Source organism: Nitrincola alkalilacustris (assembly GCF_008973755.1).
Lineage (GTDB): Bacteria > Pseudomonadota > Gammaproteobacteria > Pseudomonadales > Balneatricaceae > Nitrincola > Nitrincola alkalilacustris.
The window spans coordinates 115,344-173,014 of record NZ_WBOM01000009.1 but is presented as its reverse complement, the minus strand read 5'-3'; the positions used below and the strand labels follow the sequence as shown (position 1 = coordinate 173,014).

48 protein-coding genes and 1 other RNA gene (2 of these 49 cut by a window edge) are annotated in these 57,671 nt (G+C 52.7%); 34 read left to right on the top strand and 15 right to left on the bottom strand.

The features are described 5' to 3' along the window. The 6 genes from F7R27_RS16020 to F7R27_RS15995 form a co-directional block, all read left to right on the top strand. On the top strand, positions 1–434 hold the 3' end of the coding sequence (locus F7R27_RS16020) for an EAL domain-containing protein (protein WP_151705267.1). It extends 2,425 nt beyond the left edge of the window; 434 of the gene's 2,859 nt are visible here — the last part of the coding sequence; the start codon falls outside the window, past its left edge; its stop codon occupies positions 432–434. Positions 435–555: 121 nt separating this feature from the next. After that, positions 556–1,005 carry a hypothetical protein gene (locus F7R27_RS16015; RefSeq protein WP_151705266.1) on the top strand — a complete coding sequence of 150 codons (450 nt, stop codon included), beginning with the start codon at positions 556–558 and terminating at the stop codon, positions 1,003–1,005. Next, the gene (locus tag F7R27_RS16010; protein ID WP_151705265.1) at positions 1,006–2,523 is read left to right on the top strand and encodes a tripartite tricarboxylate transporter permease; all 1,518 of its coding nucleotides are present in this window, start codon (positions 1,006–1,008) and stop codon (positions 2,521–2,523) included. It abuts the gene before it with no gap. 49 nt (positions 2,524–2,572) lie between these two features. Beyond that, complete coding sequence (locus F7R27_RS16005; protein ID WP_151705264.1) at positions 2,573–3,529, top strand: Bug family tripartite tricarboxylate transporter substrate binding protein; 957 nt, start codon at positions 2,573–2,575, stop codon at positions 3,527–3,529. Positions 3,530–3,805: 276 nt separating this feature from the next. After that, entirely contained in the window at positions 3,806–7,393 is a 3,588-nt protein-coding gene (locus tag F7R27_RS16000; RefSeq protein ID WP_151705263.1) for a response regulator, read from the top strand. Then, positions 7,353–8,504: a response regulator gene (locus F7R27_RS15995; RefSeq protein ID WP_240776404.1), complete on the top strand. Its 1,152-nt coding sequence runs from the start codon at positions 7,353–7,355 to the stop codon at positions 8,502–8,504. Before F7R27_RS16000 ends, F7R27_RS15995 begins: the two co-directional genes overlap by 41 nt. Here F7R27_RS15995 and yjeH read toward each other — a convergent pair. Further along, positions 8,474–9,730: an L-methionine/branched-chain amino acid transporter gene (gene yjeH / locus F7R27_RS15990; RefSeq protein WP_168927536.1), complete on the bottom strand. Its 1,257-nt coding sequence runs from the start codon at positions 9,728–9,730 to the stop codon at positions 8,474–8,476. The genes F7R27_RS15995 and yjeH overlap by 31 nt on opposite strands. Before the next feature lie 122 nt (positions 9,731–9,852). Between yjeH and F7R27_RS15985 the strand changes: the two genes are divergently transcribed. The 3 genes from F7R27_RS15985 to F7R27_RS15975 all read left to right on the top strand — a co-directional run bounded on the left by F7R27_RS15985 (position 9,853) and on the right by F7R27_RS15975 (position 14,303). Further along, entirely contained in the window at positions 9,853–10,320 is a 468-nt protein-coding gene (locus F7R27_RS15985; protein WP_151705261.1) for an Lrp/AsnC family transcriptional regulator, read from the top strand. Between the two features lie 99 nt (positions 10,321–10,419). Next, positions 10,420–12,033, top strand: a complete 1,614-nt coding sequence (locus F7R27_RS15980; protein WP_151705260.1) for an HD family phosphohydrolase — start codon at positions 10,420–10,422, stop codon at positions 12,031–12,033. Positions 12,034–12,038: 5 nt separating this feature from the next. Continuing rightward, positions 12,039–14,303, top strand: coding sequence for a CHASE2 domain-containing protein (locus F7R27_RS15975; protein WP_151705259.1), 2,265 nt, complete (start codon positions 12,039–12,041; stop codon positions 14,301–14,303). Positions 14,304–14,314: 11 nt separating this feature from the next. On the opposite strand, the gene F7R27_RS15970 is transcribed toward F7R27_RS15975, so the two are convergent. From F7R27_RS15970 to F7R27_RS15955, 4 genes are read right to left on the bottom strand one after another with little or no spacing between them, the layout of a single operon-like run. Next, positions 14,315–18,943, bottom strand: a complete 4,629-nt coding sequence (locus tag F7R27_RS15970; protein WP_151705258.1) for a two-partner secretion domain-containing protein — start codon at positions 18,941–18,943, stop codon at positions 14,315–14,317. Between the two features lie 56 nt (positions 18,944–18,999). After that, positions 19,000–23,592, bottom strand: a complete 4,593-nt coding sequence (locus F7R27_RS15965) for a two-partner secretion domain-containing protein (protein WP_151705257.1) — start codon at positions 23,590–23,592, stop codon at positions 19,000–19,002. 27 nt (positions 23,593–23,619) lie between these two features. Next, positions 23,620–24,405, bottom strand: coding sequence for a FecR family protein (locus F7R27_RS15960; RefSeq protein WP_151705256.1), 786 nt, complete (start codon positions 24,403–24,405; stop codon positions 23,620–23,622). After that, positions 24,405–25,997 carry a ShlB/FhaC/HecB family hemolysin secretion/activation protein gene (locus F7R27_RS15955; protein ID WP_168927535.1) on the bottom strand — a complete coding sequence of 531 codons (1,593 nt, stop codon included), beginning with the start codon at positions 25,995–25,997 and terminating at the stop codon, positions 24,405–24,407. Before F7R27_RS15955 ends, F7R27_RS15960 begins: the two co-directional genes overlap by 1 nt. A 322-nt stretch (positions 25,998–26,319) precedes the next feature. Here F7R27_RS15955 and F7R27_RS15950 point away from each other — a divergent pair, with 322 nt between their 5' ends. The 4 genes from F7R27_RS15950 (at position 26,320) to F7R27_RS15935 (ending at position 30,125) form a co-directional block, all read left to right on the top strand. Then, entirely contained in the window at positions 26,320–27,180 is an 861-nt protein-coding gene (locus tag F7R27_RS15950) for a hypothetical protein (protein WP_151705254.1), read from the top strand. After that, a complete protein-coding gene (locus tag F7R27_RS15945; RefSeq protein WP_151705253.1) occupies positions 27,170–27,877 on the top strand; it encodes a methylamine utilization protein in 708 nt (235 codons plus the stop codon). The genes F7R27_RS15950 and F7R27_RS15945 overlap by 11 nt, the downstream gene beginning before the upstream one ends. Positions 27,878–27,887: 10 nt before the next feature. Beyond that, positions 27,888–29,786 carry an adenylate/guanylate cyclase domain-containing protein gene (locus F7R27_RS15940; protein WP_151705252.1) on the top strand — a complete coding sequence of 633 codons (1,899 nt, stop codon included), beginning with the start codon at positions 27,888–27,890 and terminating at the stop codon, positions 29,784–29,786. Positions 29,787–29,873: 87 nt separating this feature from the next. Further along, positions 29,874–30,125 carry a YheU family protein gene (locus F7R27_RS15935; RefSeq protein WP_240776403.1) on the top strand — a complete coding sequence of 84 codons (252 nt, stop codon included), beginning with the start codon at positions 29,874–29,876 and terminating at the stop codon, positions 30,123–30,125. Between the two features lie 26 nt (positions 30,126–30,151). Here the strand turns inward: F7R27_RS15935 and F7R27_RS15930 are convergent, their stop codons facing one another. Beyond that, complete coding sequence (locus F7R27_RS15930) at positions 30,152–30,829, bottom strand: NUDIX hydrolase (protein ID WP_240776402.1); 678 nt, start codon at positions 30,827–30,829, stop codon at positions 30,152–30,154. Positions 30,830–31,652: 823 nt separating this feature from the next. Between F7R27_RS15930 and F7R27_RS15925 the strand changes: the two genes are divergently transcribed. From F7R27_RS15925 to F7R27_RS15915, 4 genes are all read left to right on the top strand, one after another. After that, complete coding sequence (locus F7R27_RS15925) at positions 31,653–32,174, top strand: hypothetical protein (protein ID WP_151705251.1); 522 nt, start codon at positions 31,653–31,655, stop codon at positions 32,172–32,174. Next, the gene (locus tag F7R27_RS18650) at positions 32,164–32,328 is read left to right on the top strand and encodes a hypothetical protein (RefSeq protein ID WP_168927534.1); all 165 of its coding nucleotides are present in this window, start codon (positions 32,164–32,166) and stop codon (positions 32,326–32,328) included. Before F7R27_RS15925 ends, F7R27_RS18650 begins: the two co-directional genes overlap by 11 nt. Then, positions 32,306–33,604: a primase-helicase family protein gene (locus F7R27_RS15920; RefSeq protein ID WP_151705250.1), complete on the top strand. Its 1,299-nt coding sequence runs from the start codon at positions 32,306–32,308 to the stop codon at positions 33,602–33,604. The genes F7R27_RS18650 and F7R27_RS15920 overlap by 23 nt, the downstream gene beginning before the upstream one ends. A 369-nt stretch (positions 33,605–33,973) precedes the next feature. Further along, the gene (locus F7R27_RS15915) at positions 33,974–34,537 is read left to right on the top strand and encodes a recombinase family protein (protein ID WP_151705249.1); all 564 of its coding nucleotides are present in this window, start codon (positions 33,974–33,976) and stop codon (positions 34,535–34,537) included. Between the two features lie 46 nt (positions 34,538–34,583). Here the strand turns inward: F7R27_RS15915 and F7R27_RS15910 are convergent, their stop codons facing one another. The 3 genes from F7R27_RS15910 to F7R27_RS15900 all read right to left on the bottom strand — a co-directional run bounded on the left by F7R27_RS15910 (position 34,584) and on the right by F7R27_RS15900 (position 37,152). Continuing rightward, positions 34,584–35,933: a tyrosine-type recombinase/integrase gene (locus F7R27_RS15910; protein WP_168927533.1), complete on the bottom strand. Its 1,350-nt coding sequence runs from the start codon at positions 35,931–35,933 to the stop codon at positions 34,584–34,586. Between the two features lie 127 nt (positions 35,934–36,060). After that, positions 36,061–36,419, bottom strand: a transfer-messenger RNA (tmRNA) gene (gene ssrA, locus F7R27_RS15905). Between the two features lie 79 nt (positions 36,420–36,498). Continuing rightward, entirely contained in the window at positions 36,499–37,152 is a 654-nt protein-coding gene (locus F7R27_RS15900) for a hypothetical protein (RefSeq protein ID WP_151705247.1), read from the bottom strand. A gap of 242 nt (positions 37,153–37,394) precedes the next feature. On the opposite strand from F7R27_RS15900, the gene F7R27_RS15895 reads away from it, so the two are divergent. Beyond that, positions 37,395–38,258, top strand: coding sequence for a TSUP family transporter (locus F7R27_RS15895; RefSeq protein WP_240776401.1), 864 nt, complete (start codon positions 37,395–37,397; stop codon positions 38,256–38,258). 29 nt (positions 38,259–38,287) lie between these two features. On the opposite strand, the gene smpB is transcribed toward F7R27_RS15895, so the two are convergent. Next, entirely contained in the window at positions 38,288–38,761 is a 474-nt protein-coding gene (smpB, locus tag F7R27_RS15890; protein ID WP_151705245.1) for an SsrA-binding protein SmpB, read from the bottom strand. Between the two features lie 200 nt (positions 38,762–38,961). On the opposite strand from smpB, the gene F7R27_RS15885 reads away from it, so the two are divergent. Genes F7R27_RS15885 through F7R27_RS15875 form a run of 3 tightly spaced genes read left to right on the top strand, consistent with a single transcriptional unit; the run spans position 38,962 to position 41,099 of the window. Continuing rightward, entirely contained in the window at positions 38,962–40,329 is a 1,368-nt protein-coding gene (locus tag F7R27_RS15885; protein WP_151705244.1) for a sodium-dependent transporter, read from the top strand. A gap of 20 nt (positions 40,330–40,349) precedes the next feature. Further along, on the top strand, positions 40,350–40,781 hold the full coding sequence (locus tag F7R27_RS15880; RefSeq protein WP_151705243.1) for a type II toxin-antitoxin system RatA family toxin: 432 nt from the start codon (positions 40,350–40,352) through the stop codon (positions 40,779–40,781). 15 nt (positions 40,782–40,796) lie between these two features. Next, on the top strand, positions 40,797–41,099 hold the full coding sequence (locus tag F7R27_RS15875; protein ID WP_151705242.1) for an RnfH family protein: 303 nt from the start codon (positions 40,797–40,799) through the stop codon (positions 41,097–41,099). Between the two features lie 40 nt (positions 41,100–41,139). Here the strand turns inward: F7R27_RS15875 and F7R27_RS15870 are convergent, their stop codons facing one another. Beyond that, positions 41,140–41,472: an outer membrane protein assembly factor BamE gene (locus tag F7R27_RS15870; RefSeq protein ID WP_151705241.1), complete on the bottom strand. Its 333-nt coding sequence runs from the start codon at positions 41,470–41,472 to the stop codon at positions 41,140–41,142. An 89-nt stretch (positions 41,473–41,561) separates the two neighbouring features. Here F7R27_RS15870 and fur point away from each other — a divergent pair, with 89 nt between their 5' ends. Continuing rightward, positions 41,562–41,975: a ferric iron uptake transcriptional regulator gene (gene fur, locus F7R27_RS15865; protein ID WP_151705240.1), complete on the top strand. Its 414-nt coding sequence runs from the start codon at positions 41,562–41,564 to the stop codon at positions 41,973–41,975. 21 nt (positions 41,976–41,996) lie between these two features. Here the strand turns inward: fur and recN are convergent, their stop codons facing one another. Continuing rightward, positions 41,997–43,667 (bottom strand): DNA repair protein RecN, encoded by a 1,671-nt coding sequence (recN, locus tag F7R27_RS15860; protein ID WP_151705239.1) that lies wholly within the window; start codon positions 43,665–43,667, stop codon positions 41,997–41,999. A gap of 166 nt (positions 43,668–43,833) precedes the next feature. Here recN and grpE point away from each other — a divergent pair, with 166 nt between their 5' ends. The 5 genes from grpE to F7R27_RS15835 all read left to right on the top strand — a co-directional run bounded on the left by grpE (position 43,834) and on the right by F7R27_RS15835 (position 49,051). Then, positions 43,834–44,484, top strand: a complete 651-nt coding sequence (gene grpE / locus F7R27_RS15855; protein WP_240776400.1) for a nucleotide exchange factor GrpE — start codon at positions 43,834–43,836, stop codon at positions 44,482–44,484. A 100-nt stretch (positions 44,485–44,584) separates the two neighbouring features. Then, positions 44,585–46,501: a molecular chaperone DnaK gene (dnaK, locus tag F7R27_RS15850; RefSeq protein WP_151705238.1), complete on the top strand. Its 1,917-nt coding sequence runs from the start codon at positions 44,585–44,587 to the stop codon at positions 46,499–46,501. Between the two features lie 104 nt (positions 46,502–46,605). Then, positions 46,606–47,739: a molecular chaperone DnaJ gene (dnaJ, locus tag F7R27_RS15845; RefSeq protein WP_151705237.1), complete on the top strand. Its 1,134-nt coding sequence runs from the start codon at positions 46,606–46,608 to the stop codon at positions 47,737–47,739. 34 nt (positions 47,740–47,773) lie between these two features. After that, positions 47,774–48,583 carry a 4-hydroxy-tetrahydrodipicolinate reductase gene (gene dapB / locus F7R27_RS15840; protein ID WP_206060535.1) on the top strand — a complete coding sequence of 270 codons (810 nt, stop codon included), beginning with the start codon at positions 47,774–47,776 and terminating at the stop codon, positions 48,581–48,583. Between the two features lie 156 nt (positions 48,584–48,739). Then, on the top strand, positions 48,740–49,051 hold the full coding sequence (locus F7R27_RS15835; RefSeq protein ID WP_151705236.1) for a YqfO family protein: 312 nt from the start codon (positions 48,740–48,742) through the stop codon (positions 49,049–49,051). A gap of 16 nt (positions 49,052–49,067) precedes the next feature. Here F7R27_RS15835 and F7R27_RS15830 read toward each other — a convergent pair whose 3' ends face one another. Further along, positions 49,068–49,640, bottom strand: a complete 573-nt coding sequence (locus F7R27_RS15830; protein WP_151705235.1) for an NUDIX hydrolase — start codon at positions 49,638–49,640, stop codon at positions 49,068–49,070. Between the two features lie 110 nt (positions 49,641–49,750). On the opposite strand from F7R27_RS15830, the gene F7R27_RS15825 reads away from it, so the two are divergent. Next, the gene (locus F7R27_RS15825; RefSeq protein ID WP_151705234.1) at positions 49,751–50,374 is read left to right on the top strand and encodes a CoA pyrophosphatase; all 624 of its coding nucleotides are present in this window, start codon (positions 49,751–49,753) and stop codon (positions 50,372–50,374) included. Here F7R27_RS15825 and F7R27_RS15820 read toward each other — a convergent pair. Continuing rightward, a complete protein-coding gene (locus F7R27_RS15820; protein WP_151705233.1) occupies positions 50,358–51,623 on the bottom strand; it encodes an HlyC/CorC family transporter in 1,266 nt (421 codons plus the stop codon). The genes F7R27_RS15825 and F7R27_RS15820 overlap by 17 nt on opposite strands. A 76-nt stretch (positions 51,624–51,699) precedes the next feature. Continuing rightward, complete coding sequence (locus tag F7R27_RS15815) at positions 51,700–52,488, bottom strand: cytochrome C assembly family protein (protein WP_151705232.1); 789 nt, start codon at positions 52,486–52,488, stop codon at positions 51,700–51,702. A gap of 178 nt (positions 52,489–52,666) precedes the next feature. On the opposite strand from F7R27_RS15815, the gene ffh reads away from it, so the two are divergent. The 6 genes from ffh to F7R27_RS15785 form a co-directional block, all read left to right on the top strand. Next, positions 52,667–54,043, top strand: a complete 1,377-nt coding sequence (ffh, locus tag F7R27_RS15810; RefSeq protein WP_151705231.1) for a signal recognition particle protein — start codon at positions 52,667–52,669, stop codon at positions 54,041–54,043. A gap of 178 nt (positions 54,044–54,221) precedes the next feature. Continuing rightward, positions 54,222–54,473 carry a 30S ribosomal protein S16 gene (gene rpsP / locus F7R27_RS15805; protein ID WP_151705230.1) on the top strand — a complete coding sequence of 84 codons (252 nt, stop codon included), beginning with the start codon at positions 54,222–54,224 and terminating at the stop codon, positions 54,471–54,473. Between the two features lie 33 nt (positions 54,474–54,506). Beyond that, positions 54,507–55,028, top strand: coding sequence for a ribosome maturation factor RimM (gene rimM / locus F7R27_RS15800; protein WP_151705229.1), 522 nt, complete (start codon positions 54,507–54,509; stop codon positions 55,026–55,028). 3 nt (positions 55,029–55,031) lie between these two features. After that, positions 55,032–55,781, top strand: a complete 750-nt coding sequence (gene trmD / locus F7R27_RS15795) for a tRNA (guanosine(37)-N1)-methyltransferase TrmD (RefSeq protein WP_151705228.1) — start codon at positions 55,032–55,034, stop codon at positions 55,779–55,781. 17 nt (positions 55,782–55,798) lie between these two features. Next, the gene (gene rplS / locus F7R27_RS15790; protein ID WP_151705227.1) at positions 55,799–56,155 is read left to right on the top strand and encodes a 50S ribosomal protein L19; all 357 of its coding nucleotides are present in this window, start codon (positions 55,799–55,801) and stop codon (positions 56,153–56,155) included. Positions 56,156–56,305: 150 nt separating this feature from the next. Continuing rightward, on the top strand, positions 56,306–57,671 hold the 5' portion of the coding sequence (locus tag F7R27_RS15785; RefSeq protein WP_151705226.1) for a hypothetical protein. Its footprint extends 107 nt past the window's final position; the window shows 1,366 of its 1,473 coding nt (coding positions 1–1,366); the start codon lies at positions 56,306–56,308; its stop codon lies beyond the right edge, outside the window.

Here is a 57,671-nt window from a genome sequence, read left to right as displayed (position 1 = left end):
CACTTGCCAATGCGGCGCTTGATGGCCGGTATCTGGAGCTGGAGCTGACCGAAAGTATCATCATGGATTATGCTGATCACTCGCTGGACACCATGAATGCGCTGAAGGCTGCAGGTATTCACCTGTCGATTGACGACTTCGGTACCGGTTACTCCTCACTGGCGCACCTGAAGAATTTTCCGATAGATCGTCTCAAGATAGATCAGAGCTTCGTGCGCAGTCTGACGAAACAGACCCGGGATCAGGCTATTGTCTATACAATAATAAACATGGCTGATAATCTTGGGCTGGATGTGGTGGCTGAGGGTGTCGAAACAGCTGAACAGTTGGATCTACTGCGAGAACTGGGATGCCACATCTGCCAGGGATACTATTTCAGTCCAGCTCAGACTCCCAGAGAGCTGGAACAGTGGATGATGGAGAATCTGAGCTGACCAAAAACATTGACTGGCCGGGGGCTCTGTGAAACCATAAGCAGGTAGTTATAAAAAAATCTGCCTATAGAACAGATTGTATAAACAAATCAATTATAATAACCAACGGATTGTCTAAGTCATGTTGAGAATCAATTTCTGGTCGGGTCTGGCCACCACTGCATTTGCAGTCATGCTGCTAACCTGGATAATACCGCAATATGGTGGAGGCGGCTTCTCATTTGGTCTGCCGCCGCAACTGGTTGCCACTATCGGTGCCTGGGTTATCCTGCTGTTCGCGGGTCTGCTTGTCGTAACGTCTCTCATCCACATGATCAAGGCGAAAGAGCCTGTCATCGTGGGGGTCAGCCTTGATGAACTCTGGCATCATGTCTGGCCGTTTCTCTATGTGCTGGTCTTTATCTGCCTTGCGATCTACTTTCCATTAACCTGGATAGCGCCAATCCTGATAGGTGCCCTGCTGTTCATTCTCGGTGAACGGCGTTGGACCATCTATCTGATCTGTACAGGTCTGCCCACGCTGGGTCTGTATATACTGACCGTTTATCTGATGCGAATTGGAGTCGTTTAAGTGCCTGATTTTAATGCTGTCAGCGATGCTTTTGCGATCGCACTGAGCTGGGAATCCATCTTCGTCATCTTCGGTGGTGTTCTGATGGGCTATATTGTCGGGGTTATTCCCGGCCTGAACCGATCTGTCGCTATCGCCATCGCGATTCCACTGACTTTCTACATGTCGCCCTATGCGGCAATCTCCTTTCTGATCGGTCTGTCCAAGGGGACGGCTGCCGGCAGTGCCGTATCGGCGATTCTGCTCAATACACCGGGTGAGGCATCATCAGCGGCAACCTGTCTTGATGGCTACCCCATGGCACGCGACGGACGTCCACGCACCGCCTTGAAGATCGGTCTGCTGGCCTCCGTGATCGGTGACCTGCTGGCAACACTCCTGTTGATCGGTGTCGCGATACCCTTTGCGGCCGTTGCCCTCAAGTTTGGTCCCTATGAACTGGCGGCGATTCTGGTCTTTGCCTTGATCTTCATTGCTGGTATGGCCGGTGGCTCGTTTCTCAAGGGGATGGCGGCCGGTGGTCTCGGTATTGTGCTGGGCACGGTGGGGCTTGATCCTGAAACGGGCGCGATGCGCCTGACATTCGGCTTTTATGAGCTGATGGAAGGGGTGCCGATTCTGCCCCTGGTGATCGGTACGCTGGCACTGTCCGAGATGTTTGTGCAGCTGGATGAATATCGCCGCAACCGCAATCAGTCTGCCATTAACCTCGGTGACTCCAAGAAGGACGACCTGAGCTGGAAAGAGTTCAAAATGACCGTGCCGACGATCCTGCGGGGTACGGCGATCGGTGCGTTTGTCGGTGCCTTGCCAGGCCTTGGCCCGTCGGTGGGCTCCTTCATGTCCTATGGCGCAGCCAAGCGTGCGGCCAAGGATCCAAGCACCTATGGCAAGGGTGACCCGCGTGGTATCGCTGCGGCAGAATCAGCAGATAATGCAGTGATTCCGGCAAGTTACATTCCGCTGTTTGGTCTGGGTATACCGGGGAGTGTATCAGCGGCCCTGCTGGTCGGTGCCTTCATGATTCATGGTATTACGGTTGGCCCCCTGATGCTGCGTGAGCAGCCTGAGATGCTTTTCTCCATCTTCTCGGGCATGCTGGTGGCGAGCCTGCTGATGCTGGCGATCGGCTGGTATGGTCTGCGCGTGTTTGCCCGCATCACCAACATTCCTCAGCATCTGGTCATTCCGATTGTAATCTTTCTCTGTCTGGCCGGAATTCAGGTTCAGGGCTATGGCACCTTCGGATTGCTGGTGGTGTTTGGCTTTGCCATTCTCGGTTATTTCCTGAAGAAATTTGATTACTCTTTTGTGACCTTCCTGGTGGCTTTCATCGTAACACCGATGCTGGAGCTGAACATGCGCCAGTCGATTATCCTGTCGGGTGGTGATGCAGCCATATTGCTTCAGCGGCCGATTGCGGTTGTATTTATTGTTGCTACTGTGTTGTTGCTGCTCCATTTTGGTTGGAGTGCGATGAGGCAGCGAAAAAAAGCGGGACTGACCCGCGAAGACTGACTGCCCGGCAAACAGGGCAGATCTATAATAACCTACTGGGGAAAACAGAATGAAAATTAAAACAATCTTTAAAACGGCGATCTTGTCAGGGGCGATTGCTCTGGGTAGCGTTGCGGTGCAGGCAGCAGACTTTCCAACCAAGCCACTGAATATGGTGATCGGTTTCAATCCCGGTGGCAGTACTGATATTCAGGGCCGTGTACTGGCCAACGTTCTGGGTGAGCATCTGGGGCAGCAGGTCAATGTCATCAACCGTCCGGGTGCCGGTGGCGGTGTCGCACTGGCCCAGTTGGCCAACAGCCGTGATGAGGGCTATACCTTTGTTTTCGGTACCTCTTCCACCATTACCTTCGGCCCTCTGGCCGCTCCAACCTCCTATGATCTGGACAGTTTCAGTTATGTTGCCGGTGTAACGCTGGGGCAGTCTGCCATCGTTACAGGTGAAGGCCGTCCTTTCTCCAACTGGTCCGAGCTGATTGAATACGCCAAGGCTAATCCGGGTGTCAGCTATGCCACTCAGACAACGCTGGATCGCCTGCTGATCGACTATATCGCCAAGCAGGAAGGTGTCAGCTTCCGTATCGTACCGACCGCAGGTGGTGCCGGTATGGCGCCGCTGATCCTGTCTGGTGACGTGGACTTCGGTTACAGTGGCGGTACTCACTCCGGCTATGCTGAAACTGGTGAAATGCCCGTTCTGGTGAGTCTGGCGGATGATCGTCTGGTTGCCTTCCCGGATGCTCCGACCCTGCGTGAGCTGGGCTATGAGATAGACCCCGGTGAAATTCGTGTCGTGATGGTGCCGAACAATACACCACAAAGTCATATCACTCGCCTGGCTGAAGCACTGGAAGCGGCTACCAAGGATCCCCGCTTTATCGAGATCACTGAAGAGCGGATTCTGATGCCTGTTGTGTTCATTGAGGGTGAAGCCGTCAAGGCTCAGCTGGCAGGTCAGATCGAGAGCTACAAGCAACTGATCGAAGAGATGGGTGGTCTGAACTGATCACAAGTTAAACTGCTTCTGGACTCTGTCAGCTCAGGCTGATCAGAGTGTCCAGCTTGAAATAAAGGCCGATCTGCTCTAAACCATCTGAGTGGATCGGTTTTTTTTTGCAGTTTTTTCAGTTTTCAGAGAGCCTGTTCACCCTGTTGATAAAATTTTGATGAATTCTATCGTCAGTGGCTGTAAAACTGACGCGACTGGGTTATAACAGATTGAAATGGAATCAGTTATCTAGTTTTGTAATATTATTCTTGCGCTTGAAACAGGGATGAAGGGATGTCAGTCGAGCAGTCAGACAAGCGCGAACAGCGCAGAGTCTCGATACGCCACAAGCTGGTCAGTCATGTGCTATCGCTCCTATTGCTGGCGATCGGCAGTCTGTATGCCGCCATCTACTTTCTGGTCATAGATCCAGCAACGAAGGAGATCTCTCAGGCTCAGGTTGAGCAGGTCGCGAATCGTGTTGAGCTGGAGCTTGAGCAGGTATTCGGGACGGTCGAGCGGCTCCTGCTTTCGGGACGGGAGTGGATTGATAACGAGTATCTGGAGCCCGCAGACTGGCCGACCTTGAATACCCTGCTGATGCCGGTGCTGTCGCACTCAGAGGAGGTTTCTTCGGTCCTCTTTGCCACCGATGCGGGAACTGAATGGCTGCTGCTGAAACGTCCGGATGGCAGTTGGACCAATCGGCTGACCAATCCAGGGGAGTGGCCCGGCCAGGTGCGCTGGCAGGATTGGCAGACCCTGCATCAGACACCCTTCACTCGCATGGAAACCCGCGATTACTCGCCCTTGCAGCGCCCGTGGTTTACCGGGGCCATGGCAACACCGGAAGGAAAGGTTCACTGGACCGAGCCCTATCGTTTTCTGACGACCGGGGATGCGGGTATCAGCGCTTCAATGCGCTGGCAGGATCATCAGGGAAGAACGCTGGTGCTGGCGTTTGATGTGATGCTGACGGACCTGTCGCGCTTCACATCCAGCATCAGTTTTGCCAGCAAGGGGCGGACGCTGGTGATGACGGACGAGGGGTTGCTCCTGGGTGTACCGGGTGAAGATCGCTTTCAGAGAGGAGATGGTATTCGAGAGGCTGTCCTGCTGCCTGCAGAAGAGGTGCTGACGGGGCCATTGCTGGATGGGCTGAAAAGCTGGTCGGCTGAAGGCATGTCGGATAGTCAGACCCACCGCTACCGCAGTGAGGGCGAGTACTGGTTCAGGCATTTCAGTGCCTTTGATGCCGGTGACAAACGGTTGTGGATTGGCGTTTTCGCGCCTGAATCGGCATTTATTCCCGGTGCTCAGTATCACCGCCAGGTGTTGCTGGTGATTCTGGCCCTGGTCTTGCTGATATCCTTGCTGGTAATTCGGCAGATGGCTGCAAGGTTTGCAGCGCCCCTGCAGCAGCTGGCAAGAGCCAGCGATCGTATCGGTGCACTGGAGTTGTCAGAGCGTGTTGACATTCCCACTCAGATCAAAGAGTTCAGGCAACTGGTGGATGCGCAGGAACGGATGCGGCAGATGTTGTATGCGGCCAACTATAAATTGGAACAGCTGGTTGCAGCTCGCACCAGTGAGTTGAATCAGGCGCGCAGGGTGGCGGAAGAAGCGACGGCGGCCAAGTCCAGCTTTCTGGCCAATATGAGCCATGAGATACGCACGCCGATGAATGCGATTATCGGCTATGGACATCTGGCTTTGCAGACCGACATGGATCCACAGCAGTATGATTATCTCAATAAAATCAACACCGCCTCGCAATCTCTGTTGGGTATCATCAATGATATTCTGGATTTTTCCAAGATAGAGGCCGGCAAGCTGCAGCTGGAATCAACGCACTTGGAGCTGCATGAGGTGATGGACCGTCTGGCATCGATCGTTGCCTTCAAGGCTAATGAAAAGGGGCTGGAGCTGCTGATCGATATGGCGCCTGATCTGCCAGCAGGTTTACGTGGTGATCCGCTGCGGCTGTCACAGATATTGATCAATCTGGTGAATAACGCAATCAAGTTCACAGACAGGGGTGAAGTGATACTGCGTATAAAGCCTGTCCTGGTCGACCAGTCAACAGCACTGCTGCAGTTTGAGGTTCAGGATACCGGCATAGGCATCTCTCTGGCTGAACAGGCAAAGTTGTTTCAGGCATTTTCTCAGGCCGACAGTTCGACCACGCGGCGTTATGGTGGCACAGGGCTTGGGCTGAGTATTGCATCGAGCCTGGTCAAACTGATGGGGGGGGATATCAAGGTAAGCAGTGAACCGGGCAAGGGCAGCTGTTTCACTTTTACCGCAGAGTTTGCACTGGAGCAGGCTCAGGAGGAGCCGGAGTTGATGGTGCCGGGCTCGTTGCAGCGTATCAGTGTACTGATAGTGGATGATAATGTGCACTGCCGAGAAATTCTGTTGCGCTATCTTGAGCAATTCGGTTTTCATGCGCAAAGCTGCCAGTCCGGCGAGCAGGCCGTGACGGATGTGGCGGCGGCTTTTCTGGCAGGTCACCCTTTTGATCTGGTATTGATGGATTGGAAAATGCCCGGCCTTGACGGTGTGGCGGCGGTGCGTCAGATACGCGGGCAACTGCATGACAAGGCACCCAGAGTCGTGATGGTGACGGGCTATGGTCGTGATGACTTGATGACACAAGCACAGGGGCTGGAAGTGGATGGTTACCTGACCAAACCGGTCAATCCTTCTACATTGTTTGATGCGATCATCAGTGCCTTCAGTCTGAGTGCTGTCAGGGAAAGGGAGGAGCACAGCGGCAGCATCCAGGCGCTGTCAGCAGGTATCCGCAACCCGGGGTTGCCATTGCTGGTGGTGGAAGATAATGAGATGAACCAGCAGCTGGCGCGGGAACTGCTGGAAACGGCGGGGTTCCAGGTAGAGATAGCCGGTGATGGTGTGCAGGCACTGGCTTTGCTTGAAAAGCAGAGGTTTGCACTGGTGTTCATGGATCTGCAGATGCCGGTGCTGGATGGGTTTGAAACCACCAGACGCTTGAGAGCCGATGCTCGTTATGATGGGCTTCCGATCATCGCGATGACCGCCAATGCGATGGCTGGTGATCGTGAGCGCTGTCTGGCGGCAGGAATGAATGATCATATCAGTAAGCCGATAGATTTGAAGCAGTTGTTTGCTGTGCTCAGACACTGGCTGGAAGTTGATATACAGGAAGAGACTGTTACAAGCGATAATGGGCTGGTAGAGATGGAGCTGTTGGAGGGTCTGGAAGGAATCGATCTTCTGGATGCGCTTGCACGCCTGGGTGGCAATGCACAGCTGATGCTGAAACTGCTGCTACAGTTTCGTGACCGTCAGGCCGATATTGTGGATAAGATAACCTCTGCGCTGGCAGTCGGGGATAAGGCACTGGCTGAACGTTTGGCACATACCTTCAAGGGGTTGGCCGGAAATATCGGGGCCATAGCGCTGCAACAACTTGCGGCGGAACTGGAGCAGGCGATTGAGCAGGGTGATCATGAGTCTTGTGATCGCCTACTACCGAGACTTGAAAAGGATCTGAAGGCGCTGATTGCGCTGCTCAGACCCCTTCAGGCTCAGCCACCGGTATGGGTCGCTATTGATGATGGAAATGCAGCTTCAGCTGAAGCTGACCAGGGCAGACAAAACAGTGAAGCGGTAAATGAATTGCTGCTGACACTTGATCAGCAACTGCACGATGATGATACCCAGGCGCAGGCAACACTGTTAAAGGTCCGGCATATTATCGGCACTGACCTGCATCTGGATCAGATTGAAAAAGCGGTTTCTCAGTATGATTTTGAGGCAGCTTTGCTGGCTTTGACTAAACTGATGAACAGGTTGAATGATAGTCGTACCGGCGAGAGTAGCGACAGGTCAGAATGAAGTATTGGAGTTAACAGCGATGGAGCGAGGTCAGCGATTTATGGAAAGTCTGAAACGTCAGACCATTCTGGTGGTGGACGATACCCCGGAAAACATTGATGTGCTGGTCGGTATTCTCAAGGCAGAGTATCAGGTGAAGGCCGCCACGCGAGGTGAAAAGGCGTTGCAGATCATCCAGTCAGGCTCACCCCCTGATCTGATATTGCTGGATATCATGATGCCGGATATGGATGGCTACGAAGTGTGCAGACGCCTCAAGGCAGATCCGCTGACCCGCCATATACCGGTGATTTTCGTTACCGCTAAAATACAGATCGCCGACGAAATCAGAGGTTTCGAACTGGGTGCTGCCGACTACATCACCAAGCCGATCAGCCCGCCGATCGTGCTGGCAAGAGTGCAGACTCATCTGGCACTTTATGATCGTAATCGGGAGCTGGAAGCCAAGGTCAGGCAACGTACAGAGCAGCTGTATGCAACGCAGCTGCTGATTATTCAGCGCCTGGGCAGGGCTGCCGAGTTCAAGGATAACGAAACAGGTCTGCATGTTATCCGCATGAGCCTTTATACCCGTGTACTGGCTCTGGCGGCGGGTATGAGTGAGGCAGAGGCCGAGCTTTTGATGCATGCGGCTCCAATGCATGATATCGGCAAGATAGGCATTCCGGATGCGGTGTTGCAGAAACCGGGTAAGCTGACACCTGAGGAGTGGGAGGTCATGATGGGGCATGCCGAGATAGGGGCAGGCATCATCGGCGAAAACCCGGATTCAGAGCTCCTGACACTGGCGAGAACCGTTGCTCTGCATCACCATGAAAAATGGGATGGCAGTGGTTATCCACAGCGTTTGAAAGGTACGGCCATTCCACTGTCTGCACGAATTGTTGCTGTCGCGGACGTCTTTGACGCCCTGACGACGCGACGTCCCTATAAGGAGCCCTGGTCGGTGGAACGTGCCATTGCGTATCTGGAAGATAATACCGGAAAGCATTTTGATCCCGAGCTGATACCGCTGTTTCTGAAATGCCTCCCGCAGATCATGGCGATCAGGGAGGCATATGCAGAAAACACCGAATATAATCAGACAGGCATCGAAAGAGAGCGGCGATAGCGCAGGGTTTCGATCAGGCAGGCTGCTGCCAGCATCAGGGCCGGATAGAGCATGGCGACTCCTATCTTCAGCATTATGAGGAGGCAACTGGCGCAGGCGATGGCAGAGAGCCAGCGCCCGATTCCGCGTGTCAGTCGCCAGGCCGCGAAACACGCCAGACCATAAACCGTGATAAAGACGCCATTGGTCATCTCGATCATATGATCAACCGGCAGTGCCAGCACCTCCATCAGCGCGATGGAGGTGCAACAGATCACAATGCATATCCGCAAGGCGTTGGCCGGTGCACCTTTAAGGTTAGTGTGGCCACACCAGACAGGCAGTGCGCCTGATTGAGAAAGTGACAGTATCATGCGTGCAAAGCCCAGCAGATAGATCAGCGCATTGGCAAAAACAATGGCAAAGGCACCGATGGCGAAAGCCCGACTCCAGCCAGCGCCGAGAATTTCCACAACCAGCAGTCCAAACGACTGACTGTTGGTCAGTTCATCACCATAGACCTGATACTGTCTTATCAGCATCACCGTGGCGAGGTAGCAGGCGACGACAATGGCCAGACCGATCAACAGGGCTATCGGAAAGTCACGTTGGGGGCGCCGGAATTCAGCCCCCATGTGCGCCATGACCTCAATCCCCATGAAACACCAGAACACGATCCCGACGGTGCTCAGACTGAGCAGCCAGTCCTGCTGGGTAGCGGGGATACGAAACCCTACGGCAGAAGGGGCACCACGCAGACTGAGCCAGGATACGGCGATGATCAGTGCCAGTACGATGGCGATCTGAATACCGGCCGAAGCTTCGATACCCGCATTGCCAAGCATCAGTACCGCCACCAGGGTCAGTAGTGTCAGCCATAGAATCGACTCGGGTGGCAGGCCCAGTGCCAGTGCCAGATAGCTGGCGCCCACTTTCAAAGCCACAGTGGGCCCGACCAGCAGCACCGACAGAAACAGCCAGCCAACTGCTTTACCCAGTGGTGCATTCAGTGCTGCCTTGACGTAGTGTGCTGCGCCACCGGCTGAAGGGTATCTGGCGCCGAGCATGGCGAAGACCAGCGCGATCGGCATTACCAACAGCAGCGTCAGCCACCAGGTGGTGAGTGCCAGATCACCGGCACGATCTACCGACATGGCTGGCAGCATCAGAATACCGGGGCCGATAAAGGTCGTGACGGTCATGGCGATACCGGCAGGGATGCCTAGGTTTTTTTTCAGGTTACTCATGAGTGTAAATCCGCTAGAATTTTTGCCAATCTTAGGTCCCTGCAGCAGGAAAATCGCCTGCAAAAAGAGGGGATTGGCCGCCATTTTGGCGGTTTCACAGTCAAAATGAGAAAACAGTCATCATGCTGGATCGTTACGATCGTCTGATTCTGAATCTGCTGCAGAAAAATGCACGGATGTCGGTCAGTGATATCAGTCGTCAGGTGTTTCTGTCGCGCAGTGCAGTGAAGGAGCGCATCCGCCGAATGGAGGAGAGTGGTGTCATTGCGGGCTATCAGGCAGTATTGAAACCGGCCTTGGCGGGTAATCGTGTCAGTGTCTACTTTGAATTGACCTTCAGCCCTCTTTGTTGTGAGGAGATGCAGGCATTGATTGAATCGATTCCTGAAGTGCGCCTGGCACACTCAATCAGTGGTGATGTGGATCTGATGCTGTACGTCGAGGCTGACTCAATGGACCGTATCGGTGAGCTGCGCCAGGCGTTTGACCGATGGCCCAATATCAAACGCGTCATCACACATACATCGCTGGCCACACGTGTCCGGCGCATAGGCGAACCTCACCAGCAGACGAATGAGCCGCCAGCGTGATGCGAGTTTTTCAGAGAAGAGTTGCATGGCGCCAAGTGTGCATCTTTTCTATACTCTTATCACGTCGATGAGCGGCATGACAAACGGGCTGAGGTGGGTATGACACGTACGATGGAACTTTCGGAGCAGCTGGAGTACCTGAATCAGATCGGTATAGCGCTCTCATCCGAACAGGATATCGACAAACTGCTGGAACGCATTCTGCTGGCTGCCAAGACGATCACGCATGCCGATGGCGGTAGCCTGTATCTTATCTCGGATGACCACCGTTCCGTACGTTTTGCGATTGTCCGTACCGACTCCATCGGCCTGGCCTTCGGCGGGACCAGCGGCAATCCGATCACCTTTCCTGAACTGCCGCTTTATCACGAAGATGGCAGTCCAAACCATTCCATGGTGGTGGCTCATGCGGCTTTGACCGGGGAGAGCGTCAACATCGCCGATGCCTATGATGTCGAGGGGTTTGATTTTTCCGGTACGCGTGCCTTCGACCAGCGCACTGGCTATCGCTCCAGATCCTTTCTGACTGTGCCCATGAAGAATCACGAAGATGAGATTATCGGTGTCCTGCAACTGCTCAATTCTATTGATCCGAACACAGGTGAGGTCTGTGCCTTCAGCTCATCAGCAGAGATGCTGGCCAACTCACTGGCGTCGCAGGCAGCCATCGCCTTGCGTAATCGCCAGTTGATACAGCAGCTTGCTGAGCTGTTTGAAGCCTTCATCAACATGATCAACATCGCGATCGATGAGAAGTCGCCCTATACCGGTGGCCACTGTCAGCGCGTGCCGGCTCTGACCATGTTGATCGCAGAAGCGATACACGAGACCTCAGAGGGTCCGCTGGCCGGATTTGAAATGACGGAAAAGGATCGCTATGAGCTGCGTATTGCAGGCCTGCTGCACGACTGCGGCAAGATCACGACGCCGGTGCATGTGGTCGATAAGGCCACCAAGCTGGAAACCATTTTTGATCGTATTCATCTGATCGATACCCGTTTTGAGGTGATCAGACGTGATCTGAAGATCGCCTGCCTGGAAGCGATTGCATCTGGAGCACCGGAAGCAGAGGCCCGGGCTCAGATGGCTCAGGCGTTGCAGCAGTTGGATGAGGATCAGGCGTTTCTGCGCCGGGCCAATATCGGTTCGGAAAAAATGGGAGATGAGGATCAGGCGCTGATTCTGGAGATCGCCAGTCGCTATTCCTGGGTGCAGGATGGCGAGACACAACCCTTCCTGTCGGAAAACGAAGTGGAGAATCTGTCGATCCGTGCCGGTACTCTGACTGGAGCGGAGCGCGAGATCATCAATAACCATATCGTGGCAACCATCAAGATGCTGGAGGCCCTGCCCTGGCCTAACCATCTGCAGAGTGTGCCCGAATATGCCGGGGGCCATCATGAGCGCATGGATGGCAAGGGTTATCCGCGCGGACTGACCCGTGATCAGATGAGTGTGCAGGCGCGTGTGATGGGGGTTGCCGATATCTTCGAGGCACTGACTGCCAGTGATCGTCCCTACAAGAAACCGATGGGCCTGAACCTGTCGCTGAATATCCTGGCCAACTTCTCGGCCAATGGTCATATCGATCCGGAGATATTCGAGGTCTTTGTGCGCAAGCAGGTATGGCTGAAATATGCTCAGGAATTTCTCAGCCCGGAACAGATTGACGAGGTGGATATCGAAGCCATTCTGGCCAAAGCAAAAGGCTGATACGGATGAGGCGCAGAACCCTGGGGCGATACCTTCTGCGCAGCAGTCTGGGCCTGCTCTGGGTCGTTTTGCTGCTGGGGCATGTACTGGCTTTCTATCATATCGAAGCACTGACCCGGCTCGACACCTGGAGTTACGACCAGCGCCTGAAACTGACTGCGACGCCGGACCCGGAACCCGTGGTCGTGATTGTCGATATCGATGAAAGCAGCCTGCAGCAGGTGGCACGCTGGCCCTGGCCGCGACACATTCTGGCCGCGATGCTGGATGAGCTGTTTGAACGGCAGCAGGCGGCACTGGTGGTGTTTGATGTGGTCTTTGCCGAGAAAGATGAAAGCAGTGGGCTGCCAGTGTTAGAGGCGCTGGCAGAACGTGAGTTGAGCGAGCAGCCAGCGTTCATCGCAGCACTGGAGATGCTCCGCCCGGAGCTGGATCGCGATGCCCTGTTTGCCGAGGCGATGCAGGGACGGCCGGTGCTGCTGGGCTACTATTTCAATGCCGAACAGGGTGCAATCCGCAGTGGACAACTGCCTGGCCCCACCTTTTTGCGCGAGGAGCTGGAGGGGCTGAATATCTCCTTTGTACAGGCCGACGGCTTCGGTGCCAATATCCCTGAATTACAGCGTAATGCCCTGGGTGCAGGGCACTTTACCCCTCTGTTTGATGTCGATGGGCTGTCGCGTCGGGTACCGATGCTGATTCAGTTCGAAGGTGATCTGTATGAGAGCCTGTCACTGGTGGCGGCGCGTCATTATCTGGGCGGGCATCTGCCTCAGGTGATTCTGGGCGACGACAGCTCAGAGCAGTATCATGCGATCGAGTGGCTGCGCGTGGCTGATCGCTACATTCCTGTCGATGCCACTGTCAGTGCATTGATCCCCTATCGCGGCCCTCAGGGCAGCTTTCCCTATATCCCTGCCACCGATATCGTGCAACAGAAGCTGCCTGAGGGCTCCCTGCGTGACCGCATTGTATTGGTCGGCACCACCGCACCGGGCTTGATGGACCTTCGTTCAACGCCCATGGGCAATGCCTTTCCGGGGGTGGAGATCCATGCCAGCCTGATCGAGGGGATACTGCGCGATGATATCAAGCAGCAACCCGCCTTTGTGCAGGGGATGGAGGTGGTTGGCCTGCTGATCTTTGCAGGCTTGTTGGCACTGCTTCTGCCGCTGCTCGGTCCTGCTATCTCTGTGCTGCTGACGCTGCTGTTGCTGGGAGTGATAACAGGTCTGAGCCTCTGGGCCTGGCAGTCACTTTTTCTGGTTATTCCCGATGCGGTACTGGTGGTGGGGGTTATCGGTGTTTTTTCGCTGCATATCCTTTATGGGCTGTTTGTCGAGTCCCGTACCCGCAGACAGATATCCGGGCTGTTCGGTCAGTATGTGCCGCCCAAGGTGGTGGAGGCTCTGGCAGATAATCCACAGGTGGCCTCAATGGAGGGAGAGAACCGCGAGTTGACGGTACTCTTTTCCGATGTGCGCAGCTTCACTACTATCTCCGAGAACATGCCAGCTCCCGAACTGGCTCGCCTGATGAATACCTATCTGTCGCTGATGACCGAGATAGTCCATGACCTCGATGGCACCATCGACAAGTATATCGGTGATGCCCTGATGGCTTTCTGGGGTGCACCGCTGGTGACGCCGATGCACGCCCGTGATGCGGTACTGGCCGCGCTGCTGATGCAATACAAGGCAGCCGAGTTGCGCCCGGTATTCGAGGCCAGAGGCTGGCCACCGCTGCATATTGGAATCGGCCTCAACACGGGGATGATGACGGTCGGTAATATGGGATCAGAGTTCCGCCGTGCCTATACGGTTCTGGGCGATGCCGTAAACCTCGGTGCGCGGCTCGAATCCCTCACCAAACAATATGGCGCAGGTATTCTGGTCAGTGAGATGACGGTGCAGCAAACCGCTGATTCGATACTTTATCGGGAACTGGACAAGGTCAGGGTGAAGGGGAAACAGGAGGCGGTCAGGATCTATGAGCCCTTGGGGCTGAAGCAGGATGTCACGGTTGGTCAGATCGATACATCAGCATTAAAGCCAGACTCCGGGTTGCTCAGTAGGGCAGCGCTGTTTGATGAAATGCTGCAGCACTATTACATGAAGAGTTGGGGTGAAGCCCTGGATCTGATACAGCAGCTTGAGCAACAGGGCGAGTATCAGGCTCTCGTTCAACTTTACCGGGAGCGTATTGATTATTACAAGGAGATGCCGCCACCGCTCGACTGGGACGGCTCTTTCAGCTTCAAGACCAAGTAATATGATTCAGGTTACTTGCAGAGCAGACGGCAGTTATTGGGTTGGTCGATCTCCTCGAACTGGCTGTTCCAGGGTTCACTTCCTTCCTGCGTTTCCTGCTCCTGTGTCTTGATTAGCCCACCCTGATCGAGCATATCAGCGAGCAGTTGGTTAGCCTTTACTACCTCTTCAAGAGCTTCTTTCTTCAGCAGTTGTGACTGCTCTGGTGACAGCACTGGTTCAGGTTCCGGCTCAGGCAAGGGCTCAGGCTCAGGCTCAGGCAAGGGCTCAGGCTCAGGCTCAGGCTCAGGCTCAGGCTCAGGCTCTGGGATTGGTGCAGGCACTGGTGCAGGTGGCGGGGGGAACACGGGTTCAGGTACGGGTGACGGTAGCGCAGGCTGTTCATCCACTGGTTCTGGTTCTGGTTCTGGTTCCGGCTCTGGGACGGGTTCAGGTTCTGGAACGGGCTCCGGCTCAGGTGCTGGTGTAGGTGCTGGTGTAGGTGCTGGGGGAGCCGGTGGCTGGGTATATTGAATATCAAAAGTGTTGCTGTCGTAGGCCAGACTATAGCCTGTTTGAGGCATGCTGACCGTTGCAAAGCTTCCGGTGATGCCACCTGTCGCCTGCAGAGGTGTCAGTGTAAAGACCCCTGAGGGTGAAAATCCACCAAAGTGCTGTACCAGCAGTGTGCCATCAAGTGATGCCGTGCCTGTAATATTCAGGAAATCGTAATCGGTACCCGCAGTATTGATATCGGCAATCTCAATCTCCAGAATTGCATTACTGCCCATGATGTAGTTGCCGTTGATGGTCAGGGTGCCAGGTGAACCGCCGGGATTCAGGGTACCGCTATCATGTTGAAGGCTGACATTCAGCGTGGGATTCCCCTTCAGTATGCCACTACCCTGCATGATGAGTAGACCCGGTTGGCCCGGATCAGCGCTGTTCAGCGTGCTATTCAGGAGTAACGTTCCAGCACTGGGGAAGCTCAGTTCGACATCTGGATTCAGGTTAAATACCCCCTGAATAGTTCCGCTCTGGCCTGTGCTGGAGGTCAGGCTGGAGTTGTCGGTGACCAGGAAGGATGGGTTGAGGCTCAGATTCCCACCACCGATTGCGGAGAAGGAACCAAACCCTTCTCCATTATTGATCTCCAGCGTACCATGACTGGCCCGTATCAGGCCGCCCTGGTTGTTAAGTGGAACACTGTCCTCAATCACGCGTGTGTCACTACCCTCTCCCCCAGCGTGTGTATCCAGTCTGCTGTTGGCGCTGATCTGAATGGAAGATGGACTGCCACCATCGTTGATTATCCGGGTGCCTCGTCCCAGCGCCAGAACGCCGCTGTCTTCCAACTCAAGATCGGCACCGCCCAGATCCAGCACGGCGTCCTGAATGCGCATTTCTCCCTTTATCACGACATAGTTCCCCGGATAGATATCTTCTGTGGCAGCAAGACCGTCAATCAGATACAGACCGGTGTCTTCCACGACCGCTTCACTGAAGAAATAGAGAAACAGATCCTCGTTGGGGACCACGGAAAAAGTGCCATGTATCTCGGCGATACTGGCTGACGGAAGCTGGTAGAAGCGACCACTGTGGAGAGTGACGTTGCCACCTTCATTAATGATCAGCGGACCGAATTCGAGCCTTCCGCCATCCACTGTCAACTGGGCCTGGTCTGTGACAGTCAGTCCAGCCGTGTCGCTGCCAGTGGATATCTGGCCGTCGCGAAGGGTCAGGCTGCCTGTCAGGTTGATGCTGCCGGCTGTCAGTTCCATATCAGGAGCATTGAGTATCCGGCTACCTGTGCCCGGGAATTGAATGCCTGTGCCGTCGGGATAGGCGCTGGCTGAACCTGTGCCCTCCAGTGAGCCACTGTGCCAGTTTATCTGGTGAAAGCGCATGACACCCTTATCAAGAATCAGGCGACCGAAGAGATCAAGAGGCCTGACCGTGTCGTCACTGGCAAAGTAGATAAACTCTGAACCGTCATCATTCTCTATGCTGATGCTGACCCGGGCATCCGGTGCAATCTGTACGGCACTGTCTGCACCGGGACTCAACAGCACTGCACCACTGCCTTTGATGGGGATCTCATCCTGCAGGATGATGTGGCCGTTGCTGTTTTCGACCTCAATCCGACCATCGCTTTGCAGGCCCGCAGACTCTTCAGTCCTGCCGATCACCATATTGCCACTGCCAGTGTGTGCCAGCAGGATAGTGCCCGTGTCGGTGATCTCGGCGGCCAGCTTGCCCGCATTCACACTCAAGCTGGTGGCCGTTGTGCTCCCACGGATATCGCTGCTGGCGACCAGTGACAGCTCGCTGCTGGCACTCAGCAGGGTGCCGGCATGCTCTGCCTGAATACCGCCATTATGGTTTACAACGATCAGGTTTCCTGCGTCAATACTGGCCAGAGAGATGCGCTCAGGATCAGCGCCATCTGTCCGGATCAGGCGGACAGTGCCGCTAGTCGAGATAACCTTTTTGTCCACCACATAATCACCCACCAGCCAACCGCTGCGCATCGACAGCGTAATGTCACCGCCACCGCTGGAGTTAAGTCCATATTGCGTACAGCTCCAATCTATACACCCCAGCGTCATGCCATTGGGTATCGGGTCTGCCTCTAGCCTGGCCTGGGTGATGGTGATATCACCAAATGCATTGACCGATATCGGAGATGCATTGGGGGATACATAGGGATCACCGTAGAGCAGAACATCAACCTCTCCAGCAGGTGCGTTGATAAAGAGCGGTGCATACCAGGCAGGCTTAAGGCGACCGTCAATGCTGATGATATTACCGCCTGCATTATACAGCCATATTTCCCAGCCATTCTGATCCCCGATTGTGATGGAGCTCAGGACCATATCGCCGGCTGGTGTATCTGCTTCACCGACACCTGATTCTATCAATACTTCGACAAAGCCTGCTTCGAGCAGTGTGTCAGGCGCCATGATAAAGGTGCCGGCGCCCGGATCACGTTGATTCAGATCGATACCTGGATCGTCTGAATTCGCCTGCAGCAGTAGTTCGCTGTCTTTACCCGGCATCACAATCGAGTCGTTAATGAAAATTGAGTGGCCTGCCGTCATGGACAGAATACGATCATGGGCCGTGACATGGATGGGAGCATCCAGGGTGATATGGTTATGGGCCTGAAGTGAAACATCCTGGGTATCCAGAAGATTGCTCAATACACCTGCATCCAGGATCAGCTCTGCCGGGGCATCATCGAAGTCGATATCTCCAGCCAGAGAATCACCGCTGGCTGCGATGACAATGTTTATAGGATCCAGCAGCAGTGTGCCACCACTGGTAACACGCTCCAGATGGATCACTGGCATGCTGCCGGTTGATGAAATCTCGATTGAACCACCCTGTTCCGGGCCACGGGTATCGATACTGGCCTGCTGGTGTGTGAGTTCGTCACTCCAGACGATGACCGTGCCACCGACTCCATCACTGGCTGTTGCTTTGATACTGCTGTCGGTGTCAAGTTCTGTAATCCGAGAGGTGGGCAACTGTGGTAGTGGCTCCTCATCCCAACGCCCGACAAACGATTCATGGTAGGTGCGGCTGCTGTCCGGTTCCTTGCCACCCTGAAAAGCTCCGCCGATGCGGATCAGGCCACCCCGTTCAAGTCCGCTGGCGTCGACCTGCGCACCTTCCAGCGTCACCTGCTCATCAGCAGTGATATCGATCCGGCCCCCTTTTGTGCCACTGGCTGAGGTGAGGCTGTCCTGTGTCAGTCGGGTTTCCTGCTGCCCGCGCAGAAAGATCCGTCCACCCTCCATGACGGCGCTGCTGGCATTGACCTCACCGGCCTGATGCGCCAGCCCGGCATGGATACCGATCTGACCGCTCTCGGCGATCAACTGGCCGATATTCAGCGCCTCACCTGCAGCAGTGATCTCGACTCTCAGGGCGGGGCTGCTCAGGTCGGCCAGCTCAACTTTATGTCCGGCGGCGAGCAGGATCTGCCCCTCGGGGCTGATGATCACGCCGTGATTTTCGACCTTGGGGGCGATCAGTATCACCTGGCCCCCTGTCGGAGTCTGGATCAAGCCATCGTGCCGAATAGTACCAACACCATCTTCCCCTTCGAACTGCCCGATGCCGTTGAGAAAGTCATGATTGCTGATATCAAGTGTGGAGGCGAGCAGCCCGGCGACATCCACCTGTGAGTCGGGCCCGAACAGCACACCATTGGGGTTGATCAGCCAGACATGCCCATTGGACTGCAACTGTCCCAGAATCTCGGAGGGTGACTGGCCAGTGATACGATTCAGTACGGCGCTGTCGGTATGTGGCTGGATAAACTGTGTTGTTTCATGCGGTGCGATGGAGAACTGCTGCCACTCTATGATGGCACCGGCAGAGTTGGTGATGCTGAGCAGATCTCCCTGCTGCTGGAAGCTGGCACTGCCATGGATTAAATTGGGGTTGAGAGGACTAGAGAGGGCCGCCTGACCATAGAGGCTGAGAGCGATCAGCAGCGGCAGCAGGCATCGTTTGCTGCACAGTGGTACCAGCGTTGAGATGCTCTGTGGCTGAGGGCTGTGGCCACGGGCGCGACCCACCAGCCCTTCAGCAACCGGTACCAGCATGCCGAGATAGCGGCTGTAGATCAGACTAAATCGTTTACTGTTCATCAGGCCCCTCTTCACTATAATCCAGTGTAGACGCTTACCTGATGGTTATCTAATGATCAGTTACACATCAAACGACACGCATTCGGTCGATCTGTCTCCTCAAATTGGCTGTTCCAGGGCTCCTTACCCTCCATAGGCTCCTGCTCTTCGGTTTCAATCAGGTCATTTTGTACACCATCCTGGTTGATCACGATAACCAGCAAACGGTTCGCCTTGATCACTTCCTCCAGCAGAGCGGCATCCAGTATTTGCTTTTGCTCCGGTGTGATCAGGGGCGGTGGCTCAGGTACAGGCTCCGGCTCAGGAATCGGCTCTGGCTCTGGCTCTGGTTGTGGCTCAGGAGCTGGTTCAGGAACAGGTGTTGGTGCCGGAGGTGGCGGAACAGGTATAGGCACTGGGGCAGGTTCTGGTTCAGGAGTGGGCTCGGGCTCGGGCTCAGGAATTGGCTCTGGCTCCGGTATTGGTTCTGGTGTGGGCTCAGGCTCAGGCTCAGGCTCAGGTACGGGAGCGGGAGCTGCCGCTACCGTATGACTCAGGGTAAAACCTCCCGTTGTATAGCCCAAGGCGTAACCACTGAGCGATGTGGAGGCGAACTCTCCAATGCGGTTGTTCGCAACCAGCGGAGTGATAGTGAAACTGCTGGATGGGTTGAAGCCGGATATATTATTGACATTCAGCGTGCCAGCAGCAATATTGGCGTCGCCATTGACGAACAGGCGGTCATGCTGGCCGGTACTGCTGCCAGCAATCTCGATCAGCAATATGGCACCTGTAGCCATGGTGTAGTTGCCGTTGATGGTGATATCGCCGGGCGAGCTGCCGGGGTTGATGGTGCCGTTGTTGTGTTCGACATTGGCATTAATGGTAGCGGTGCCTTTCAGGGTACCACCCCCTTGCAAATGCAAGGTTCCAGGCGATGCAGGATTATCGCTGCTAATATTACCCGTCAGATTAAAAATTCCATTATCATCAAGTCGCAGAGCAACAGAGTCATCCAGAGCAATCTGGCCTTCGATATTGACTGTACCGTTGGTTCCTGCTGCTGATATGAAGGTTTGATTGGTCAGTGTATGAGCGCCTTTTATATTCAGGGTGGCACCATCCAAGGCAGCGTAGGTTCCATGGCCGCTACCGGTATGAATATCCAGAGTGCCATCGTTAACACGGACGGTCCCACCATTATTAGTGATAGGGATACCGTTTGCGATTGTTCTGGTTGTGCTGCCAGTGCCGTTTGCCACTGTTTCAAGTAATCCGCCAGCATTTATGGTAATCTCTGAGCCGGTTTCGGTATCCGAAATACTGCTTCCCAGGGCGAGCGAAAGTTTTCCCTGATCATTTATAGTCACATCCCCACCCATAAGGTCGAAAACACTATTGATTGTCAGTTGGGCATCCTCACCAATAATTAACGTCGCAAAGGTAAGTGTTCCACCGTCATAAATCAGAAGGGCATTTTGTTCGAGATTTAGAGGTGTGCTTGCTACTGTGATGCCACCGCTTTTCAGACGCAGAGTGCCTTCCAGCTCAATTGCAGTATCGGTATAATTTACCTCTACAATTTGTAGTGTCTGGTTTGGCATATCATATATGCGCTCGCCATCTCCAGTGAATCTGGCACCATCAATACCATTTATTATGTCGATAGCATTCATGTTGCCACTGCCAGCCAGGCTACCGGCTGACCACTCGATCCGGTCGTAGAGTAGCTCTGCATTTTCTGCAATATTGAGAGCACTGCCTGCCCCAAGGGCAAGGGTTGCCCATACGCGCATGGTGCCCATATCAAGATTGAGTGTTCCATTCATCTCAATATTTTTAGAGTCTACTGAGCTACCAATATTGAAGTAATCATTTTCACTTCCTTCAATTATGCTCACGCTGACTACAGCACCATCAGGAATTTTTACTGATTGAGCGGGATTTAAAGTAAGTGCATCGACTGCCTCTAATGACAGAGTGCCAGACAAGATAATGTCACCGTTAGCGGTGTCATTTGTTGTCAGTGTAACCAAGTCACCTGCACTGATGCCGTTCAGCGTAGTGCCGCCGGGTAAACCGGTCACAACACCAATGATCAAATTGTTCTCTTTACTGGTAATGGCAATTGTGCCGTTTGTGTTTTGAGCAGCGGTCAGTGGACTGTCTATATTTTCGGCAATGATGTTTCCATCATTTGCAATTAATGCCACGCCTTGGGTTGCGGTTATTTTTTCTTCAAGATAGATATCTGCTTCGGTCCCTGTTGACAGGTTACGAATCAGAATAGTCGCGCCGGTGATGTCGCCTTCAATAAAGATCTCGCCATCTGTCTCCTCACCATTTGAATGGATGGTGATATTCCCGTTGGGCGTGGCACTTGCCGAAATGTCTCCGACTATGTCTATACTTTTGTCCGCAGTAATGGTTATATTCCCGCCACCAGATATAATCCCATCATTAGCTATGCGTACTGTTTCTGTTGTTGATAGTTCAATGTTGCCACCATTGGATATGATATTTCGATTTGTAATGTTCAAATCGCCACTATTGGCAGTAATGGTAATATTTCCTGAAGCGTTTAAGTCCTGCAGATCTCCAACAGTTGAGAAGGTCAGCCCCGTAGCATCTGCATCACCGTCGAGTTTTGCCTGCATGACTGTAATGGACTCCCCCGCTTCAATTGCGATAGGTGATTTGCCATCGATGATCGTGTCACCATAAATTCTCAGATCGACTGACCCATTTGGGGCCATTACCTGCAAGAAAGCATTGCTATCTGATTTTATACGACCATCCAGACTGGTAATTGAACCGTCTGAGTTACTGATACGCAGATCGCCACCTGATGTCACTGAGCTGAGACGCATCTCGCCGCCAGGTGTTGTGCCACCTGGGTCATGTCCTTCAAGAATTCGAAGCTGAATATCTCCACCTGCCTGTAGATGGGTTTCTTCAGCCATAATAAGCTCGCCAGGGCCGTCATCACGGTTATCGGGTGTGGCTGTATCACCAGGATGGTTTGCTTGGATTATCAGATCGCCTAATACTATGATATTTGCATTGATTTGAATCGAGCGGCCAGCTTCCAGTGTCAGGCTATTGGTGCCATCACCTTGAGTAATAGGGCCAATAACAACGATGTCGTTATTGGCTTGCAAGATGACATCACTCCCTGCTTCAAGCAGCGCTACAATATCAGAAGGTGCTATAGCTACAGCTTGGTCTGGATTGTTGTTAAATTCCATATCATTATTTGGATTATCTGTACCAGAGGGGTCTATCGTGATGTTCTTTGGATCGAGCAGGAACTGCCCACCCGGACCGGGCTGAATACGATCTAGGCGCAACGCTGGCATGCTACCCATCGATGATAGCTCAATGCTGCCACCACGCTCACTTCCCGATGCCAGAATATGGCCTTGCTGACGCGTCTCTGCTTCACTCCAGATAATAGCTGTGCCGCCTCGACCGGAAGGGCTGCTGACATCCACCACGGAATCACTATCCACCTTAACCCGCTGCGCCAGCTCCAGCTCTGGTAGCGGTGCCTGCTCCTCCCAGCGCCCGACAAACGATTCATGGTAGGGTTTGCTGCTGTCCGGTTCCTTGCCACCCTGGAAGGCGCCACCGATGCGGATCAGGCCACCCCGTTCATCACCCAGGGCTTCGACCTGCGCACCTTCCAGTGCAACCTGCTCATCGGCAGTGATATTGATCCGGCCCCCCTGTGTGCCGCTGGCCGATGTGAGGCTGTTCTGTGTCAGTCGGGTTTCCTGCTGCCCCCGCAGAAAGATCCGTCCACCCTCCATCACGGCACTGCTGGCATTCACCTCACCTGCCTGACGCACCAGTCCGGCATGGATACCGATCTGGCCGCTTTCGGCGATCAGTTGGCCGATATTCAGGGCCTCACCAGCTGCGGTGATCTCTACCCGCAGAGCCGGATTACTCAGGTCTGCCAGCTCCACTTTATGTCCGGCAGCGAGCAGGATCTGCCCCTCAGGGCTGATGATCACGCCGTGGTTTTCGACTTTGGGGGCGATCATTATCACCTGGCCCCCTGTCGGAGTCTGGATCAAGCCATCGTGCCGAATAGTGCCAACCCCTTCAGCCCCTTCGAACTGCCCGATGCCGTTGAGAAAGTCATGATTACTGATATCCAGTGTGGAGGCGAGCAGCCCGGCGACATCCACCTGTGAGTCGGCCCCGAACAGCACCCCGTTGGGGTTTATCAGCCAGACATGTCCATTGGACTGCAGCTGTCCCAGAATCTCGGAGGGTGATTGGCCGGTGATGCGATTCAGTACGGCGCTGTCGGTATGTGGCTGGATAAATTGTGTTGTTTCATGCGGCGCGATGGAGAACTGCTGCCACTCGATGATGGCACCGGCAGAGTTGGTGATGCTGAGCAGATCCCCCTGCTGCTGGAAGCTGGCACTGCCATGGATTACAGTGGGGTTGAGAGGGTTGGAAAGGACCGCCTGACCATAGAGGCTGAGAGCGATCAGCAGCGGCAGCAGGCAGCGCTTGCTGCACAGTGGTACCAGAGATGAGATGCTCTGTGGCTGAGGGCTGTGGCCACGGGCGCGACCCACCAGCCCTTCAGCAACCGGTACCAGCATGCCGAGATAGCGGCTGAAAATCAGACGAAAGCGACGATGGTTCATGATGCATACTCTTTCGCTAAATCAAGGTTACTGGACCAGACACTGAGCAAACATATCGACTCCCAATCCCGCCGAGAAGCCGCCCACCGATTCGCCACTGGCGATCAAGGGCAGGAACTGACGTAATGGGAAAGGTATCTCTTCACGAATGATGATCGGTGGCAAATCCTCGCTTTCTGCATAGCCCCACTCTGGGGCCGTCAAAATAAACTCTCCGGCATCATTGATGAAAATGATGACCCCCAGTGTGACTTCGAAGAACAGTCCGCCCTGTATCACCCGATCACGCAGCGATGGAGGCAGGCTCTCCAGAAAGGCATCGCACTGGCCAGGTTCACAGAACACCATGCCGAACTCAGTGCCTCGAATACCGATACTGCCCACTGCACTGCGGCCTCGGAAGGCATCCTGATTGCCACGTGTGCCCACGGCACCTGAGACGGCGCGCAGACCACCTTTCAGCAGGCTGAAGGTCAGATTATCGCTTTCGGGTTCTGCCTCCTGAAAGTGATACTCATCGATACGCATCCTGGAGCCTGGCTTCATCACCAGTTCCGTACCATCGGTAAAGCGGATGCGCACCGAGCTGTCCTGCTCGACACTGATGATCTCGCCGGAATTGAGTTGGCTGCCGACTGAGGCCAGTTTCAGTGAACCATTGGGTAAGCGGATATGCACTGTGCCGGTTGCATTGGTGATCTCGGCAACGCTCTGGGCGAAGGCGGGTGGTGTGACCAGCAGGAGTGTCAGCAACAACAGAAGCAGAAAGCCTGACCAGGGACGCGCGTTGGACGGAGTAGTCAGGGCGATCATCAGAAGCTCCAGGATAGGCTGACATGTAGGCGCTGGCTGTTACTGCGCCGGATTCCTCCTCCCTTGAGAACATTCGCGAGATCCATCCGCAGATGACCTTTATCGGCAAAAGTGTGATGCAGGCCAATCCCGGTGCTGGCTAGTGAAACACTGCCGGGCTCTCCCGGCAGTGTTTGCTTACGCTCAGCATGGGCGGCATCAATAAACCAGGCAAGACGCAGGCTCGAGCGTTCAAGATCCAGACGAGGTGCCAGATCGGGTGTACGCAACTCAAAGCTGATGCGATGCCCGGTATCACCAGATGCCTCGCGTTCATGGAAACCGCGCACAGAGTTAATACCACTGATTCCATAGAACTCGACTGGCGTCAGCAGATCATCGGTATATTGACCATCAAAATTCAGGTGGCTTGACCAGTTGTTTCCAAACACATGGGTGTACCAGAGTCCATAGCGCAGGAGCAGGTAGTCTGGCTCAGCGCCTGTGCGGTTAGCCGCGAAATCATCTGAGCCACCATGATCCCCTCCGGGGATATTACGAACAAGAGACACGTGCCCGCCAGCCTGATTGGCCTGTGTTCGCCAGGCACCGGTGTAGGTCAGGGACAAGGGGTGGGTGGTCAGGCGAGTGCGCAGAGAGGCGTCACTGTCGCGCAGACTCAGGCCGCTGTTGTACTCGCGCCGGTCCAGGCCAAAGGCCAGATGGTGATTATAGGCACCCTCCGGGCGCAGATTGCGGATGTACCGGGCGCTGTAGATATTGCCTCGGCCAGTCAGATCGATACCAGCAACACTGCCGGAGCTGACACTGGAGTAGGTAGCCGCCAGGCGCAGACTGTCGCCCAGCTCATACAGAGGGATGCGGTAAGCCAGGCCCGCTACTTTGACATCAGATGGGTTCTCCGGCGAGGTGATGTACTGTGCTGCCAGTTGCTGATCCCGATTGAACAGATTGTGATGTCGGTAGATGGTGTACACACGCGCAGAGCCTGTAGAGGGGCTGCCGGTATTGTCTGCGCCCAGGGTCAGGCTCCAGGGCTTGCGATCCTCAACCCTGACGCGAGCCAGAATCTCACCGGGTTGCGCCCCTGTGGCAAGAGAGACGGCAGTCTGCTTGCCGGGACTCTCATTTGCCAGTGCCAGGCTGCGTGACAGGGCGACCGTATTCGGGCTTTCACCCTCTCGCAATTGAGGCAGGCTGTAGCGGATGTTGGCTACATCAAAGTGCTGATTACCGGTTACCTGAACCTCTGCCAGTTTCGCCTCGACCACGCGCAGCTGCACATGCCCGCCAGTGATCTCCTGCTCTGGTATCATCACCTGAACGGCGCCGTAGCCTCTGGCTATGAAAGCCTCCTGTACTGCTGCCCGGGCTGATTCGATATCGGAAAAGGTTTGTCGGGGACCAGCAAAGGGGGCGGCCCGGGTTTCAAGTATCTCGGCACTGATCAGTGTTGCACCAACCACATTAAAGCCGCTGATAGGGAAGTGCGGCTCGTCCTCCTGATTCTCCTGCGCATGAACAATCAGTGGAGAGGTCGCAGTTACCAGCAACAGATAAGTCAGTCCACGCAGCAAGCTTGATTTTTTCATGTGCTTTTCATTTTCTTGAGTCATCAAGGACAAGTAACTTAAATCTCAGCGCTAACAGCCCGTATGTCAAGTTTCAGGGCATAAAAAGGCGCATTTTTATATACATATTCAGGCTAAGGGTTTGTCGTGGCTATCGCGTATTAGTCTATACGTAAGGGTGGAGTGAGCGTGTTGATGTGCAGGTGCCATGTTTCTTGCCTGATCTTCTTGCCCGATAACGCAAGCTGAACCACAATTAAGTTCACCTACATTAAGCAGAGTCAATCAGTCAGAGGGATAAAAGATGAGGAGTTTAAAACCTTCACGAGCTGCTGGATTCAGGATGTTATCGTTTCTGGCTATGCTGGCAGTTACGATCCCGGCAAGTGCGCTCGACTTTTCTCTTGATACAACACTCACCCGACATCAGAACCTCAACAAAGCCGGTTACTCAGGAGATCGGCGTAACGACACCAGCGTACAGCTTGATGCTGGCGTTACCTGGCAGCCGGCAGTACAAACGCCCGGTCTGCTCTATTTCACGGGTGATCTCAGTGCGCGCGCCTATGATCGTTACTCCGGGCTTAATCAGCGAGAGCTGGTGCTGGGGGCACACTACAATCAGCGCATAGGGCTGGGACCCGACGTTCCCTGGTGGCAGGTGTCTGCGCTGTATAACTTCCGTGATGTCAATGACAGCCAGCGTGACGCTCATGGCTGGTGGCTGGGGCTGACTCTGGGCAAGGCACTGACCGATAATCTGGATGGGCGCGTCTGGCTGGCAGCCGATGGACAGAAAGGCAAGGGTGATCGGCGCTCTGCCATGAGCGAGGCGTTACAGGGGCGCAAGGTTTACGATCTGTCCGGCTGGCAGTTCGGCGGTGAGCTGACCTACTGGTTTACTGATCAGCTCAGCGGTCTGGTCAGCCTGAGTTATCGGGATGGCGATATCGTATCCAGCTCAACCCAGAGTCAACCGATGGGCTATGCGTGGCTGATGGACCCGGTGTTCGGTATGGGAACCTACCGTGCCGGTGCAAAAGTCTATGATTCCCAGTTAGGGGTCATGTACAGCGTGTCCGAGCAGGCGATGCTGAGTGTAGGCTATCAACACCTTGATGCGCGTACCGATCTGCCAGGCTCCTATCCATATCGAACTTATCGCAGCAGCAATCTGCACCTGGGGTTCCACTATGTGTTTTAAACCTGAGTGTTTTAAACCTGATAAGTTGAGCGGTGTACATCTGATCGGCAGCAAGTCCCGGATCTGTTTGATTCTGATTGCAGCCTTGATGTTGACAGAGGGAGCTCTGGCCGCCGAAGCCCGCATTCAGGTCCTGAATGACCAGCAGGAAGCGATGGATAACGTCGTGGTGATCATTGAGCCTGAAGGGCACGCCCTGGCCGCAGCCTCCGCAGGAATGACCGCGCAGGTCGATCAGGTCGACCGACAGTTTGTCCCTCACGTGCAGTTGGTTCAGGCTGGAACTGAGGTGAACTTTCCGAATTTTGATGATATCCGCCATCATGTCTACTCGTTTTCCGATGCCAAACGCTTTGAGCTGCCGTTGTACAAGGGAACGCCATCCGAGCCGGTGCTGTTTGATCAGTCCGGTATCGTGACGCTGGCGTGCAATATCCACGACTGGATGTTGGGCTACCTCTATGTCACCGATAGCCCCTGGTATGCGTTGACAGACCCGTCCGGGCACGCGGCCATAACAGTACCGGAAGCCTCTCATTACCTGGTGCGCGTGTGGCACCCGAGTCTGGGGGCAGATAATGCTGGTGTCGAGGAGCGGTTCAGTGCTGATCAGCTCAATAATATCAGCATGACACTGGCGGAACAGTCGGCCAGTGGTGGTCGTCGTCAGCTCAGACGCAGTACGCGCTATCCCTGATGATTAACCGATGATCAGACTTCGCTTTCGGCGATTTCAGAGCCAGTTGCTGCTGTTTTTTTTGGGGCTCTTCACGGTCATACAACTGATCGGCTTTGTGGTGACGCGTGAGATCAATGAGCGCGACGCCTATGCCCGTGTAGCAGAATCTCTGGCGATAGCCGGTGGAGCACTGGCGCAGCAACTGATCGATCGTGATGCCCGTTTACTGGAGTCAGGTCGTCTGTTGGCGGGCGATTTTGCATTCAAGAGTGCCTGGTCGACACGTGATGCACCAACCATCCTTTCCATGCTAGATAACCATCGCAATCGTATCGGTGCTGACTGGATGGCGCTGGTTGATCTGGATGATCTTGTGGTTGCAGATACGTTGTTACCTGAGGTCAGTGGTGAACTTTTCGATCATCCCGAACTGATAGACCACGCCTATGACAGTGATGAGGGGGAGGCATCGGGTATCCTGTTTGTGGAGGGCAGGGTGTTGCAGGTGATTATCCTGCCGTTGATGTCTCCCTTGCATGAGGCCTGGATACTGATCGGGTTTGAACTGGATGATCAGTTTGTAGCGCAGCTGCAGTCCTTTGTGCGGGCTGATATCTCACTGGTGCGCATGGACCAGCAACCTCCGGCCATCCATGCCAGCACCCTGACACAGGATAAGCAACAGGCCCTGCAGGAAAGTCTGGAACGACAAGGGCTATCCACAACAGAACCGCAACGGATTCCATTACGACAGTATCAGTATCTCAGCCTTGCACTGATGCTGGATGCCGAGAATCAGATTCCACTCTACGCTTTGATGCAGCGTGATATGGATGAGATGCTGGCCCCCTATCGACAGTTGCAGAACCTGCTGGGGCTGCTGTTCATCGCTGGTGTGCTGGCGACGGCGATAGGTACGGCCATGTTGGCCCGAGGCGTGGCAGATCCTCTGAGAAAGCTGGCACTCAGCACCGAACGAATTGCAGCTGGTGACTATCAGCAGCATATTGAACCTGATCGTGTGGATGAACTGGGGCAGTTGACCTCCGCATTCAACCAGATGGCCAAAGGGCTGGCAGAGCGCGATAAAGTGCGGGATCTGCTGGGTAAGGTGGTGTCTCCTGAAATTGCTGAAGAGCTGCTGAGTCGTGATGTCACGCTCGGAGGTGAGGACCGTGAGGTTTCCGTACTGTTTGTGGATTGTCATGGCTTCACCAGTTTTTCTGAAGGGCGAGCACCTCGAGAAGTGCTGGAACAATTGAATCTGACCCTGACACGCCTGACAGATATCATAGAGGCTGAATCAGGAGTTGTGGATAAGTACATCGGTGATGCGATCATGGCACTTTTCGGTGCTCCGATTGAACAGCCGGATGCCGCCAGTCGAGCCGTCAGAGCTGCACTTGCCATGGTACAGGCAATGCAAAGCGGTGAAGCGATGTTGCAGGTCGGTATCGGGATCAACAGTGGCCTGGTGGTGGCGGGCAATATGGGCTCCAACAGCCGACTGAACTACAGTGTGATCGGTGATAACGTCAATCTTGCATCGCGCCTCGAATCACTCACCCGCTACTATGGTGTCCCGATATTGATCAGTGATTCCACACGCGAGTCAGCACAGGATGTTATCTGCCGCGAGATAGACAGGGTAAAGGTCAAGGGGCGACAGCAGCCCGTGACGCTTTTCGAGCCGCTCTCAGCTGCTCCTGCAGATGAGGTGTTGGGCATGCATCAGCAGGCGCTGGATCTGTATCGCAGGCAAGCTTTTACTGAAGCGGAAGCACTGTTCAGTCAATTATCAGAAAAGTGGCCAGGTAAAATTTATACATTGTACCAGCAACGTTGCCATCAGTTTTTGTCAGAACCTCCTGAGGATGGCTGGGATGGCGTGCAGCGGTTTGACAGTAAGCGTGGAGGAGTGGTTTAGATAAACAGCAAGAGACTGATACTCGGATTTAACATGACGTGGTTTCAGCCTATAGTGTGCAGCCAATTTTCACTAGAGAGCACTCCAATGGATCAAGTCATAGAAATCCCCTGGGAATCAATAGAGTCAGAGACCTTGACCAATATACTGGCCGAGTATGTCACGCGGGATGGAACTGATTACGGTGAGCAGGAAGTTCCGACCGACACCAAAGTCAGTCAGGTGCGCAGGCTGTTGGCTCAGGGAACGTGCGTGTTGATCTTCCAGCCTGAAGATCAGAGTCTGACCCTGATGGACACTCAGGTCTGGAAACAGATGCAGCGTGGGCTCCAGGTATGATGGGGCCTGTGCCTAAGAGATCAATATCAATCAGCCAGTAATTGCTTCACCAGATGTCTGAGAATCAATGTTTCACGTTGGATAGACAGTCCCATCTTTTTTTCATTAAGGGCCATGACGCTTTCATTGTGGGCCAGAGCATCATGAATATTGATCCACACCCGTCGCATCCCATTTGCGATCTCGTAATCTTCCATACGGGCTTCGCGCAGATCATCAGCTATATCGCAGACAAAGTAGTGCGAGATCATATGCATCTGATCATAGTCGGCCTTATAGTGTGGGCGGGTTTCGTCCACGCGAGCAAACTCACTGAGTACGCGAATGCCGTGTGCACCGGTTTCCTCTTCAAGCTCACGCTTTAGTCCCTCGCACCAGTCCTCACCATCATCCAGACCACCGCCAGGAAAGCTGTAGTCGTTGTAGCGCTCGGTAAACAGCATCAGGATCTGTTCACCACGCATCACGATTGCACGGGCAGCATGACGGTAAAAGGTACGATTGGAGTCTGTGTTGAGATCAGGATGAATCAACTGCTCGAATATCGGCAGGGAAGCTGCTGGTGCTTTGTGGGTGTGATCGGATGTCATCTGGTGATTACTGAGTCTGGGAAAACATTGCAGGCTTGAACCTGGTGCCTGCAGTGTTCTGGAACGGTCGAAGGCGTTCCGGGATTTGGTGGAGGTGGCGGGTAGTTCCCCCATTTGTTATTACAGTATTGTTTTATAAAGATATTTAGTGGATTTGCACTGATTTTGATACACAAAGTTAATACACAAAGTCATAATTGAAGAGCAGATCAATTCGAAGCCCTGAGCAGGTTTCGAATCAAGGCTCAAACACTAATCAAATAAATACCCTCGTTTTATAGGCGAAAATAGCACCTCTGAGCGGCGTTTGCTTCAGGGGGTACCTACCTACAGGGTAGCAGTCAAACGCCGTTTTTAGAGCCACTGAGCATTACTACAGGCGATATTTGAGCCACTGGCTAAACCTATTCACCACCAACGTCAGCGCCAGCACCAACCTGATTCAAATATCATCTAAATTATCTGTACAAAAATTAACCAAAAGTGCTTATTTCGGTAAGTGCTAATATACTTAGTGCCACGTGGTCTGTAGCCCGATTTTAGGTACAAATCCATTACTTATGTATACACCCCCCAGATAACATACCCCAGATACGTCTTATATATGACCCCCTTGTTTTTATCTGAAATCAGCTAATTCTATAAGGGTAATCACTTACATGATTTTGCTTTATTTGCTTGGCAAATCGCTCTCTTCCCCCTCGAAGTTTGTTTGTTTTTCTTATTATTTATTTAAACATGAAACAATATGACTATCTGATTGAAATACATGGATATTTAGTATCAGATTGATACTTTTATTTAGTATAAAAAACGCTTGACTTTTGAAAAACTTGGGAAGTCGATTTGACATAAATTGTTTTTTTCTATATGATATTAACAGTGGTATGAAGTTTGTTATCACAAAAAAACTAACTAACCAACTAATTGAGGTAAAATGAATTTTGATTTAATTGATGAGAAACTAATAACAGCAGATGAACTGGAAGCAGCCAAAGCAAAAGCAATCCACAACGGATTGACCGAAATCGAATGGCAAGACAGATATGAAAAGCACTATCTGAATAACTCGAACCCCTCCTCAGCCGGTATCAATCGGTTTTATATTTTACGTGAGCTAACCTTCGGCATATTCCTTAAGAAATTAGATGCACTCTTGTCCAAGGGTTATACACTCCACTTCAACTACGCACAGAACGTGGATGCTAACAACCAAGGACAATACAGAGTCGTGCTGGTGAAGCCGCTTTCTGAACAGCAGGATGATATTAAACTGATTCGAGATAATGCTCGAAAGGAATATGTGAAACAGGTTCAGGAGGATTATAAAGCCTATGCTGCTCTGAAGAGGAAGGCAAATACACAGATCAAGCAACTACAGATGATAAAAAACCAGATCACCGAATCACAGAAAGTGATCAATAAACTGGATAAACAGGAGGTGTTGAATGAAGATTAATCTTGACAAAGTAACGGAGTCAGCGCTGATTGAGCTGGGTAAATCTCACAAATTCAGTGCTGCTCGATATGCTTATGAGGTGCTGAAGGCGCATGTAAGCTATATGAAAGAACAACAAAACACGAGGGCGAATGAAAGCACAGAATCAGAATGAGTTTGAAATTGATAGCGCATTATTAGACCAATATGTTGAATACCTGAACACTCATTACTTCCGAACGGTCAACGAGAAAGATACTGTTTTAATTCGAAAATCTAACCTCCAACAGGTTAGTTATCATGGTGCTTCATTGCTCTGGTACGGGTTTACACAGAACAGAAAATTAGATCACCTTGCCAAGGCATATACAGAACACGCCTTTAATCAAGTACGTGGATTCGCTGGTGTCGGATGGCAACCAAACGCTGAGTATCAATCAGCAATCAAGTTACCTTGCAATAACCTGCTATACAACACGTACAAACAATACAAACCTTCCAATAGTGGTGGTGATTGCTATTTGTTTATTGAGTTGATGGAAAGGCTTTTCCCAGTAGACAAAGAACGGCACCTTATAACGCAATGGCTGGCTCATATGATTCAGCACCCGAACGACAGACCATCATGGCATGTACTGGTTTTATCAGATACAGGCACTGGCAAATCGTTCCTGTATTCAGAAGTAATCAAGCCGCTGCTAATGAACCAATCGGCAAACATAACTCGAATTAGCCAATTGACAGGGAAACACTCGACTGTTGTTAAAGATAACCTCTTCATCTGTTTGGAAGATGTTGACCCCAGATACAACGCTCAGGATCAATTGCTATCGTGGTTGTCAGAGCCTTATGCTTTGATTGAAGAGAAAGGGAAGCAACAAAGGACAATCAGTAATTACACTCGTGTTTGGTTGAATTGCAATCCACCTCTAAAAATGAGGTTGAAACCTTCGGAACGTAGGTGGTTCGTTCCTCGCTTTATTGAACACAAAACAAGCAGACAAGAAACGCAACGTTTCATTGAGTCAGTGGCTAACTGGTTAAACGATCCAGAAGCCCCTACAAGGCCACTGGACGCGATTTATAACTATCTGGCTACATACCCATTAGAGGGGTTCAATCCGAAGCATGTAGAGCAATCTGAGCACCTTCTGGAGCTAATCAATAACAACTGCTCACCGTTGCATGATGAGGTCACAGAGTTTCTGCAAACTCACTTGTTCTTTAAATACAACGAACTCAAAGAACATCTGAGCAACATTGGATACCAGTTCAACGATAATGAAGTATCACTGATCTTGGTTGAAAAGGATTATCGAAAACAGGTAATCCGTGACCCGACAACAGGCAAACAATTCAGAATCTGGATGAAAGACAGCGCCAGCACTGCTCAGGTGTTAGCTGTATACGGCGATAAACCATCTGGCAACGTGGTTCACTACCCTTTTTGAACCTGTTTTGTGACACCCTGTGACACCCTTGTGACGGCCTCAGAGGGTAGGGTGTCACAGCTCTAGCCTTAGTGTCGTAAGGGTTTCAGCGTTTTGTGACACCTGTGACACCCTAACACGTCGTTTATTATTTATATATAATATATACACGCTTATTAGCTATCTCTAATACATTTCATCCATGCCGTTGCCTCTAATGAGGTAGCGGTTTTTTTTGTCTCTGAGGTTAGTTCATTAAGTCTGCTTGGCGAGCCAACTTAATTACCCTTCTAAACAGCCTTTTTTGCTTGGCTCAAAGGTGTTGATTATTCTATGAGCTTAGTTCATAATTCAAATACCACCTTTTGAGCTAACACAGAGGACAAGATCATGGCCACCATTGCTTACGTAAGAGTATCAACCAAAGACCAATCCACCGGTATGCAGCAACATGCCATTGCTGAGAAGTTCAACATATCTAAAGTGTTTGTAGACGAAGCCACTTCAGGTGCTGTCGCAGCATCCAAGCGTAAAGGTTTCTCTGAATTAATTAGTTACGTTCGTGAAGGTGACACGGTTGTTATCTACGCCATTGACCGCATGGGGCGCAACACTATAGATGTTTTGAACACCGTTGAATTGCTGAAAGAAAAGGGTGTATCTCTGGTGAGCCTGAGAGAGGGATTCGACCTTTCCACGTCCATAGGACAAGCCATGCTAACCATGATGGCTGCTCTAGCCCAGTTGGAAAGAGAGAACATCAAAGAAAGACAGATGGCGGGAATCAAGAAAGCAAAAGCAGAAGGCAAAGCACTTGGCCGTCCTGCTAAAGTCGATTCAGCCGCTATTGTAGAATGGCGGAAAGCTAATAGCGCCAGCATTGCTCAGACAGCGATACACTTCAACGTATCACCCGCTACAGTTAAGAGGGCTTTCAAACCAGTAAGTCACTGATATTTCAGGAATTACAGAGCATTCAATCAGGATGCTCCCCAACTGATTAAACACCTCTGATACAAATACCACCAAAATCTAACATATCCATATATTCAAACTTAGTATTGATTGTTACACCACCAGAATACAAACCATATGTCATGGTTCGATATTCATGCCCAACAATAGAAGCTGTTACAGCTTCCGTTACTCCAGCTCTTTCAAGTTCAGTTATGAATGTTTTTCTGATCGAATGGAACACTTTGTCTATACCAAAACCAAGATCTTTCTTGAGCCTTCCGAATCGTTTACCTATTGCTGAAGAGCGCTCTTCATACTGGTTCCTACATCTAACATGAATAACAAAATCATCTGTTTTCTCTCTGACAGTAAACAACCTTTCTATGTTTCGATGGATAGGTATCTCTCGACCAGCGCCAGCAGCGGTTTTAGCATCTTCATAAACGGTCAGGTAGTACCGTTGTTTGTGGCGTTTAACATCGCTGAATTTAATTCTACATATCTCTTCTATTCTCATTCCTGTATAAACACCAATCAAAAACAGTTTCTCAAGTTCTCTGTCAGCTGGTTTTTTGTCTTTAATCGCTGAATGAAGTCTGACTAATTCACCAACTTCAAATGGTTGGCGCTTTGTTGTTCTGTCTGATTTAGCCTTTGATGATTTTTTAGGCAGCTTCAATGATCTAATGTGGTTGGTGACGGTGGTCAGTTCATTATCAATCAAGTAATCAACGAAGTTGGCACAATGAGAGACAACTTTCCTTTGCGATGAGTTGCTTAAATGACTCAATCCCTTTTGCCAGTTCAATACAGCCTGTTTGTCGAACGTAGCAGGTGAGATGGTTTCAAAGTGACTCAGGAAGTACTTTCGAATCAGAGAGGTGTGTTCGTCTCTTGAGCGAGGTTGAAGGCGGTCTAATGTGGATTCGTATGAATCGAGATATTTTACTGGCTGACAATATCCCAGTGCCGCTTTGTAATCATCTGCTGATTTGTATGGAGTGGAGCCGAATAGGTGGTTGCTTGTTTGGTCAAAACTATTCAGTTTGTTCTGTTCTAGCAATTCAAGAGCACCCTTCTCCGAGCCATAAAACAGCTTCTGAGGCGAGTTTCTGAACTCAAGCAATACAGATGCTGCTAAGTGCTCAAAGAACTCCTGACGTGTTTCTGAATCCAGTGGCCCGAAGTCTGACGGAATGAGAACACCTCTGGCTCTGGCGATCTGCTCTTCACAATCGGCTAGGTATCTGCTGGCCTTCAGGAGTGCTTCAGCCTTATTTATCTTGCCAAAGGATTTCTGAAACTCCCGCTTGCCGATAACACTGACTAACTCAGGAGGCACCCGCTTTCTAAAGCTCCAGCTTCCTGTTTTTGAAACCTTCAGACCTTTCATGTATTCACCTCTGTGCTTTTGATACATGGTATCAATACACAAAGTTGGTACACAAATATTTTCGACAAGATGTTTTGCGTTGATTAAATTGTTGTTTTGTAACGACTTAATCAGTTTTGCGTAACTTCTGTGGAGGTGGCGGGTTTCGAACCCGCGTCCGCCAGCCCTCTGCCTCTAGATCTACATGCTTAGACTTCTCTATTCAATTAACCCAGCACGACCCGAGAGTCAGGGTGTTTAGGGCGAGCCTTTTTATTTTTAACCGTTCAGCTTAAGGCGAAGCATCCGGGCGATTCTGTCTCAAATGACACCGCGAACCTCAAAGTTACAGACACCTTAGAGTGCGGCGCTAGCGGCCCTTAGGCTGCTAGAGCGTAGTTATCGTCGTTAGCAACTATAACTGTGTGACGAGGGATTAACGAGAATCATCACGTTCTCGGCATGCACCAAAGGGTTTGTAACCAGCGTCGAAGCCATGTCACCCCCAATGAAGTGTCCATAGTATAGCGGAGAAGTCAGGCAGCTGGAAGGGGAAGTTACAGCCGCCTGGTGGGTTGAGGGGGACTCAGAAGCTGTAGGTGTAGGCGATTTCGATATAATTATTTTTTGAGCTGTCCAGATCGGCAGCGTAAAGTGCCGATAGGTAGTTGTTCGGTATGAACTCCTTGCCGAGACCCAGCTCCAGCAACTCGCTTTCATCATCCTCGAATCCTTTCGTGAACAGCGAGAACAGGTCCACCACTTCACCGGCATAGTTCACGCCCAGTTCCAGCCTGCTTTCATCAACACTGGAGCGAAGATTCTTGTATCCATACAGATTGACTTCGACGGCGGGTGTTATCGCGTAACCTGCTCCAAAATAAACCTCCACCAGTTCGGCCTTATCTCGACTGCTGAGTTGTCTTTCATAGATCAGGCCCAGATCATAGTAGGTTAGATCATTGATCTCTTCCGTGAAACCAGCTGTCAGCTCTACCAGGCTTTGCCTGAACTTGCTGTCGGAATCCAGCACATCGTTAGTGGTGAACAGCGCGCTGCCATATATGCCACTTTCAAACTCATATAACGCCCCGACTTCAAAGGTGAGCTGTGTGTCGGAGCTCGACTCTGTCGGGTGGGTGAGAGTGGAGCCGACATGGCCCGACAGCTCCGCCATGGCTGGCAGGGCGAGAGTCGTGGAAGCGAGTGCAAGGACGATCGGTTTGATGATCTTTTTCATGGGAGAATCTCTCTGAAATATGCTGTAAGTTCCGCAGAATACTCATCAGCAGAAAACGTGCCATTATGCGATAAGCCATACCTTTCATTGGGTTGCTGCAGCGCTTATGGAGAGCGCATGAAACAAAGCGTCCAAAAGGGTGCAGATATGATGTGGCGGTGGTTGATGAGTGCCTCATTCTGGACAGGGTGAGAGAGTGAGCATTGAGAACCTGTTCATTAAAAATGGCGCAGTGAAAAATTGTGCAGAGTGCTCGCAGGCGCACGCACCAGAGCTGCTATACTGTTGCCCTCGAATTTTTCTGGATGGAGCCGCTGCGGCTGATCATGGAACTGGAACTCTCAACTCTGCTACTCCTTGCACTGGTCGGCCTGGTGGCCGGTTTTGTGGACTCCATTGCCGGGGGCGGTGGTCTGATCTCCATTCCGGCACTGTTGGCAACCGGAATGCCGCCGACCATGGCGCTGGCGACCAATAAGCTGCAGAGTAGCTTCGGCGCGTTTTCTGCCACGCTTTATTTTTATCGACGCGGGTTGATCAACCTGAAAGAGATGCGTCTGGCGATACTCTGTACCTTTGTTGGCAGTGCATTCGGTACGCTGGTGGTACAGCAGATCGATGCCAGTCAGCTCAGTCGAATCCTGCCATTTCTGCTGGCAGCTTTCGCCTGCTACTTTCTGTTTTCGCCGCGAGTGAGTGATGAGGACAGCCATCGCCGAATGACAGAAAACACCTTTGCGTTCCTGATCGGTACCAGTGTCGGCTTCTATGACGGTTTTTTCGGACCGGGGACCGGATCTTTCTTTGCCGTGGCTTTCGTAGCACTGGCGGGTTATGGGATTGCCAGGGCAACGGCACATACCAAGCTGCTGAACCTTACGTCCAATCTGGCTTCGCTACTGTTTTTTGCAATCGGCGGTCAGGTGTTGTGGGTAATCGGGCTGACAATGGCGTGTGGGCAGATACTGGGGGCCAGGCTGGGTTCAAGGCTGGTGGTCAGTAAGGGGGTGAAAATTATCCGGCCACTGCTGGTGGTGGTGTCGCTGGCCATGTCGGTACGCCTGTTGTGGCAGGCGCATCCTGAGTGGTTTGTCTGGCCCTTCTGAGAAAGCAGGAAACTGTGGCTGACGTCTGATCAGTGTGCTGCCAGCACTCGCTGCTTCTCACGACCCCAGTCGCGCTCTTTCTCGGCGGCACGCTTGTCATGCTGTTTCTTGCCTTTTACCAGTGCGATCTCGCATTTGACGCGTCCCTGTTTCCAGTAGAGCGACAGCGCTACACAGGTATAGCCCTTTGCCTGAGTGGCACCGATAAGACGATCGATCTCGCGGCGATTCAGCAGCAGTTTGCGATCACGTTTCGGTTCGGCCACAACATGAGTGCTGGCTGACAGCAGTGGTGAAAAATGTGCGCCAACCAGCCAGGCCTCATCGTTTTTAAGCACGACATAGGAGTCGACCAGCTGAGCACGGCCATCACGCAGACTTTTGACTTCCCATCCGGTCAGCACCAGGCCAGCCTCGAACTTCTGCTCGATACTGTACTCATGGTATGCCTTTTTATTCTGGCAGATGATGGGACTGGTGGATTTGGGTTTCTTCTTTGACATGGCGCGGATTATATCCATGCGCAGACAGCATTGAAAGCTGGATTTCATTTGTCGGGCAAAGTGCTTGATAATAGAGCCATGAATAGGCTATTAACTAGGGTTTATGTAAAGACTGTTTGTGTCAGTCTTGTGTTTCCAGGAACCTGTCCGGCGATTGAGCACACCTCAGGTCTTTGTCAGGGCTTTCAGATGGAATAACTATGCGGCAAATGCTCTCCATTCAGGGTTCCTGGTCCAATCGCTGGATTTTCATACTGGCCGCGATGGGGTCTTCTGTCGGGCTCGGTAATATCTGGCTGTTTCCGGTCATGACCGGCCAGCACGGGGGTGGTGCATTTATTCTGCTCTATCTTTCCTGCATGCTGCTGGTGGCCGTGCCGATCATGATGGCGGAGGTGGTGATTGGTCGACATGCGCGGCAGAATCCCGTGAATGCCATAGAGGATGCGGCAGTGTCAGCCGGTGCCAGCCGACACTGGCGACTTGTGGGTGCTCTGGCTATTTTCTGTGGATTCCTGATCTTTTCCTATTACTCAGTAGTTGCGGGATGGGTGTTGCACTATCTGGTAGCCATGATTTTCGGACAGCTCAATGGCCTTGGGGTGGATCAGACCTCGCGCTTTTTCAATAAATTGCTGGCTGATTCTCAGATGCTGTTGCTCTGGCATAGCCTGTTTGTCCTGCTGGTGATCTGGGTGCTGGCGCAGAGAGTGGAGCGTGGGCTGGATCGTGCCATGCGCTTTCTGATGCCGGTGCTTTTCCTGATGTTGTTCATGCTGCTGGGTTTTGCGCTCACAACGGGTGAGTTTGTATCGGCTACCGAATACCTGTTCAATTTTCATCTGCAGGATATTGGCTGGGATGCTGTACTGATTGCGCTGGGGCATTCCTTTTTCACACTGGCACTTGGTGTGGGTGTGATTATGGCTTATTCAGCTTATATGGGTAAAAGCGATTCCATTGCTCCAACAGTGATAGCTATAGGAGTGTTCGATACGCTGGTTGCACTGCTGATCGGCCTGGTGGTAGTGACAGTGGTGATGGCAGCACAGATGGAGCTGCGAGCAGGTCCCGGGTTGCTGTTTGTTACGCTGCCGGTTGCGTTTTTACAGTTGCCGGGGGGGCAGGTGTTTGGCTTCCTGTTCTTCCTGCTGGCAGCAGTCGCAGCGCTGACCTCTGCTATTTCACTGCTGGAGCCTGCCACAGCCTGGGTGACGGAACGTTTCAAATGGTCACGTGCCAGGGCTGTGTTACTGTTGGGTGCGCTGGCCTGGGGGCTGGGAGTTGCCGCACTTTATTCGCTGGGGCAGTTGTCTGATCTGAAGATATTGGGTGTCAGTATTTTTGACCTGATCGATATCACTACTACGATTCTTTTCTTGCCGCTGGGTGGTATTGCTGTTGCGGTGCTGGCCGGATGGGTTCTGGATAAGGAGTTGTTGACGGCGGAGCTTGCGTTATCCAATCCAGCGATGGCGGCTCTGTGGCTGTGGTTGCTGCGGTTTGTTGCGCCTGCAGCAGTAGGACTCATCTTTGTCATGAATCTGTATAATGCGCTCTATTCGTAAATAGTCTGGTTGATGATTACATGACGGAAGTGAATCGCAGTGCCCTGGTATTGCATACTGCAGAGCAGATGTTTGATCTGATCAATGATGTCAGGCAGTACCCGGAATTTCTGCCTGGCTGTGTGCGCACTGAAGTGGTTCGGGAGACAGAGTCCGAGATTGAAGCGACGCTGTATCTGGCGAAAGCGGGTTTGAAGTACAGTTTTACGACCCGCAATCAGTTGCAAAGGCCAAAGCGTATGGAGATAGCGCTGGTGGAAGGTCCATTTTCCTCCTTCAGTGGCACCTGGGTGCTGACGCCGCTGAGTGAAGAGGCGTGCAAGGTTGAGTTTACTCTCAAATTTGAATTCAAAGGCAGCCTGACGAGTATGGCAATGAACAAACTGTTCAATTCGGTTGCGACCAGTATGGTGGAAGTATTTGTTGAACGTGCCGATAAGGTGTATGGCTGAAAGGCTTGAATTAAGATGATGACAGTTGAAGTGGCCTATGCGCTGCCAGATGAACAGAAAATCGTCTCTGTACAGGTGAGTGAGAACTGTACCGTTTATGAGGCGGTGATTCAGTCACGTATTGTGGAATATTTTCCTGAAATTGATCCCGACAACGCCCTCATGGGGGTGTTTGGCAAGGCTGTGAAAGATCCAAAGTCAGCGCAGTTGCACGCTGGTGATCGTGTAGAGATTTATCGACCGCTGCTGGCGGATCCCAAAGAGATCAGAGCACGTAAGGCTGCCGAAAAGGCAAAGGCGGAAAAGGGTGAGGGCTGAGTGCGCACAGTGGTTTGTGCGCACTCGGCCAATCAGGCATTTACTGACTGTTGGTGGCGGATGGTCTGTAGTCACCGCTGATGCGTGACAGCTCACCATTGGTGAAGTAGATGGTGACACGTTCGCGGGTGGTAGCACCGCCGCCGGGCTTCATGCTGTAGACATAGTCCCAGCGATCATCATTGAAGGTGTCGGTGATCAGTGGGGTGCCCAGTACATAGCGAACCTGGCTGTGTGTCATGCCGGGGCGGAGCTGGTCCACCATCTCCTGCGTAACTATGTTTCCCTGTGGAATGTCGATCTTGTATACACCGGGAAAAGAGCAGGCCGAAACAAGAAAGCTCACGGTGATGGCAATCAAAATATTTCGCATCGGTAAATAACTTCCACTTTGCCGTATAAATAATGATAATAAAGTCTACCACTGCATATCCCTTAGCGCATAGTGAATAGAGACAGATTATGACACTTGAAAATCAAGAACTTCGCAAAGCAGGGCTGAAAGTTACCTTGCCCAGAGTAAAGATCTATCAACTGCTGGAGCGAGCGGGCGAAGGTGAGCACTTCAGTGCCGAAGATATTTACAAGCTGCTGATGGAAACGGGTGAAGATGTCGGTCTGGCAACTGTGTACCGTGTTCTGACTCAGTTTGAGGCGGCAGGTCTGGTTTGTCGTCACCACTTTGAAGGCGGCCATTCGGTATTTGAGCTTGCCCGTGAAGATGATCACGACCATATGGTCTGTGTAAAGACCGGCAAGGTTGTCGAGTTCAACAATCCAGAATTGAACGGGCTGCTCGAGTCTATCGCTGATGAGCATGGCTTCACTATTACAGACAGAACACTCTATCTGTATGGGCATTTCGACAAAAAATAAGGCGTGAGCCTCTGCTGAGTATCAGCTCGGGCTCAGCATCTCCTGAGCGTGCAGAAGGGTTGCTTCGGTCAGTTCTATGCCGCCGAGCATGCGTGCCACTTCCTGTATGCGCTTTTCTTCGTTCAGCAGATCAATGCGTGTCTGAGTCAATTGTCCTTTGGCCTCCTTGCTGACAAACAGATGCTGGTCGCCCTGAGCGGCCACCTGAGGCTGGTGAGTCACGCAGAGTACCTGTGTGCGCTGGCCCAGATCTCTGAGCATTCTTCCGACCACCTCAGCAATGGCGCCGCCGATACCAACGTCCACTTCATCAAAGATCAGCGTCGGTGTGGCGCTGGTCTGTGCAGTGATCACCTGAATTGCCAGGCTGATACGTGACAGCTCACCACCTGAGGCAACTTTGGCCAGTGGGCGGGCCTGCAATCCTTTGTTGGTGCTGATCAGAAATTCGACCTCCTCCATGCCATTGGCGCTGCCTTTGCCCGCATCAAGCGGTTGCAGGGATACCGTAAAACTGGCAGCCATCATGCCCAGACTATGCAGTTGCTGGTCCACTGCCTTGTTGAGGGTGGCCGCTGCCTTGCTGCGCTGCAGACTGAGTTGGGCGGCCTTGGCGGCATACTCCTCGTGCGCGGCGGTAACGGCGAGCTCCAGCTCTTCCAGAATTTCATCGGAGCGCTGGATCTCATCCAGCTCTGCCTGCAGGGAGCGATGCAGTTCGAGTAGCTGTTCAGGTTGGACGCGATGTTTGCGCGCGACATCGTAAATCAGTGTCAGGCGCTCTTCGACCTCCTGCTGGCGCTGCGGGTTGACCTCCACCTGGTCAAGATAGTGGCGAATTTCACGGCTGGCTTCTTCAAGCTGTATCTGGGCGTTGTTGAGCATCTCGCCAGCCTGCAGCAGTGCGGGTGCGCGGCTGTTCAGGCTTACCAGCAGTTGCTGGCAGTGGCTGAGCAGGCTTATGCAGTTTTCATTTTCGCCCTCACTGGCGATCTCTAGCAGTTGGTGGCCGGTGCTGAGCAGGCTGCCGGCATTGTCCAGCATGCGCTGCTCCTCTTCCAGTTGCGCCAGTTCACCATCCTGAATGGCCAGTTGATCAAGTTCCTCAATCTGATAGTTCAGCAACTGCAGACGAGCATCCTGCTCGGCATTCTGTTCACGCTTAGTGGTCAGTTCATTCTGCTGGCGCTGCCAGGTGTGATAGGCCTTGCGTACCTGATCCGACAGCTCTGTCTGGCGTGCATACTGGTCGAGTAGTGTGCGGTGATACTCTTTTTTCAACAGGCGCTGATGCTCATGCTGGCCATGAATGTCGACCAGAAACTGTCCCAGCTCACGCAGATGTGCCAGAGGTACAGGCTGGCCATTGATATAGCTGCGGCTGCGTCCCTCGCGAGTAACGATACGGCGCAGCTGGCACTCCTCCTCATCCTGATCGAGGTCCTGCGCCTGGAGCCACTCACGTGCGTCGGGAATCTGCTGCAGGTCGAAAATCGCAGTGATTTCCGCGCGCTCCGCGCCGCTTCTGACAGTGTCGCTGTCGGCACGATCGCCCAGTGTCAGAGCGAGTGCATCCAGCATGATCGATTTTCCGGCGCCGGTCTCGCCGCTGATAACGGTCATGCCGGATGAGAGGTCGATATCCAGTTCGTCTACGATGGCAAAGTTGCGGATGATCAGGTGCGTCAGCATGGCATCACTACATGGTTATTTATACAGTATTTAATGTATAAGGTATTTTGATATTGCCTGCAAGCCCTGTTGCTGCATCCGGTACAAAAAAACATTTTTTAACCTTGAATAGTCTGAGTGTATCCCCATATACGGTGGCAACGAGACGTGTAACAAGAATTGAACAATGGGAGAAGAGCTGATGGCAAATGAGCAGCAAGACCAGCATCAGGCTGATGTTCAGGAGCGTGCGGATAAACAGCAGGCGCCTCAGGCTGATGAGCAGGGTTCTGCACAGGCAACTGCCGACGATATGGCTTCAGCTGATGATGTGATTGATACCGGGGCGTCTGATCAGGCATCCGACAAGGGGCTGGACCAGTTGCAGGCGATGGAGGAGATTCAAGTCCTGAAGGGGCAGTTGGCTGATTTGCAACTGCGTGCGCAGGCAGAGATTCAGAATACCCGTCGCCGTGCTGAGCAGGATGTCGAGCGGGCTCATAAGTATGCGCTGGATAAGTTTGTGGCTGAGTTGTTGCCGGTTATCGATAGTCTTGAGCGGGCTGTGGATGCCTGCAAGGGCGATGACCCGAGTATTCAGGCTATCCGCGAAGGTAATGAGCTGACGCTGAGTATCTTCACTGCCGCACTGGCCAAGTTCAATGTGGAGATGGTCGATCCACAGGGGCAGGCATTTGACCCTGAGTTGCATCAGGCGATGTCGATGGTGGATGCGCCTGATGCCAAGCCGAACACAGTTGTGGCCGTGATGCAGAAGGGTTTTACGCTGCATGGTCGACTGGTTCGTCCGGCGATGGTCATGGTTGCGAAAGGGTGATTAGCAGCGCTTGAAATTGATTCAGGCGGCCCCATATAACTGTTAACGATTTTTACAGAATTCATGTCCCACTCGTGGACGCAAAATGCTGGAGTAGAAAATGGGTAGAATTATTGGTATCGATCTGGGGACCACCAACTCTTGTGTGGCAATCCTCGATGGCGATAAAACCAGAGTTATCGAAAACTCAGAAGGCGATCGTACAACCCCTTCCATCATTGCCTATACCAATGATGGTGAAATCCTGGTCGGTCAGTCTGCCAAGCGTCAGGCGGTGACCAATCCGGATAACACGATTTTTGCCATCAAGCGTCTGATTGGTCGCCGTTTCGGTGACGACGTAGTGCAGAAAGATATCAAGATGGTACCTTACAAAATTGTCAAAGCTGATAATGGCGATGCCTGGGTTCAGGTTAAAGACAAAAAGATGGCGCCGCAGCAGGTCTCTGCCGAAATTCTGAAGAAAATGAAGAAAACGGCGGAAGATTACCTTGGCGAGCCTGTTACCGAAGCGGTTATCACGGTACCTGCCTACTTCAACGATTCACAGCGTCAGGCAACCAAGGATGCCGGTCGTATTGCGGGTCTTGAGGTGAAGCGTATCATCAACGAGCCAACGGCTGCTGCACTGGCTTATGGTCTGGACAAGAGCAAGGGCGACAAGACCATTGCGGTTTATGACCTGGGTGGTGGTACATTTGACGTGTCCATCATCGAAATCGCTGATGTTGATGGTGAGCATCAGTTTGAAGTACTGGCAACCAACGGTGATACTTTCCTTGGTGGTGAAGATTTCGACCTGGCGCTGATCAACTATCTGGCTGATCAGTTCAAGAAAGAGAGTGGAATCGATCTGCATAACGATCCACTGGCGCTGCAGCGTCTGAAAGAAGCGGCTGAGAAAGCCAAGGTTGAGCTGTCCAGCTCACAGCAGACAGATGTCAACCTGCCTTACATCACAGCTGATGCCTCAGGTCCGAAACATCTTAATGTTCGTGTTACGCGTGCCAAGCTGGAGTCACTGGTTGAAGAGCTGGTTGATCGCTCCATGGAGCCTTGCCGCATTGCATTGAAAGACGCTGGTCTGTCTGCCTCTCAGATCGATGAAGTGATTCTTGTCGGTGGTCAGACACGTATGCCGCTGGTGCAGAAGAAAGTCACAGACTTTTTCGGCAAGGAACCACGCAAGGATGTCAATCCTGATGAAGCGGTTGCCATAGGCGCAGGTATTCAGGCGGCCGTTCTGTCCGGTGATGTGAAAGACGTGCTGCTGCTCGACGTGACTCCGCTGACGCTGGGTATCGAAACCATGGGTGGCGTTGCTACACCACTGATCGATAAGAACACCACGATTCCTACCAAGAAGTCACAGGTGTTCTCGACAGCCGATGATAATCAGGCAGCCGTGACCATCCATGTGGTACAGGGCGAGCGCAAGCAGGCATCGCAGAACAAGTCGCTGGGTCGTTTTGATCTGGCTGATATTCCACCGGCACCACGCGGTGTACCGCAGATCGAGGTGACGTTTGATATCGATGCCAACGGTATTCTGAACGTGTCCGCCAAGGACAAGGCAACCGGCAAGCAGCAGTCAATCGTCATCAAGGCCTCAACCGGTCTGAGTGATGAAGAGATCGAAAAAATGGTGCGTGATGCCGAAGCGCATGCTGACGATGACCGCCGTTTTGAAGAGCTGACGACTGCACGTAACCAGGGCGATGCCATGGTTCATACAGCCAGAAAGACGCTGAAAGATGCCGCGGATAAGGTCAGCGACAGTGAGAAAACCAGCATTGAAGCCGCAATTGCCGAGCTGGAAGAGGTGCTGACGGGTGATGACAAGGCTGCTATCGAGAGCAAGACTGAAGCCTTGACGGCGGCTATCTCGTCAGTGGCTGAAAAGATGTACGCGGACGCGGCGCAGGCGGATTCTGCAGCTGATGATGCAGCAGAAAAGCAGACAGCAGACGATGTTGTTGATGCCGAGTTCGAAGAGGTCAAGGACGATAAAAAGTAAGCTGTCCGCGCCTGTTCGATAGGGTATGTGTGGCGACGCGGGCTTATGCCCGCGTTGTCGTGTCCGGCTTCAATTGAAGTCTACAACCGGATCAGATTCGGATTATGTCAAAGAAAGACTACTATGAACTGTTGGGTGTGTCGCGTGACTCATCCGATCGTGATATCAAAAAGGCTTATCGCCGTCTGGCCATGAAGTATCATCCGGATCGCAATCCGGATAATCCTGAGGCGGAAGAGAAGTTCAAAGAGTTCAGCGAAGCCTATGAGGTGCTGTCAGACGCCCAGAAGAAGGCCGCCTATGATCAGTTTGGTCATGCCGGCGTGCAGGGGCAGGGTGGTGGCGGTTTCCATGGTGGTGGCTTCGAGGGCAACTTCTCCGATATCTTTGGCGATGTCTTCGGCGATATCTTCGGTGGGGGTGGCGGTCAGCGGCGCAGCAGTGTGCAGCGCGGTGCCGACCTGCGTTATAACCTTGATCTCAGCCTTGAGGAAGCGGTACGTGGCTGTGAAAAAAGCCTGCGTGTGCCGACACTTGTGGCCTGTGATGTCTGTGACGGCTCCGGTGCTAAGCCGGGAACCAGCCCACGTACCTGCAGCACCTGTGGTGGTGTCGGTCAGGTCAGGATGCAGCAGGGTTTCTTCTCTGTGCAGCAAACCTGCCCAACCTGTCATGGTCGCGGCAAGGTGATCCCGGACCCCTGTACAGCCTGTCATGGCCATGGCCGTGTTGAGAAGGTCAAAACATTGCAGGTCAAGATCCCGGCGGGTGTGGATACGGGCGACCGTATTCGTCTGGCGGGTGAGGGTGAAGCAGGTGGTAATGGTGGTCCTGCAGGTGATCTCTATGTTCAGGTCAGTGTGCGTGAACATCCGATCTTCCAGCGTGACGGTAAGCACCTTTTCTGTGAAGTGCCGATCAGCTTTGTAGATGCCGCACTCGGTGGTGAGCTGGATGTGCCGACACTGGATGGCCGTGTCAAGCTGAAGATCCCTGCAGAAACTCAGAGCGGCAAGCTGTTCCGCCTGCGTGGCAAGGGCATCGCCCCTGTCCGTGGTGGCTCAACCGGCGACCTGATGGTGCGGGCCATCGTCGAAACCCCGGTCAACCTTAACAGTCGCCAGAAGGAGCTGTTGCGTGAGTTCCAGGATGCGACCGAAGAGGGCAAGGGTAAGCACAGTCCCAAGCGGCATGGTTTTTTTGATTCCGTCAAAAAATTCTTTGAGGATATGACCTGATTATCAGGTCAGCAGATTCGGGCATGGTAAACGCATGATCAGAGTAGCAGTCACCGGTGCGGCCGGTCGTATGGGGCGAACCATCATAGAGGCAATCCACCAGGCCGAAGGCGTGCGCCTGTCAGCTGCGATTGTCGAGCCGGGAAGCAGTCTGGCAGGTGCTGATGCCGGTGAGCTGGCCGGTATCGGCAAGCTGGGTGTTCTACTGAGTCCGAGCCTTGATCAGGTGTTGGATCAGTTTGATGTGCTGATTGACTTCACGTCACCTGAGGTATCGATGGGTAACGTGGCTTTCTGTGCTGCACATGGCAAGCAGATAGTGATCGGCACCACAGGGTTGGATGATCTGCAGAAAGAGCGTCTGCGTAAGGCGTCCGATAAGACGGCGATAGTATTTGCACCAAATATGAGTGTCGGTGTCAATCTCTGCTTTAAACTGCTGGAGATCGCCGCGACTGTTTTGGGTGATGATGCCGGTTACGATATCGAAATTATCGAAGCGCACCATCGTCATAAGGTGGATGCTCCTTCCGGCACTGCGTTGCGTATGGGTGAAGTTATTGCTGATGCACTGGATCGCGATCTGAAAAACTGTGCGGTTTATGGCCGTCAGGGTTATACCGGTGCGCGTCCTGAGAAGGAGATAGGTTTCGAAACCATCCGTGCTGGTGATATTGTCGGTGATCATACGGTGCTCTTTGCCACAGAAGGTGAGCGTATCGAGATTACACATAAGGCCTCCAGTCGAATGACCTTTGCCAAGGGGGCCGTCAGAGCGGCAGCCTGGCTCAATAGCAAGCCGGTTGGTCTGTATGACATGCAGGATGTGCTGGGTTTGCGCTAAACTCAAAGAGTTCTTCTTACTCGCCCGCTCTTGCGGGCCTTTTTTTGGGGAGCCTTATGAGGAAAAGGGGTCAGGTACATTTACGGTGGACCGTAAATGTACCTGACCCCTTTTTCCTGACCCCTTTTCCCTTTTCCTGATATTTGAGGGCAATTAATGTATAAATTATGTTTCTTTGTGCCTGAGGCTGATCTCGAAATTGTCAAACAGGCGCTATTTGACCTCGGTGTCGGCAGGATCGGTGACTACGGCAGTTGTTGCTGGCAGACGCTGGGTACGGGTCAGTTCAGGCCCTTGTCGGGCAGCAATCCGCATATCGGACAGCAGGATGAGCTGGAGAAAGTGGCGGAGTGGAAGGTTGAGATGGTCTGTGATGATCAATTGATCGGCCAGGCGGTTGCTACCCTTAAGCAGGCCCACCCCTATGAAGAGGTGGCCTATGATGTCTGGCGGCTGGAAGATCTATAAGGGTTATTTGGTGAAGTTACTGCGCAGTGCCTTCACGCGTGATCAGCTTGCCCTTTTCGCTGATATCCAATTCTATATGGCGCAGAGGGAAGGTGCCTAGCTGCCGGTCCTCGAAAAAAAAGCGCAGAGCGTTGCGGATGGTTTCAAAGGCCAGATCATTCCATGGGATCTCATTTTCATGGAAGAGTTGAACTTCCAGAGACTCATCGCTGCTGCTGAACTCGGGTTCTGGCAGGTGGGCGAGATAGATCATCTGCACCTGATTGACATGCACGATGGAGGTAACTGTATAGAGCTGGCGGATCAGGACATTGGCATTGGCCTCTTCCAGTGTCTCGCGCAGCGCGGCATCTTCGGTTGATTCACCATTCTCCATAAACCCTGCTGGCAGAGTCCAGTAGCCATAGCGAGGCTCAATGGCGCGTCTGCACAGTAGAACCTGCTGGTTGTAGATTGGCAGACAACCGGCAATAATTCGAGGGTTCTGGTAGTGAATAGTGCCGCAGTTTCCGCAGACATAACGTTCGCGATTATCCCCTTCGGGTATTCTGCTGGTGACGGGGGCGCCGCACTGGCTACAAAACTTCATAGGTTGGGTTCCTTGTGTCTGCACCCATTTTAGCCGTATCGCAGAAGGCTCGTCGACCCATTTTGTACTGGATTTGAGCGCATGGCCAATAAGCGCTGACAGGAGAGCAGATGCTGGATCAGGTGGCGAAGAGGTTAAAGCATTATCGACCCTGGCGGTTGAGAACTCAGGGGGTTGAGGCTGCCGTTCTGGTGGTGATGACGGATAGGGTTCATGACCCTGAAATTGTGTTGACAGTACGTTCTCACCTGCTTTCAACACATCGTGGTGAGGTGGCTTTTCCGGGTGGTAAACGAGACCCTGAGGATGTTGATCTGCTGCACACGGCATTGCGTGAAGCTGAGGAGGAGATCGGTCTCAGTCAGGATAAGGTCAGCATCATAGGCTCACTAGGGCAGGTGGTATCCAAGCATAAGCTGCAGGTGACACCCTGGGTCGGAGTGATTCCATCACACCTGCCCTTACGTCCGAATCCTGGTGAGCTGGATAAGGTGTTCAAGGTACCGGTTTCCTTTTTTCTGGAAGGTAATCAGCAGCGCATGGATAGCTTTATATATGAGGGGCGTACCCATACTGTTCCCGTCTGGGAGTATGACGGTGAAATTATCTGGGGGCTGACTGCCTATATTCTGACAGAGTTTCTGAATGTCGGGTTCGGTGCCGGACTGGCTGTTCCGCCGCGCCCGGAGAGGTTGGCGGACAGCGCTGCGAAAGTTGTCAGGAAGGACTGTTGATGAGTTGAATCCGTGCCGTTTGGATGCATTTATCCTGGATCTGCAGGGTCTCTACGCGATAATTGTTGATTTCAAGACAGACATTGGCATCCGGCAGTGACTCAAGTGTTTCGGTGATCAATCCATTCAGTGTCTTGGGACCGTCAGTGGGCAGGTCCCAGTTCAGCACGCGGTTGATATCACGCACATAAGCACTGCCGTCGATAAAGTAGCTGCCATCATCCTGAGGATGAATATCCTCCGCTATATCGCTGTTCTCTTCAGACAGTTCCCCGACTATCTCTTCCAGAATGTCTTCCAGAGTTACGATCCCCTCAACATCTCCATATTCATCCACCACGATGCCAATGCGTCGGCTTTTTTTCTGGAAGTTGAGCAGTTGAGTCTGCAAGGGTGTGCTTTCCGGCACGAAATAGGGGTCTCGGGCGACCTGCAGAATGGACTCTCTGGTTACCTTACCCTGCTGAATCAACTGCGCCAGATTGCGCATATGCAGGATACCAACCACCTTGTTGATATCACCATGATAGATGGGGAGTCGAGTGTGGCTGGTTTCTGACAGTTGCTGAAGAATCGTATCCAGATCATGCTCCAGATCTATCCCTTCCACCTCGTTACGCGGAATCATGATGTCGTTCACGGTGACATCATTGAGCTGTAATACACCCAGTAGCATTGATTGGTGGCGTTTGGGCAGAAGGGCACCGGCTTCATTGACCAGAGTGCGCAGTTCTTCAGTGCTGAGGTGATCACCGTTGTTGTCAGAAACTTTGATTCTGAGTAATTTCAGCAGGCCATTGGTGATGGAGTTGACTGCCCAGACCAGCGGATACATGACTTTGAGCAGGGGGGTCAATACAAATGATGCTGGAAAAGCGATGCGTTCCGGGTGCAGGGCTGCCAGTGTTTTTGGCGTCACTTCGGCAAAAACCAGAATGATCAGAGTCAGCGCACCGGTCGCAATGGCGATGCCGGCATCACCCCACAGGCGCACGGCAATAACGGTCGCTATGGCGGAAGCCAGAATGTTGACAAAATTATTGCCAATCAGAATCACGCCGATAAGGCGGTCCGGGCGCTCGAGAAGCTTGCTGGCCTTGGTGGCGGCACGGTGCTTGTTATTGACCAGATGGCGTAACCGGTAGCGGTTAAGTGACATCATCGATGTTTCTGAGCTGGAGAAAAAAGCAGACAGCAGAATCAGAAACCCAAGTAGGATCAGCAGTGAACCTATCGACGCATCTTCCAAAAGTTAGAGCCTTTATTGACCAAATGGGGAACCATTCTCTGGTTACAGGGTTTAACTGTCAATAGCTTTGTCGGACTCAGAGCAGAAGTTCCAGCACCAGCTTGGAACCGAAAAAACCCAGCATCAGCAGAATGAAACCACCGACCGTCCAATTGGTGGCACGACTGCCGCGCCATCCGAGGAAGTGACGGCACGCAAGCAAGATGCCATAGATGACCCAAGCCGCGATGGAGAGGACGGTTTTATGTACCAGGTGCTGGGCAAACAGGTTCTCCACAAACAGCATGCCGCTGAGCAGCGACAGGCTGAGCAGGATAAAGCCGACCCAGAGCATCTCGAACAGCAGTCTTTCCATCAGTTGCAGCGGTGGCAGACTGGCAACCAGTCCGCGCGTGTGGTGCTGCTTGAGAGCCGCTTCCTGGCGTGACAGCAGAATCGCCTGAAGTGTGGCCAGTGTGAAAATGCTGTAGGCCAGAATGGACAGAAGAATATGCACCAGCAGGCCGCCCTCGAAGGCGCGATACTGGCTGCTGCCCGGCAGTAGTGCGGCGAGTGCAAGCGCCAGAATGGCCATCGGGAAAACACCGATGAACAGATTGTCGAGTCGCTGACGCAAACTGCTGCCCAGCACGAGTGCTGCGACCAGCCAGGCGATCAATGATCCGACACTGAAAAAGCCCAGATTGACCCCTTCAGCCTGATGCAGTGTCAGAAAAACCGCTCCGCCATGGCTGATGAATCCCGCCAGTCCCAGCCCCAGAACCTTATTGCGTGTATCAGATCTGTTTTGCTTCAGGCGCTGCCACTGCATGGCAGTCGCGGCCATATAGCAAACTATCGCAATCAGTGTGGTGACTATGAGCATCCTGAAATCTCTCCTTTGAAGGCGCCAAGTTTGGCATAAACTTCAGGCAGAGGAAATATAAGGTGCCGTGTAACTGGCCCCTTCTGTATAATAAGGGTTTTGATAAAGATCAGTTGCCACCATCACCACGCGAAAAAGGGTGTCGAGGCAACAAGCGATCAGCGATACAGAGGCAAACATGTTCGATAATCTGTCACAACGGCTTACACAGACGCTGCGCAGTGTCACCGGCCAGGCCCGGCTGACCGAAGACAACATCAAGGCGACTCTGCGCGAAGTGCGCATGGCTCTGCTTGAAGCAGATGTTGCGCTGCCGGTGGTCAAAGAGTTTATCAATGGCGTCAAGGAGCGTGCGCTGGGCACTGAGGTCAGTAAAAGCCTCAGCCCCGGACAGGTGTTCGTCAAAATCGTCAATGATGAGCTGGTTCGTGTCATGGGTGAGGCGAATGCCGAACTCAATCTGGCCGTAACCCCACCCGCCGTGGTCATGATGGCCGGTCTGCAGGGTGCGGGTAAAACTACCTCGGTTGCCAAGCTGGCGCGCTTTCTGAAAGAGCGGAAAAAGAAAAAAGTGCTGGTTGTCTCAGCCGACGTGTATCGCCCTGCTGCGATTCGTCAGCTCGAAACCCTGGCCAGTGAAGTTGGCGTTGACTTCTTTCCCTCCAGTATTGAGCAGAAGCCCGTTGATATAGTCAATTCAGCGATCCGTCACGCCCGTTTGCAGCACCATGATGTATTGCTGGTGGATACCGCAGGTCGTCTGGCGATCGATGAAGCGATGATGGAAGAGATCCGTCAGCTGCATGCTGCCATCAATCCGGTTGAAACCCTGTTTGTGGTTGATGCTATGACCGGCCAGGACGCTGCCAATACCGCGCGCGCCTTCAATGAGGTGCTGCCGCTGACTGGTGTGATTCTGACCAAGACCGACGGTGATGCACGAGGCGGTGCGGCCCTCTCGGTGCGTCATATTACCGGCAAGCCGATCAAGTTCCTGGGTGTTGGTGAAAAGACCGATGCACTTGAGCCCTTTCATCCGGATCGTGTGGCGTCGCGTATCCTTGGCATGGGTGATGTGCTCAGCCTGATTGAGGAGGCCGAGCACAAGATCGACAAGGAGAAGGCGGAAAAATTCGCCAACAAGATCTCCAAGGGTAAACGCTTTGATCTGGAAGATTTCCGCGAACAATTGCAGCAGATGAACAGCATGGGCGGCATGATGTCGATGCTGGAGAAGCTGCCGGGTATGGGGCAGATGGCGCAGGCTGCTCAGTCGGCTCAGGCCGAGAAAGGCATGATGCAGATGGCGGTGATCATCAACTCGATGACACCGGGCGAGCGGCGTAATCCCGATATCATCACAGGCTCGCGCAAGCGTCGCATTGCAATGGGGTCAGGTACGCAGATACAGGATGTTAACCGTCTGCTCAAACAGCACAAGCAGATGGCAAAAATGATGAAGAAATTCGGTAACAAGGCAGGTATGGCCAAGCTCGGTCGCAGTATGAAATCGATGCTTCCGCCGGGAATGGGTGGCGGTTTTCCGCGTTTCTAGCGTTATGCAGGCTGATATGAAGGCTGCAGGCTTTCAATAGCTGATTAATTGGCGTACAATCCGCGCCTCTAATTCCAGATTGGCCCTCAGTCAGCAGGCTTACACAGTGAGCTGGCTGGGGAAATTTAACGATGGGCGATCTCAAAACCCATCCTTGCGAAATAAAGGGGTCCAGCGCATGGTCACTATTCGTTTGTCTCGCGGCGGCGCCAAAAAGCGTCCGTTCTATCACATCACCGTTGCCGATTCACGCTTTGCGCGTGACAGCCGCTTTATTGAGCGGGTGGGCTTTTTCAACCCTGTAGCCCGGGGACAGGAAGAGCGTCTGCGTGTTGACCTGGAACGTGCAGAGTTCTGGATCAGCAAAGGTGCTCAGCCGTCTGAGCGTGTTGCTCAGTTGCTGAAAGACGCACGCAAAGCCGCACAGTAAGCTGGCTTGGCGAACCTGCAAGGGGTATGAAAGATGTCTGAAGAACTGACAGTAGTAGGTCGACTGACCTCTGTCTATGGCATCAAAGGGTGGGTAAAGGTGTTTTCCTATACCGATCCGATGACTAGCCTCTTCGGCTATCAACCCTGGCAGGTGAAACGTGGTGGCGAACTTCTGACACTTAAAGTGGAAGAGTGGAAGCCCCACGGAAAAGGCTTGATTGCCAAGCTGGCTGGCATGGATTCACCGGAGCAGGCGAAGCAGTTCTGCGGGCTGGATATACTGGTACCGCTGTCTGTACTGCCGGATCCGGGTGAAGACGAGTATTATTGGCACCAGCTTGAGAATCTATTGGTATATACCGAATCCGGCGTGCTGCTGGGTCGGGTGGATCATCTGATGGAAACCGGTTCGAATGATGTACTGGTTGTCAGGGGCACCGCGGAAAGTATTGACCGCGAGGAGCGCCTGATTCCCTATCTGCCGGATCAGGTGATCAAAGAGATTAATCTTGACGAGGGACTGATGCGGGTTGATTGGGACCCGGAGTTCTGAGTTGTGTGGTTTGGAATTGTAACGCTGTTTCCGGAGATGTTTGAAGCGGTTACCCGCTTCGGTGTCACCGGCAGAGCTGTACGCAACGGCTTGATGGATGTCAGTTGCTGGAATCCGCGCGACTTCGCGCATGACCGGCATCGGACGGTGGATGACCGACCTTACGGCGGTGGTCCAGGCATGCTGATGAAGGTACAGCCTCTGCGCGATGCAATTGCAGCCGCAAAGGTACAGGCAAAAGGTCGGGTGAAAGTGATTTACCTTTCACCTCAGGGGCGCAGGCTGGATCAGGCCGGTGTCAGTGAACTGGCCGCTGCTGACAGTCTTATTCTGGTTGCCGGACGCTACGAAGGTATCGATGAGCGTCTGATCAGAGCTGAGATTGATGAGGAGTGGTCGTTAGGTGATTTTGTTCTGAGTGGTGGTGAGTTGCCAGCCATGGTGGTGGTGGACGCGGTTTCGCGGCTGCTGCCCGGCGTGCTGGGACATGCGGATTCGGCAGCCGAAGACTCTTTTTTTGAAGGTCTGCTGGATTGCCCTCACTACACCAGACCGGAAGTGCTTGATGGTATGAACGTGCCGGAGGTGCTTCTAAGCGGAAATCACGAACATATCAGGCGCTGGCGGCTGAAACAACAGCTCGGTAGAACCTGGGAAAGACGACCGGATTTGCTGGATAAGATTGATCTGAACCCGGAACAGCAGGCGCTGTTAAGCGAATATATCCGCGAAGCCGGTGAGGCGTGCGGTTAAATTTACAGGAGCGAGCGATGAGCAGCAAAAATGCAATTATTCAGCAGATCGAAGCTGAACAGATGAGTAAGCAGGTGCCTCCTTTCGCACCGGGCGATACTGTTAACGTACAGGTTAAAGTGGTTGAGGGCGAGCGTAGCCGTCTGCAGTCTTTTGAAGGTGTAGTGATCGGCATTCGTAACCGTGGCCTGAACTCTGCATTCACTGTACGTAAAATCTCCCACGGTGTGGGCGTTGAGCGTACTTTCCAGACTTACAGCCCTGTCGTAGAAAGCATCAGCGTGGTTCGCCGTGGTGATGTGCGTCAGGCTAAACTCTACTACCTGCGTGAGCGTAGTGGTAAGTCTGCACGTATCAAGGAAAAACTGGGCTGAGTTGACTCAGTACCGGAAACAAAAAAGGCGGCCTCAGGGCCGCCTTTTTTGTTTCCTCGACAATACGATTTGATTTAACCGGATTTCTCGCCATTTCTCGTTTACCGATTTAGAATGATTTGTAATATAGACCATTTTGGGATTGTTGTTATGCGCAAACTCGGGTTGTTGGCTGGTGTACTCTTCCTGGCGTTATTGGTGGTGGCGGGAGGATACGGGTTTTACTGGTATCAGGTGAAGCGCCAGGTCGACGCTGTGGTGGCGGAGATGCGCCCGGTCATGCAGGTTGAATACAGTGGTCTTTATGTAAATCCCCTGTCTGAGATCCGGGTAAATGGGATCCGGGCAACACCCGTTGGCTTCTCAGACCCCTTTACCATTGATGCCATCAGCTTTCGTAGCAGTGATCCTCTTTTCTTAATGGATCCAGGTGCAGCCCTTAACAAGGGGCGTTATCCAGCGCAGGTCAGCGTGGCAATGGAAGGGTTGGGTGTCAATCTGAACTCTCCCTGGCTGCTCGAGCTGGAGCAGCAGGCGCAGCTGCTGGAGGAGCCTGACTTCATCAGCCCGGAGGCGCTGGGTTGTGGTGATCTGTCTCGGCTGGACCTCGCGGCACTGCGTGAAATGAATATCCGGCGAATGAATATGGACTTCTATTCTGTTTTCCAGTTCGACGAGCTCATGGGTGAAATTCGCATGGACAGTGATATGCAGATGCGTGATTTTGCCTCAGTCGGCTCCAGTGCGCGTCTGACAGTTCCAGCTGGACAGATTTCGCCAGAGATGATGATGGGCACACTGCGTATGAATCGCCTTGCCTTTAATTACACGGATTCGGGCTACAATCAGCGCAAGGCAGAGTTCTGTGCGGCGCGTGCCGAAGTTTCGCAGGAGGAGTATCTGGAGCTGCATGCTGGGCTTTTTCGCCAATGGCTGATGGGCGAAGGTATCTATCTGGATGATATGCTGGCCGATCTCTATCTGGAGCTGAATCGACCGAGTGCGCGGTTGGAGTTCATTATCAGTCCACCGGGCGGGGTGGGTCCGGAAATCATCATGATGGCGCAGAATGTGGATGCGCTGCTGGAGTTCCTTAATCCCGTAGTGAATGTGAATGACAGAACCCTGCTGCTCAGAGATATCAACTGGGAAGATTTGATGCGGGCTCCGGTTGTTCGCTCGCCAGCAGCCTCGCCTGAAGTGATGGAGATTGCACCGCTGTCTGCGGAGGCGGGCATGCCTGAAGCCGAGCTGGTTGAGCTGGAAGATCAGATAAGTGTTGCTGAGTCAGCTGTTGACCCTACCCAGCTAGATGAGCGTGTTGATGATGTCGCTGCCGAATCTGTTGCTGAATCTGCCGCAGAGGTGGCCCTGCTGATGCCTGGCATACCGGCGCGCCCCCAGACCAGGCCGGAACGCCATTTTCAGGCGACCTCTACGGATGAGTTGGAACAGTACCTGGGTCTGCCGGTACGCTTTTATACAGCGATGGGTAAGCGTGTCGAGGGGCGTCTGA

What these genes read in the sequence shown, in the direction of transcription:
- F7R27_RS15875 (WP_151705242.1), top strand. Translation starts at nt 40,797, where the DNA reads ATGATGACAGTTGAAGTGGCCTATGCGCTGCCAGATGAACAGAAAATC.
- F7R27_RS15970 (WP_151705258.1), bottom strand. Translation starts at nt 18,943, where the DNA reads ATGAACAGTAAACGATTTAGTCTGATCTACAGCCGCTATCTCGGCATG.
- F7R27_RS15910 (WP_168927533.1), bottom strand. Translation starts at nt 35,933, where the DNA reads ATGAAAGGTCTGAAGGTTTCAAAAACAGGAAGCTGGAGCTTTAGAAAG.
- F7R27_RS15870 (WP_151705241.1), bottom strand. Translation starts at nt 41,472, where the DNA reads ATGCGAAATATTTTGATTGCCATCACCGTGAGCTTTCTTGTTTCGGCC.
- F7R27_RS15945 (WP_151705253.1), top strand. Translation starts at nt 27,170, where the DNA reads ATGTGTTTTAAACCTGAGTGTTTTAAACCTGATAAGTTGAGCGGTGTA.
- F7R27_RS16005 (WP_151705264.1), top strand. Translation starts at nt 2,573, where the DNA reads ATGAAAATTAAAACAATCTTTAAAACGGCGATCTTGTCAGGGGCGATT.
- rimM (WP_151705229.1), top strand. Translation starts at nt 54,507, where the DNA reads ATGTCTGAAGAACTGACAGTAGTAGGTCGACTGACCTCTGTCTATGGC.
- smpB (WP_151705245.1), bottom strand. Translation starts at nt 38,761, where the DNA reads ATGTCAAAGAAGAAACCCAAATCCACCAGTCCCATCATCTGCCAGAAT.
- F7R27_RS16015 (WP_151705266.1), top strand. Translation starts at nt 556, where the DNA reads ATGTTGAGAATCAATTTCTGGTCGGGTCTGGCCACCACTGCATTTGCA.
- F7R27_RS15980 (WP_151705260.1), top strand. Translation starts at nt 10,420, where the DNA reads ATGACACGTACGATGGAACTTTCGGAGCAGCTGGAGTACCTGAATCAG.
- dnaJ (WP_151705237.1), top strand. Translation starts at nt 46,606, where the DNA reads ATGTCAAAGAAAGACTACTATGAACTGTTGGGTGTGTCGCGTGACTCA.
- F7R27_RS15975 (WP_151705259.1), top strand. Translation starts at nt 12,039, where the DNA reads ATGAGGCGCAGAACCCTGGGGCGATACCTTCTGCGCAGCAGTCTGGGC.
- grpE (WP_240776400.1), top strand. Translation starts at nt 43,834, where the DNA reads ATGGGAGAAGAGCTGATGGCAAATGAGCAGCAAGACCAGCATCAGGCT.
- F7R27_RS15935 (WP_240776403.1), top strand. Translation starts at nt 29,874, where the DNA reads ATGGATCAAGTCATAGAAATCCCCTGGGAATCAATAGAGTCAGAGACC.
- ffh (WP_151705231.1), top strand. Translation starts at nt 52,667, where the DNA reads ATGTTCGATAATCTGTCACAACGGCTTACACAGACGCTGCGCAGTGTC.
- F7R27_RS15815 (WP_151705232.1), bottom strand. Translation starts at nt 52,488, where the DNA reads ATGCTCATAGTCACCACACTGATTGCGATAGTTTGCTATATGGCCGCG.
- recN (WP_151705239.1), bottom strand. Translation starts at nt 43,667, where the DNA reads ATGCTGACGCACCTGATCATCCGCAACTTTGCCATCGTAGACGAACTG.
- F7R27_RS15920 (WP_151705250.1), top strand. Translation starts at nt 32,306, where the DNA reads ATGAAAGCACAGAATCAGAATGAGTTTGAAATTGATAGCGCATTATTA.
- F7R27_RS15880 (WP_151705243.1), top strand. Translation starts at nt 40,350, where the DNA reads ATGACGGAAGTGAATCGCAGTGCCCTGGTATTGCATACTGCAGAGCAG.
- F7R27_RS15940 (WP_151705252.1), top strand. Translation starts at nt 27,888, where the DNA reads ATGATCAGACTTCGCTTTCGGCGATTTCAGAGCCAGTTGCTGCTGTTT.
- F7R27_RS18650 (WP_168927534.1), top strand. Translation starts at nt 32,164, where the DNA reads ATGAAGATTAATCTTGACAAAGTAACGGAGTCAGCGCTGATTGAGCTG.
- F7R27_RS15955 (WP_168927535.1), bottom strand. Translation starts at nt 25,997, where the DNA reads ATGAAAAAATCAAGCTTGCTGCGTGGACTGACTTATCTGTTGCTGGTA.
- F7R27_RS15835 (WP_151705236.1), top strand. Translation starts at nt 48,740, where the DNA reads ATGTATAAATTATGTTTCTTTGTGCCTGAGGCTGATCTCGAAATTGTC.
- F7R27_RS15900 (WP_151705247.1), bottom strand. Translation starts at nt 37,152, where the DNA reads ATGAAAAAGATCATCAAACCGATCGTCCTTGCACTCGCTTCCACGACT.
- F7R27_RS15995 (WP_240776404.1), top strand. Translation starts at nt 7,353, where the DNA reads ATGATAGTCGTACCGGCGAGAGTAGCGACAGGTCAGAATGAAGTATTG.
- F7R27_RS15960 (WP_151705256.1), bottom strand. Translation starts at nt 24,405, where the DNA reads ATGATCGCCCTGACTACTCCGTCCAACGCGCGTCCCTGGTCAGGCTTT.
- rplS (WP_151705227.1), top strand. Translation starts at nt 55,799, where the DNA reads ATGAGCAGCAAAAATGCAATTATTCAGCAGATCGAAGCTGAACAGATG.
- F7R27_RS15885 (WP_151705244.1), top strand. Translation starts at nt 38,962, where the DNA reads ATGCGGCAAATGCTCTCCATTCAGGGTTCCTGGTCCAATCGCTGGATT.
- fur (WP_151705240.1), top strand. Translation starts at nt 41,562, where the DNA reads ATGACACTTGAAAATCAAGAACTTCGCAAAGCAGGGCTGAAAGTTACC.
- F7R27_RS15830 (WP_151705235.1), bottom strand. Translation starts at nt 49,640, where the DNA reads ATGAAGTTTTGTAGCCAGTGCGGCGCCCCCGTCACCAGCAGAATACCC.
- dapB (WP_206060535.1), top strand. Translation starts at nt 47,774, where the DNA reads ATGATCAGAGTAGCAGTCACCGGTGCGGCCGGTCGTATGGGGCGAACC.
- rpsP (WP_151705230.1), top strand. Translation starts at nt 54,222, where the DNA reads ATGGTCACTATTCGTTTGTCTCGCGGCGGCGCCAAAAAGCGTCCGTTC.
- F7R27_RS15965 (WP_151705257.1), bottom strand. Translation starts at nt 23,592, where the DNA reads ATGAACCATCGTCGCTTTCGTCTGATTTTCAGCCGCTATCTCGGCATG.
- F7R27_RS15825 (WP_151705234.1), top strand. Translation starts at nt 49,751, where the DNA reads ATGCTGGATCAGGTGGCGAAGAGGTTAAAGCATTATCGACCCTGGCGG.
- F7R27_RS15925 (WP_151705251.1), top strand. Translation starts at nt 31,653, where the DNA reads ATGAATTTTGATTTAATTGATGAGAAACTAATAACAGCAGATGAACTG.
- F7R27_RS15915 (WP_151705249.1), top strand. Translation starts at nt 33,974, where the DNA reads ATGGCCACCATTGCTTACGTAAGAGTATCAACCAAAGACCAATCCACC.
- F7R27_RS15950 (WP_151705254.1), top strand. Translation starts at nt 26,320, where the DNA reads ATGTTATCGTTTCTGGCTATGCTGGCAGTTACGATCCCGGCAAGTGCG.
- F7R27_RS15985 (WP_151705261.1), top strand. Translation starts at nt 9,853, where the DNA reads ATGCTGGATCGTTACGATCGTCTGATTCTGAATCTGCTGCAGAAAAAT.
- dnaK (WP_151705238.1), top strand. Translation starts at nt 44,585, where the DNA reads ATGGGTAGAATTATTGGTATCGATCTGGGGACCACCAACTCTTGTGTG.
- F7R27_RS16000 (WP_151705263.1), top strand. Translation starts at nt 3,806, where the DNA reads ATGTCAGTCGAGCAGTCAGACAAGCGCGAACAGCGCAGAGTCTCGATA.
- F7R27_RS15930 (WP_240776402.1), bottom strand. Translation starts at nt 30,829, where the DNA reads ATGGGGGAACTACCCGCCACCTCCACCAAATCCCGGAACGCCTTCGAC.
- yjeH (WP_168927536.1), bottom strand. Translation starts at nt 9,730, where the DNA reads ATGAGTAACCTGAAAAAAAACCTAGGCATCCCTGCCGGTATCGCCATG.